36 protein-coding genes and 3 rRNA genes (1 of these 39 running past the window's edge) are annotated in these 42,856 nt (G+C 71.8%); 33 read left to right on the top strand and 6 right to left on the bottom strand.

What is annotated here, in order from left to right; translation table 11 throughout:
* Positions 1–248 precede the first annotated feature (248 nt).
* From IF651_RS08745 to rrf, 3 genes are all read left to right on the top strand, one after another.
* Positions 249–1,770: ribosomal RNA gene (locus tag IF651_RS08745) — 16S ribosomal RNA — on the top strand.
* A gap of 462 nt (positions 1,771–2,232) precedes the next feature.
* Positions 2,233–5,339, top strand: a 23S ribosomal RNA gene (locus tag IF651_RS08740).
* A gap of 109 nt (positions 5,340–5,448) precedes the next feature.
* Positions 5,449–5,565: ribosomal RNA gene (rrf, locus tag IF651_RS08735) — 5S ribosomal RNA — on the top strand.
* The 16S, 23S and 5S rRNA genes sit together here, the layout of an rRNA operon.
* A gap of 110 nt (positions 5,566–5,675) precedes the next feature.
* Here rrf and IF651_RS08730 read toward each other — a convergent pair.
* Positions 5,676–6,386 carry a maleylpyruvate isomerase N-terminal domain-containing protein gene (locus IF651_RS08730; RefSeq protein WP_191828705.1) on the bottom strand — a complete coding sequence of 237 codons (711 nt, stop codon included), beginning with the start codon at positions 6,384–6,386 and terminating at the stop codon, positions 5,676–5,678.
* A gap of 29 nt (positions 6,387–6,415) precedes the next feature.
* On the opposite strand from IF651_RS08730, the gene IF651_RS17990 reads away from it, so the two are divergent.
* Positions 6,416–6,544 carry a hypothetical protein gene (locus IF651_RS17990; protein ID WP_277818547.1) on the top strand — a complete coding sequence of 43 codons (129 nt, stop codon included), beginning with the start codon at positions 6,416–6,418 and terminating at the stop codon, positions 6,542–6,544.
* A 19-nt stretch (positions 6,545–6,563) separates the two neighbouring features.
* Here the strand turns inward: IF651_RS17990 and metX are convergent, their stop codons facing one another.
* Both metX and IF651_RS08720 read right to left on the bottom strand, forming a co-directional pair.
* Complete coding sequence (gene metX, locus IF651_RS08725; RefSeq protein ID WP_422110464.1) at positions 6,564–7,799, bottom strand: homoserine O-acetyltransferase MetX; 1,236 nt, start codon at positions 7,797–7,799, stop codon at positions 6,564–6,566.
* A gap of 75 nt (positions 7,800–7,874) precedes the next feature.
* Positions 7,875–9,215: a bifunctional o-acetylhomoserine/o-acetylserine sulfhydrylase gene (locus IF651_RS08720; RefSeq protein WP_191828703.1), complete on the bottom strand. Its 1,341-nt coding sequence runs from the start codon at positions 9,213–9,215 to the stop codon at positions 7,875–7,877.
* Positions 9,216–9,610: 395 nt separating this feature from the next.
* On the opposite strand from IF651_RS08720, the gene IF651_RS08715 reads away from it, so the two are divergent.
* Positions 9,611–11,038 carry a C40 family peptidase gene (locus IF651_RS08715; protein WP_191828702.1) on the top strand — a complete coding sequence of 476 codons (1,428 nt, stop codon included), beginning with the start codon at positions 9,611–9,613 and terminating at the stop codon, positions 11,036–11,038.
* 18 nt (positions 11,039–11,056) lie between these two features.
* Here the strand turns inward: IF651_RS08715 and IF651_RS08710 are convergent, their stop codons facing one another.
* Positions 11,057–11,557, bottom strand: a complete 501-nt coding sequence (locus tag IF651_RS08710) for an inorganic diphosphatase (protein ID WP_191828701.1) — start codon at positions 11,555–11,557, stop codon at positions 11,057–11,059.
* A gap of 248 nt (positions 11,558–11,805) precedes the next feature.
* Between IF651_RS08710 and IF651_RS08705 the strand changes: the two genes are divergently transcribed.
* The 21 genes from IF651_RS08705 (at position 11,806) to mshA (ending at position 34,712) form a co-directional block, all read left to right on the top strand.
* Entirely contained in the window at positions 11,806–13,221 is a 1,416-nt protein-coding gene (locus IF651_RS08705) for a D-alanyl-D-alanine carboxypeptidase/D-alanyl-D-alanine-endopeptidase (protein ID WP_191828700.1), read from the top strand.
* An 18-nt stretch (positions 13,222–13,239) separates the two neighbouring features.
* Positions 13,240–14,403 (top strand): zinc-dependent metalloprotease, encoded by a 1,164-nt coding sequence (locus IF651_RS08700; protein ID WP_338403854.1) that lies wholly within the window; start codon positions 13,240–13,242, stop codon positions 14,401–14,403.
* Positions 14,404–14,406: 3 nt separating this feature from the next.
* Positions 14,407–15,522: a tRNA lysidine(34) synthetase TilS gene (tilS, locus tag IF651_RS08695; protein WP_191828699.1), complete on the top strand. Its 1,116-nt coding sequence runs from the start codon at positions 14,407–14,409 to the stop codon at positions 15,520–15,522.
* A gap of 6 nt (positions 15,523–15,528) precedes the next feature.
* Positions 15,529–16,083 carry a hypoxanthine phosphoribosyltransferase gene (gene hpt / locus IF651_RS08690; RefSeq protein ID WP_191828698.1) on the top strand — a complete coding sequence of 185 codons (555 nt, stop codon included), beginning with the start codon at positions 15,529–15,531 and terminating at the stop codon, positions 16,081–16,083.
* A gap of 171 nt (positions 16,084–16,254) precedes the next feature.
* Positions 16,255–18,345 carry an ATP-dependent zinc metalloprotease FtsH gene (gene ftsH, locus IF651_RS08685; protein WP_191828697.1) on the top strand — a complete coding sequence of 697 codons (2,091 nt, stop codon included), beginning with the start codon at positions 16,255–16,257 and terminating at the stop codon, positions 18,343–18,345.
* Between the two features lie 34 nt (positions 18,346–18,379).
* Positions 18,380–18,994 (top strand): GTP cyclohydrolase I FolE, encoded by a 615-nt coding sequence (folE, locus tag IF651_RS08680; RefSeq protein WP_422110466.1) that lies wholly within the window; start codon positions 18,380–18,382, stop codon positions 18,992–18,994.
* A 64-nt stretch (positions 18,995–19,058) separates the two neighbouring features.
* Positions 19,059–19,859: a dihydropteroate synthase gene (gene folP, locus IF651_RS08675; protein ID WP_191828732.1), complete on the top strand. Its 801-nt coding sequence runs from the start codon at positions 19,059–19,061 to the stop codon at positions 19,857–19,859.
* Between the two features lie 134 nt (positions 19,860–19,993).
* Complete coding sequence (folK, locus tag IF651_RS08665) at positions 19,994–22,162, top strand: 2-amino-4-hydroxy-6-hydroxymethyldihydropteridine diphosphokinase (RefSeq protein ID WP_338403853.1); 2,169 nt, start codon at positions 19,994–19,996, stop codon at positions 22,160–22,162.
* The gene (locus IF651_RS08660) at positions 22,162–22,677 is read left to right on the top strand and encodes a DUF3180 domain-containing protein (protein WP_191828696.1); all 516 of its coding nucleotides are present in this window, start codon (positions 22,162–22,164) and stop codon (positions 22,675–22,677) included. The genes folK and IF651_RS08660 overlap by 1 nt, the downstream gene beginning before the upstream one ends.
* 16 nt (positions 22,678–22,693) lie before the next feature.
* Positions 22,694–23,209 carry a PH domain-containing protein gene (locus tag IF651_RS08655; protein ID WP_191828695.1) on the top strand — a complete coding sequence of 172 codons (516 nt, stop codon included), beginning with the start codon at positions 22,694–22,696 and terminating at the stop codon, positions 23,207–23,209.
* Positions 23,206–24,735, top strand: coding sequence for a PH domain-containing protein (locus IF651_RS08650; protein WP_191828694.1), 1,530 nt, complete (start codon positions 23,206–23,208; stop codon positions 24,733–24,735). Before IF651_RS08655 ends, IF651_RS08650 begins: the two co-directional genes overlap by 4 nt.
* Positions 24,732–25,697 carry a DUF2520 domain-containing protein gene (locus tag IF651_RS08645; protein ID WP_191828693.1) on the top strand — a complete coding sequence of 322 codons (966 nt, stop codon included), beginning with the start codon at positions 24,732–24,734 and terminating at the stop codon, positions 25,695–25,697. The genes IF651_RS08650 and IF651_RS08645 overlap by 4 nt, the downstream gene beginning before the upstream one ends.
* Positions 25,694–26,743: a pantoate--beta-alanine ligase gene (gene panC / locus IF651_RS08640; protein ID WP_191828692.1), complete on the top strand. Its 1,050-nt coding sequence runs from the start codon at positions 25,694–25,696 to the stop codon at positions 26,741–26,743. The genes IF651_RS08645 and panC overlap by 4 nt, the downstream gene beginning before the upstream one ends.
* 53 nt (positions 26,744–26,796) lie before the next feature.
* The gene (panD, locus tag IF651_RS08635; RefSeq protein ID WP_241744280.1) at positions 26,797–27,243 is read left to right on the top strand and encodes an aspartate 1-decarboxylase; all 447 of its coding nucleotides are present in this window, start codon (positions 26,797–26,799) and stop codon (positions 27,241–27,243) included.
* Positions 27,240–28,916, top strand: coding sequence for an L-aspartate oxidase (locus IF651_RS08630; protein WP_191828691.1), 1,677 nt, complete (start codon positions 27,240–27,242; stop codon positions 28,914–28,916). Before panD ends, IF651_RS08630 begins: the two co-directional genes overlap by 4 nt.
* Positions 28,917–29,029: 113 nt before the next feature.
* Entirely contained in the window at positions 29,030–29,956 is a 927-nt protein-coding gene (nadC, locus tag IF651_RS08625) for a carboxylating nicotinate-nucleotide diphosphorylase (protein WP_191828728.1), read from the top strand.
* A gap of 9 nt (positions 29,957–29,965) precedes the next feature.
* Positions 29,966–31,495: a lysine--tRNA ligase gene (lysS, locus tag IF651_RS08620; protein ID WP_191828690.1), complete on the top strand. Its 1,530-nt coding sequence runs from the start codon at positions 29,966–29,968 to the stop codon at positions 31,493–31,495.
* Between the two features lie 20 nt (positions 31,496–31,515).
* Entirely contained in the window at positions 31,516–31,710 is a 195-nt protein-coding gene (locus IF651_RS08615; RefSeq protein ID WP_191828689.1) for a hypothetical protein, read from the top strand.
* A 139-nt stretch (positions 31,711–31,849) separates the two neighbouring features.
* Positions 31,850–32,179: an Lsr2 dimerization domain-containing protein gene (locus IF651_RS08610; RefSeq protein WP_191828688.1), complete on the top strand. Its 330-nt coding sequence runs from the start codon at positions 31,850–31,852 to the stop codon at positions 32,177–32,179.
* Between the two features lie 102 nt (positions 32,180–32,281).
* Positions 32,282–33,415 carry a lactonase family protein gene (locus IF651_RS08605; protein ID WP_191828687.1) on the top strand — a complete coding sequence of 378 codons (1,134 nt, stop codon included), beginning with the start codon at positions 32,282–32,284 and terminating at the stop codon, positions 33,413–33,415.
* Between the two features lie 40 nt (positions 33,416–33,455).
* The gene (gene mshA / locus IF651_RS08600) at positions 33,456–34,712 is read left to right on the top strand and encodes a D-inositol-3-phosphate glycosyltransferase (RefSeq protein ID WP_191828727.1); all 1,257 of its coding nucleotides are present in this window, start codon (positions 33,456–33,458) and stop codon (positions 34,710–34,712) included.
* Between the two features lie 22 nt (positions 34,713–34,734).
* On the opposite strand, the gene IF651_RS08595 is transcribed toward mshA, so the two are convergent.
* Entirely contained in the window at positions 34,735–35,175 is a 441-nt protein-coding gene (locus tag IF651_RS08595) for a nitroreductase family deazaflavin-dependent oxidoreductase (protein ID WP_191828686.1), read from the bottom strand.
* 108 nt (positions 35,176–35,283) lie between these two features.
* Here IF651_RS08595 and IF651_RS08590 point away from each other — a divergent pair, with 108 nt between their 5' ends.
* Positions 35,284–36,021: a phosphoglyceromutase gene (locus IF651_RS08590; protein ID WP_191828685.1), complete on the top strand. Its 738-nt coding sequence runs from the start codon at positions 35,284–35,286 to the stop codon at positions 36,019–36,021.
* Positions 36,022–36,103: 82 nt separating this feature from the next.
* Here the strand turns inward: IF651_RS08590 and phoU are convergent, their stop codons facing one another.
* Positions 36,104–36,787 carry a phosphate signaling complex protein PhoU gene (gene phoU / locus IF651_RS08585; protein ID WP_191828684.1) on the bottom strand — a complete coding sequence of 228 codons (684 nt, stop codon included), beginning with the start codon at positions 36,785–36,787 and terminating at the stop codon, positions 36,104–36,106.
* 184 nt (positions 36,788–36,971) lie between these two features.
* On the opposite strand from phoU, the gene IF651_RS08580 reads away from it, so the two are divergent.
* The 6 genes from IF651_RS08580 to pstB form a co-directional block, all read left to right on the top strand.
* A complete protein-coding gene (locus tag IF651_RS08580; protein WP_191828683.1) occupies positions 36,972–38,261 on the top strand; it encodes an ATP-binding protein in 1,290 nt (429 codons plus the stop codon).
* Positions 38,258–38,956, top strand: a complete 699-nt coding sequence (locus IF651_RS08575) for a response regulator (protein ID WP_191828682.1) — start codon at positions 38,258–38,260, stop codon at positions 38,954–38,956. Before IF651_RS08580 ends, IF651_RS08575 begins: the two co-directional genes overlap by 4 nt.
* A 166-nt stretch (positions 38,957–39,122) precedes the next feature.
* Positions 39,123–40,256: a phosphate ABC transporter substrate-binding protein PstS gene (gene pstS, locus IF651_RS08570; protein ID WP_338403852.1), complete on the top strand. Its 1,134-nt coding sequence runs from the start codon at positions 39,123–39,125 to the stop codon at positions 40,254–40,256.
* A 99-nt stretch (positions 40,257–40,355) separates the two neighbouring features.
* Positions 40,356–41,390, top strand: a complete 1,035-nt coding sequence (gene pstC, locus IF651_RS08565) for a phosphate ABC transporter permease subunit PstC (protein ID WP_191828680.1) — start codon at positions 40,356–40,358, stop codon at positions 41,388–41,390.
* A complete protein-coding gene (gene pstA / locus IF651_RS08560) occupies positions 41,390–42,370 on the top strand; it encodes a phosphate ABC transporter permease PstA (RefSeq protein ID WP_191828679.1) in 981 nt (326 codons plus the stop codon). The genes pstC and pstA overlap by 1 nt, the downstream gene beginning before the upstream one ends.
* 17 nt (positions 42,371–42,387) lie before the next feature.
* Positions 42,388–42,856 carry the 5' portion of a phosphate ABC transporter ATP-binding protein PstB gene (gene pstB / locus IF651_RS08555; protein ID WP_191828678.1) on the top strand. 311 nt of this gene lie beyond the right edge of the window, so 469 of the gene's 780 nt are visible here — the first part of the coding sequence; it begins with the start codon at positions 42,388–42,390; the stop codon falls past the right edge of the window.

Below are 42,856 nucleotides of genomic sequence, written 5' to 3'. Positions count from 1 at the left end.
GGTGTGTGTCGGTTGTTTGAGAACTCAACAGTGTGCTTGTAAGTCAGTGCCAAGTTTTGCCTTGTGGCGTGGTTGGCTGGGTTGCCCGTCGGGTGGTCTGGTTGGTTGTGCTGGAGGGTTTTGTTTGGTTGATTTCGGAAGATGATGTCAGCATCATGTTTCGTTTGGCCAGTTTTGTGAACCTGTTGAGGGTTCGCTTCGTATGGATTGTTGGCTGCCGGGTTTTTCTTGGTGGTTGGCGTGAATCATTTACGGAGAGTTTGATCCTGGCTCAGGACGAACGCTGGCGGCGTGCTTTACACATGCAAGTCGAACGATGATGCCCAGCTTGCTGGGTGGATTAGTGGCGAACGGGTGAGTAACACGTGAGTAACCTGCCCCTGACTTCGGGATAACTCCGGGAAACCGGTGCTAATACTGGATATGAACTGTCCTCGCATGGGGGTGGTTGGAAAGTTTTTCGGTCAGGGATGGGCTCGCGGCCTATCAGCTTGTTGGTGGGGTGATGGCCTACCAAGGCGACGACGGGTAGCCGGCCTGAGAGGGCGACCGGCCACACTGGGACTGAGACACGGCCCAGACTCCTACGGGAGGCAGCAGTGGGGAATATTGCACAATGGGCGAAAGCCTGATGCAGCGACGCCGCGTGAGGGATGACGGCCTTCGGGTTGTAAACCTCTTTCAGTAGGGAAGAAGCGAAAGTGACGGTACCTGCAGAAGAAGCGCCGGCTAACTACGTGCCAGCAGCCGCGGTAATACGTAGGGCGCAAGCGTTGTCCGGAATTATTGGGCGTAAAGAGCTCGTAGGCGGTTTGTCGCGTCTGGTGTGAAAACTCGAGGCTCAACTTCGAGCTTGCATCGGGTACGGGCAGACTAGAGTGCGGTAGGGGAGACTGGAATTCCTGGTGTAGCGGTGGAATGCGCAGATATCAGGAGGAACACCGATGGCGAAGGCAGGTCTCTGGGCCGCAACTGACGCTGAGGAGCGAAAGCATGGGGAGCGAACAGGATTAGATACCCTGGTAGTCCATGCCGTAAACGTTGGGCACTAGGTGTGGGGCTCATTCCACGAGTTCCGTGCCGCAGCAAACGCATTAAGTGCCCCGCCTGGGGAGTACGGCCGCAAGGCTAAAACTCAAAGGAATTGACGGGGGCCCGCACAAGCGGCGGAGCATGCGGATTAATTCGATGCAACGCGAAGAACCTTACCAAGGCTTGACATGCACCGGTAACACTCAGAGATGGGTGCCCCTTTTAGGTCGGTGTACAGGTGGTGCATGGTTGTCGTCAGCTCGTGTCGTGAGATGTTGGGTTAAGTCCCGCAACGAGCGCAACCCTCGTCCCATGTTGCCAGCGGGTTATGCCGGGGACTCATGGGAGACTGCCGGGGTCAACTCGGAGGAAGGTGGGGATGACGTCAAATCATCATGCCCCTTATGTCTTGGGCTTCACGCATGCTACAATGGCCGGTACAAAGGGCTGCGATGCCGCAAGGCGGAGCGAATCCCAAAAAGCCGGTCTCAGTTCGGATTGGGGTCTGCAACTCGACCCCATGAAGTCGGAGTCGCTAGTAATCGCAGATCAGCAACGCTGCGGTGAATACGTTCCCGGGCCTTGTACACACCGCCCGTCAAGTCACGAAAGTCGGTAACACCCGAAGCTCATGGCCCAACCCCTTGTGGGAGGGAGTGGTCGAAGGTGGGACTGGCGATTGGGACTAAGTCGTAACAAGGTAGCCGTACCGGAAGGTGCGGCTGGATCACCTCCTTTCTAAGGAGCTTGCCGGCTCTGCTGGTGCCCTTCGGGGTGCGGTGGGGTCCAGGTGCCACCGCCCGTGCCGTTCGTGTGCGGGGGTGGTTGCTCATGGGTGGAACACTGACGGAGAGCTCTTGTCCTCGCGGGTCGTGCTAGTACCTGCTGGTGGGTGTCGTTGCTGTCCCTTCGGGGGTGGTGGTGGTGGTTGCTGGTGGTGGAACGTGTGGTGCGTGGGGTGGGGGTTCGTCGAGCACACTGTTGGGTCCTCAGGTCACCGGCCATCTTCGGGTGGGGTTGCCTGGTACGGGTCGGTCCGTGGATCGCGAACCGCTCACTGGTCCTTTCGGGGTCGGTGGGTAGGCGGGTCTGGTTGCGGGTCGGGGTCGTTGGTTGTTTGAGAACTGCACAGTGGACGCGAGCATCTTTGAATCATCAAGGATTCTTCTTGAATTCTTGGTTTCTGTAGTAGTTGTTGTTGTTGAAGTTTTTAAGGGCACAGGGTGGATGCCTTGGCACTAGGAGCCGAAGAAGGACGTTGTAGCCTGCGATAAGCCTCGGGGAGCTGGCAAACGAGCTGTGATCCGAGGGTTTCCGAATGGGGGAACCCCGTACGAGTCATGTCGTGCGACCTGCACCTGAATATATAGGGTGTGTGGAGGGAACGCCGGGAAGTGAAACATCTCAGTACCGGCAGGAAGAGATATTCCGTGAGTAGTGGCGAGCGAAAGCGGATGAGGCCAAACCGGGCACGTGTTCAAGCTGTCAGGCGTTGCGTGTTCGGGGTTGTGGGACCTCTTGGGTGGATCTGACAGTCCGCCAGGGAGTAAGAAAGTTGTGTCATAGTCGAACCGCATTGAAAGGCGGACCACAGACGGTGCGAGTCCGGTAGACGAAATGGCGCGGCCTCCTGAGAGGGATCCCAAGTAGCACGGGGCCCGTGAAATCCCGTGTGAATCCGGCAAGACCACTTGCTAAGCCTAAATACTACCTAGTGACCGATAGCGGACCAGTACCGTGAGGGAAAGGTGAAAAGTACCCCGGGAGGGGAGTGAAATAGTACCTGAAACCGTGTGCCTACAATCCGTTGGAGCCTCCTTGGTTGGGGTGACAGCGTGCCTTTTGAAGAATGAGCCTGCGAGTTAGTGCTCAGTGGCGAGGTTAACCCGTGCGGGGAAGCCGTAGCGAAAGCGAGTCCGAACAGGGCGTATGAGTCGCTGGGTCTAGACCCGAAGCGAAGTGATCTAGCCATGGGCAGGTTGAAGCGTGGGTAAGACCGCGTGGAGGACCGAACCCACCAGGGTTGAAAACCTGGGGGATGACCTGTGGTTAGGGGTGAAAGGCCAATCAAACTTCGTGATAGCTGGTTCTCCCCGAAATGCATTTAGGTGCAGCGTCACGTGTTTCTTGCCGGAGGTAGAGCACTGGATGGCTAATGGGCCCTACAAGGTTACTGACGTCAACCAAACTCCGAATGCCGGTAAGTGAGAGCGTGGCAGTGAGACTGCGGGGGATAAGCTTCGTAGTCGAGAGGGAAACAGCCCAGACCACCGGCTAAGGCCCCTAAGCGTGTGCTAAGTGGGAAAGGATGTGGAGTTGCACAGACAACCAGGAGGTTGGCTTAGAAGCAGCCACCCTTGAAAGAGTGCGTAATAGCTCACTGGTCAAGTGATTCCGCGCCGACAATGTAGCGGGGCTCAAGTACACCGCCGAAGCCGTGGCATCTGCGCAGTAACTCAGGCCTTCGTGGTCCAGAGGCGCAGGTGGGTAGGGGAGCGTCGTGTGGCCGGTGAAGCCGCGGGGGAACCCAGCGGTGGAGGCCACACGAGTGAGAATGCAGGCATGAGTAGCGAATGACGGGTGAGAAACCCGTCCGCCGAATGACCAAGGGTTCCAGGGCCAGGTTAATCCGCCCTGGGTAAGTCGGGACCTAAGGCGAGGCCGACAGGCGTAGTCGATGGACAAGGAGTTGATATTCTCCTACCGGCGAAGAACCGCCCGTACCGAGCCCGGTGATGCTGACCACCACCAACCACCACCGCTACCTTCGGGTAGCACCGGTGGGGCGTCGTGGGACCCAATCCGGTAGTAGGTAAGCGTATTAACAGGGGTGACGCAGGAAGGTAGCCCGGCGTGGCGATGGTAGACCACGTCCAAGGCTGTAGGCCGTCGGGTAGGCAAATCCGCCCGGCAACAGGCTGAGAGCTGACAGTGAGCGCACAAGCGCGAATCGGGTGATCCTATGCTGCCAAGAAAAGCCTCGACGCGAGGTTCTAGCCGCCCGTACCCCAAACCGACTCAGGTGGTCAGGTAGAGAATACCAAGGCGATCGAGCGAATCGTGGTTAAGGAACTCGGCAAAATGCCCCCGTAACTTCGGGAGAAGGGGGGCCCGAAACGTGAACCGACTTGCTCGGGGAGCGTGGACGGCCGCAGAGACCAGGGAGAAGCGACTGTTTACTAAAAACACAGGTCCGTGCGAAGTCGCAAGACGATGTATACGGACTGACGCCTGCCCGGTGCTGGAAGGTTAAGAGGACGGGTCAACCCTTCGGGGTGAAGCTCAGAATTTAAGCCCCAGTAAACGGCGGTGGTAACTATAACCATCCTAAGGTAGCGAAATTCCTTGTCGGGTAAGTTCCGACCTGCACGAATGGCGTAACGACTTCTCCGCTGTCTCAACCGCGAACTCGGCGAAATTGCACTACGAGTAAAGATGCTCGTTACGCGCAGCAGGACGGAAAGACCCCGGGACCTTTACTATAGCTTGGTATTGGTGTTCGGTGCGGCTTGTGTAGGATAGGTGGGAGACTATGAAACCAGCACGCCAGTGCGGGTGGAGTCAACGTTGAAATACCACTCTGGCCGCTTCGTATACCTAACTTCGGTCCGTGATCCGGACCAGGGACAGTGCCTGGTGGGTAGTTTAACTGGGGCGGTTGCCTCCCAAAGAGTAACGGAGGCGCTCAAAGGTTCCCTCAGCCTGGTTGGCAATCAGGTGTCGAGTGCAAGTGCACAAGGGAGCTTGACTGTGAGACTGACAGGTCGAGCAGGGACGAAAGTCGGAACTAGTGATCCGGCCATGGCTAGTGGAAGCGTGGTCGCTCAACGGATAAAAGGTACCCCGGGGATAACAGGCTGATCTTGCCCAAGAGTCCATATCGACGGCATGGTTTGGCACCTCGATGTCGGCTCGTCGCATCCTGGGGCTGGAGTAGGTCCCAAGGGTTGGGCTGTTCGCCCATTAAAGCGGTACGCGAGCTGGGTTTAGAACGTCGTGAGACAGTTCGGTCCCTATCCGCTGCGCGCGCAGGAAACTTGAGAAGGGCTGTCCCTAGTACGAGAGGACCGGGACGGACGAACCTCTGGTGTGCCAGTTGTTCCGCCAGGAGCACGGCTGGTTGGCTACGTTCGGAAGGGATAACCGCTGAAAGCATCTAAGCGGGAAGCCTGCTTCAAGATGAGGTTTCCACACCCCTCGCGGGTGGAAGGCACCCAGCAGAACACTGGGTCGATAGGCCGGACGTGGAAACGGGGACGAAAGACCCGTGCAGCTGACCGGTACTAATCAGCCGACAACTTCAACACCCCAACAACCTTTGTGCTACGCGTCCACTGTGCGGTTCCCGAACCACCAACCCCCACCACCCCTCCACCACGAGGGGGCGGCACCCCGGTTGGACGAGTTCGAACGAGTTACGGCGGTCACAGCGAAGGGGAAACGCCCGGTCCCATACCGAACCCGGAAGCTAAGCCCTTCAGCGCCGATGGTACTGCCCTGGAGACGGGGTGGGAGAGTAGGACGCCGCCGGACACCCTTCACCGAAGGCCCACCCCACACGGGGTGGGCCTTCGGCATCTCCGCACCCGTCATCCTTCGGACGCGTTCGTTCATCTCGGGGCGGATCGTCGGAGCCGGTCAGGTCAGAGCACGGGCAGGATGCGGCCGAGGTCGGGGACCGCGTCGGAGACGTGCACCGGACGCAGTGCGCGCGCGAGCAGATCGACGTCGTAGGGCGTGCGGCCGCACGCGAGCCGTAGCCACAGTCGCGCGTCGTCCACCTCGAGGCTCCATCCCCCGCGCGTCACGACGATCTGCAGGAGGGCGTCGGAGACCGCGTCCAGCGCGGCCGGGTGCACGGGGTCGGTCGAGGCCCCGGGGAAGGACCGGGCCAGGTCGTCGGCGTGCACGACGAGCTCGAGCGTCCGGGTCAGGACCATGTCCCCCAGCGCGACAGGGCCGCGTGGCGCCTGGACGACCCTCAGGCTCTCGAGCTCGTCGAGCCGGGCCAGGCCCGTCGTCGCCAGTCGTTCGATGCCGGCGAGACGGTCCGGTGCCAGCTCGCGGTCGAGCACACGTGCTGCGTCGGCGATCTCGGTCGCGCGCTCCGGGTAGGTGCCGAGGTACTCCGCGAGCGTGAGCGGTACCGTGCCGGCGGGAACCGGTCCGCACCGCGTGACGGCGACCCAGTTCCGCCCGAGGTGGGAGAGCAGCTCGCCCACGGTCCAGCCGTCGAGCACGCTGGGCCGGTCGACGGACAGGACGAGCGCGTCGCCGAGCCCGTGGAGCCACCGGTCGAGCCGATCCCACTGCGCCCGCAGTTCATGGATCGTCGCCGCGGGGTCGGGTGCCATGGCCCCATGGTGCCGTCCGTGCCGCGTCGATGTCACGGATCGGCCGCCTGCACGCGTCGTGTGATCTCGTCGACACGGCCGGGCGGGTCGACGCCGTGCACAACGTCGCCAACCCTGACAAGCTGCGCGCGCTCCCGGACGGTGCCCGCGAGCTCTGAGCCCGACGGGTGCCCGCCGTCAGTCCGGGACGCTGCTGCGCTCGCCGAGGAAGTCGGAGATGATCGGGCCGAGCTGGTCGTCCTCCACGAGGAACCCGTCATGGCCGTAGTCGCTGCGCAGCGTCCGAAGTGCCGCTCCCGGGACGCCGTCGGCGATCCGTGCGCAGTCGGCAGGAAGGAACAGCCTGTCCGTGTCGACCGCGACGACGAGGGTGCGCGCCGTGATCGCGGCGAGCGCGGCCGCGACACCACCACGGTCGCGACCGAGGTCGTGCGTGAGCATCGACAGGGTCAGGACCACGTACGAGTTGGCGTCGAACCTGCGGCAGAGCTTGTCCGCGTGGTGGTCCAGGTAGGACTGCACGGCGTAGCGGCCGTCGGTGAACGGGTCCTCACCGCCCTGCGGGATCCGCCCGAACCGCCGGTCGAGCTCGCGTGCCGAACGGTACGTGGTGTGCGCGATCTGCCGGGCGATCCCGAGCCCGGCGTGCGGTCCGTCGCCGTCGTCGGCATCGTAGTAGTCGCCTCCGCGGAAGCGGGAGTCGGCGTGGATCGCGCCGAGCTGCGGGTGGGCCCAGGCGATCTGGTCGCCCGTCGCCTGCGCGTTGGTCGCGATCGCGGCGATCGACCGCACGCCGACACCTGCCTCCGGGCCGAGCAGCGCCCACTCGAGCACGCGGTGCCCACCCATGGAGGCGCCGACGACGAGCGCCCAGGACGTGATCCCGAGCGCCCGGGTCAGCTCGATCTCGACCGCGACCTGGTCACGGGCGGTGACCCGGGGGAACCGGCTCCCCCAGGGTGCGCCGTCGGGAGCCTCCGAGGCGGGCCCGGTCGTCCCCTGGCACCCGCCGAGCACGTTCGGTGCGACCACGAACCACCGGTCCGTGTCGATCGGTGCCCCCGGACCGACCATCTCCTGCCACCAGCCGGCTGTCGGGTGCCCCGCACCGGCCGGACCGGAGACGTGCGCGTCGCCGGTGAGCGCGTGCAGGACCAGCACGGCGTTCGACCCGTCCGGGTCCAGGGTGCCCCACGTCTCGTAGGCCATCCGGACGCCGGGCAGACGGCCGCCGCCCTCGAGGTCGAACGTGCCGACGTCGGCGAACCGGCGTGCTCCCACCGCGTCCCCGACGCGCCACGCCCCGGTCGCGGGGATCGGCGCCGTCGTCGGGGCGCGGGGCGACCTCACGCCGGGCGCGCCCGCGTCCGGGGCGGTCCCGCCGTGTGGAAGGTCGTCGTTCGCTGGGCTCACCGCACGCCACTCTACGGCGGCGTCGTCCGCGCCGTGCGGTCTGTCCAGGTGCGTCATCAGGCTGTCGCCGTCAGGTCAGGCGTCCGGGGCAGAGGCCGCAGCGGCGAATCCCAGCTCGAGGTCGGCGAGGAGGTCGTCGACGTGCTCGATGCCCACCGCGAGGCGCACGAGCCCCGGGGTCACGCCGGACAGCGCCTGCTGCTCGGGCGTGAGCTGGCTGTGCGTGGTCGACGCCGGGTGGATCACCAACGAGCGGACGTCGCCGATGTTCGCCACGTTCGAGTGCAGCTCCAGGGCCGAGACGAAGGCCTGACCGGCCTGCGTACCGCCGTCGATCTCGAACGCGAGCACCGCGCCCGCCCCGCGCGGCAGGTACTTCTGGGCGTTCGCGTGCCACGGGCTCGAGGACAGTCCCGCGTAGTGGACGGTCCGCACCTCGTCACGCGCCTCGAGCCACTCGGCGACCCGCTGCGCGTTCGCCACGTGCCGCTCCATGCGCAGCGAGAGGGTCTCGATGCCCTGGGCGATGAGGAACGCGTTGAACGGAGAGATCGCCGAGCCGAGGTCGCGCAGGAGCTGGACCCGGGCCTTGAGGACGTACGCGAGGTTCGCGCCCAGGATGCCGTCCACCCCGAGGTCGCGCGCGTAGACGAGCCCGTTGTACGACGGGTCGGGCGTGTTGAAGCCGGGGAACTTCTCCGGGTCCGCCGCGAAGTCGAACGACCCGCCGTCGACGATCACTCCGCCGATGGCGGTCCCGTGGCCGCCGAGGTACTTCGTCGCCGAGTGGACCACGATGTCGGCACCGTGCTCGAGCGGGCGCACGAGATAGGGCGTCGCGACGGTGTTGTCGACGACCAGCGGGACGCCGTTCTCGTGCGCCACCCCCGCGACCGCCTCGATGTCGAGGACGTCCGCGCGGGGGTTGGGGATCGTCTCCGCGAAGAGGAGCCTGGTGTTCGGCCGGACGGCGTCGCGCCAGGACTGCGGGTCGTGCGGGTCGGTGACGAACGTCGTCTCGATGCCGAGCCTCGGCAGCGTGTGCTGCAACAGGTTGTAGGTGCCGCCGTACAGGCTCGGCGAGGCGACCACGTGGTCGCCGGCGCTGGCGACGTTGAGGATCGCGAACGTCTCGGCCGCCTGCCCGGACGCGAGGAGGAGGGCGCCGACGCCGCCCTCGAGCGAGGCGATGCGGTTCTCGACCACCTCCTGCGTCGGGTTGCCGATGCGCGTGTAGATCGGACCGAGGTCCTGCAGCGCGAACCGGTCGGCGGCCACCGAGGCGTCGGGGAAGACGAAGGAGGTGGTCTGGTAGATCGGCAGCGCGCGTGCACCGGTGGTGGGGTCCGGGGACTGCCCGGCGTGGACCTGGCGGGTCTCGAAGGACCAGGTGGCGGACGGCTCGGGGGTGCTCATCGTGGCTCCTGCGGGTTCGGGGGACGACGGCGCGCGGCGCGCCGGGACGGGCGGTGCCGGGGGAGGGGACGACGTTGTCGTCGACCAGCCGCGGCGGATTCGGCGCACGGGGTCGGAATGCCCTGTCGATCGGCTGTGGACCGGTTGTCGGTGCTCTCGCGCCGGCTTCCTCGGCTGACGACGGACCGCGACACAGGCAGGCGAACGTGCGCTGGGGTCAGCAACACATTCGTCGGTTCATGCACCGACAGTAGGCGTGCGCCGGGCTGACGGGCACGACGTCTCGTGATGTGAGACCACATGCTGAGAACTCGTCCGCCCGTCGGATCGCGCGTGCGCGACATGACAGGCAGAGTGTTGCGGGTGCTGTCAACGGGACACGCCGAGGAGGTTGCATGAGGTTGGTCGGGTCGTCAGCCCGTCCTGGCGTGCGCCGTGGGCGACGGGCCGTCGGGTCGGTGCTCGCTCCGGTGCTCGGGACGTTGCTGGCACTTGGAGGCGCAGGTGTCCTGCTCGCTGCGCCTGCGCAGTCCGCGCCGCCGTCGGGCGACGACGTCCGCGGCGCCCAGCGCGAGGAGCAGCGGGCGGAGCGCGGCGTCGCGACCGTGGAGGCCGATCTTGCCGGGCTGCGCGCTCGCCAGGCGTCGGCGAGGTCCGCGGTCCAGCTCGCGGCGGAGGAGTATGCGGCCGCCCGCTCGGCCGTCGACGCCGCGGACGTCGAGGTCGACGACGCGCACGCCGCCGTCGCCGAGGCCGAGGCGGACGAGGCCGGTTCGCGCGGTGCGCTCGGTGCGCTCTACCGTGCGACGCGCCAGGAGCCGACAGGACTGGAGGCCGCGGAGGCGCTGCTGGACGCCACCGAGGTCGCCGACGTCGTCGAGCGGGAGACCGTCGAGCGGGCGGCAGGGCGCACGGTGAGCACCGCCGTCGCCGAGCACACGACGGCGCGCGCGGTCGCGGACACCGCCCGCGCCCGTGCCGCCGCCGCGCTCGACCACCGGACGGCCGTCGAGGGCGCAGCCCGCACCGCGCTCGCCGACGCGCAGGACGCGCAGGCCGGGCTCGACGCCGCGGTCGACGCCTCCGCGGCGGAGCGCGAGTCCCTGCTCGCCGAGCTCGCCCGCGCGCGCGAGACGTCGGTCGCGGTCGAGCGCGAGCGCCAGGACGCGCTCGACGCGCAGGCGGACCGCGACGCGGAGGAACGGGCCCGCGCGCGCGTCGGGGCCGCGGCGGACGACGAGCCGGACGGCGCGCCGTCGGGCCGCGGGAGCGCGGCACCCCGTGCCGCCGACGCCGCGGACTCGAACGGGTCCGCCGCTCCTGCCCCACGGCCGACCCCGCGCCCGGAGCCTGCACCCGCCCCTGAGCCGGCTCCGGCGCCCGACCCGGAGCCGGAGCCCGAGCCGGTCGTCAAGGAGCCCGTGCCCGAGGCGCCGCCGGGGACCTCGGTCGGGAGCGCCGCACAGGGGCAGGCCGCCGCGGCGTGGGCACGTACGAAGATCGGCGCGCCGTACGTGTTCGGCGGGACGGGGCCCGGCTACGACTGCTCGGGCCTGACGTCGCGCGCCTGGGCGTCCGCGGGCGTCGACGTCACGCGCACGTCCCGGACCCAGTACCGGCGCGTGCAGAAGATCGCCTACGACCGTCTGCGCCCGGGGGACCTCGTCTTCTACGCGAACGACACGTCCGACCCGACGACGATCCGGCACGTCGCGATCTACGTGGGCGGCGGCCGGATGGTCGAGGCGCCGCAGCCCGGGGTCGACGTGCGCGAGGTGCCGGTGCGCTGGACCGACGCGATGCCCTACGCGGGCCGCCCCTGACGCGTGCGCCGGCGCCGGTCAGTGCCCGGCGTAGTACCCCGTGTCGATCGCACGCTGCCGCGAGCGCTCGATCTCGGCCTCGGCCTCCGTACGACCCACCCAGTGGGCGCCTTCGACAGACTTGCCGGGCTCGAGGTCCTTGTAGACCTCGAAGAAGTGCTGGATCTCCAGGCGGTGGAAGTCCGACACGTCGTCGATGTCCTGGCGCCACGCGGCCCGCTGGTCACCCGTGGGGACGCACAGCACCTTGTCGTCACCGCCCGCCTCGTCGCGCATGCGGAACATGCCGAGAGCGCGGCAGCGGATCAGGCAGCCGGGGAACGTGGGCTCCTCGAGCAGGACGAGCGCGTCGAGCGGGTCGCCGTCCTCGCCGAGCGTGCCCTCGATGAACCCGTAGTCGTCCGGGTAGCGGGTCGACGTGAAGAGCATGCGGTCGAGGCGGATGCGACCGCTCACGTGGTCGACCTCGTACTTGTTGCGCTGGCCCTTCGGGATCTCGATCGTGACGTCGAACTCCACTGTTCTCCTCCAGTCGTACCGGCACCGCGGGATCGGGCGGTGGCTGGTCGGGTGCTGCGTTGACCGTCTGCGTCGTGCCTACGTCGTGTGCGTCGTGGGGGCGGATCGAGCCACGCCCTCGCGCGAGATCAAGTGTGACACGCGCAGCGCCCGTCCGGACGGCGGCCAGGTCGGCGGGCGCCGCATCCGATGGGTGATAATGCGCACGTCGCTCGGACGGGGTGGCACGTGGCGAGAGGGATCGGGTCATGGGTTGGGGCACGCGCGCCGGGGCGACGGTCGGCGTGGTGCTCGCACTCGTGGGCGGCTACCTCGTCGCGGACGCGACGGACGTCGTGCCCGGCATGCTCACGACGGCGCCCCCGCCACCGGAGCCGGCGCCCTTCCCCGACGCCCCCGGCGCGGTCGCCGCGCCACCGCTGGCCGTCGCGCTCCCTCCGCTCGACGACGCGGCGACGGAGCCGGTCGCCGACGCCGTCCAGGCGAAGGTCGACGACCTCGTGGACGACGACCGGCTCGGGCCACGTGTCGGGGCGGTCGTCACGGACGCCGCGACGGGCGAGAGGCTGGGCGCCGCGGCCACGGACGCCGGCCACGTGCCGGCCTCCACCCAGAAGCTCCTCACCGCGGCCGCCGCGCTGACGTCGCCGGGAGCCGCGACCACGATCCCGACGACCGTGCTGCTCGACGGCCAGGACGACCTGTACCTCGTCGGCGGCGGCGACATGATGCTCGCCGCCGGCGCGGGGGACCCCACGCTGGTCAACGGTCGCGCCGGCCTGGCCGACCTCGCGGGACAGGTCGCCGACGAGCTGCGGCTGACCGGTCGCACGACGGTCACGCTGCGCCTCGACGACACCGTCTTCACGGGCGACGCCGTCAGCCCGTCCGTCTTCCCGGGGAACGTCACCGCGGGGTACATCGCCCCCGTGGCGGCGCTCGCGGTCGACGTCGCGCGCCTCGACGACGACGAGTACGCCCGGCGCGAGGCGGACCCGGCGCTGGCGGCGGCCCAGGCGTTCGTCGAGGCCCTGGACGCCGAGCGCGTCACGGTGGAGGGCGACGTGACCCGGGCGCGGGCGCCGTCGGCCGCGACGGCCGTCGGCGAGGTCCGTTCCGCCCCGCTCGGCGAGGTCGTCGACTACCTCCTCCAGCACTCGGACAACACGATCACCGAGGTCGTCGGCAGGCTCGTGGCGATCGATGCCGGCCTGCCCGGTTCGGCCGACGCCGCGACCCGGGCCGTGCTGGCGACCGTGGGAGCGCTCGGTGTGGACCTCGACGGCGCGGTGCTCGCCGACTGCTCGGGGCTCGGCGACGGCTCCGTCCTCACGCCGGGACAGCTCGCGGCCGTCGTCGGGCTCCTCGTCGACCCGGCCCACCCCGAGCTGCGCTCCGGCGCCGTCGGGCTGCCGATCGCCGGGCTGCGCGGGACGCTCGGCGACCGCTTCCTCGACAGCGCCGCGCGCGGTGTCGCCCGCGCCAAGACCGGCAGCCTTCCCGACGTGACGTCGCTCGCCGGCACGGTCGTCACCGCCGACGACCGGCTGCTCGTGTACACCCTGATGGCCGACGAGGTGCCCGCGGGCGGCACCTACGGCGCGCGCGTCATCTTCGACGAGTTCGTCGGTGGTCTCGCGGCCTGCGGCTGCACGGGCGGCTGACCGGGATACCGTGGGGCGGTGACGCCCTGGGACCCGTCCGACCAGTCCGGAACCGAACCGCCCGGACCACCCGCCCCCGAGGACGGTGGGGCGCTGGGTGACGGGGCGCGTCCGCACGCCGTCGCGCAGGTGGTGGACTGGTCCGCGGCCGCGCAGATCGCGGCGCGCCTGGCCCCGGCCGGGCCGCCGGTGTCCCGCGACGAGCTGACCGACCTCGTGGGCGGGCTGCGGGACGCGGCGGCGCGCGCCGTCGGGCACGTGCTCGACGTGACGCGCATGGCGCCGAGCGCGGGCGGGACGACCCTGGGCGACGTGTACGTCGTGGACCGTGCGCGGTGGGCACAGGCGAACACCGAGATCATGGCCTCCCTCACGCAGGACGTCGCGACCGGTCTCGAGCTGCCGGGCGGGCGCGTCACCCGGGCGGCGGCCCTCGCCGGTGCCGCGGAGGTCGGCGCCGTGCTCGCCGTCCTCGCGAGCCGGGTCCTCGGGCAGTTCGACCCGTACAGCGCGTCCGGCTCGACGGGACCGGGTCGGCTCGTGCTCGTGGCGCCCAACGTGCTGCACGTCGAGCGGGCTCTCGACCTCGTCCCCGGGGACTTCCGGCTGTGGGTCTGCCTGCACGAGCAGACGCACGCGCTGCAGTTCGCGACGGCACCCTGGCTCGCCGAGCACCTGCGGACCGGTGCGCGCGAGCTCCTGGGCGAGCTCTCGGCCTCGTCGCACCGCCTCTCCGAGGCACGGCTGCGCGAGAAGCTGCGCACCGTCGGCGGGGCCGTCCTGCGGGCCGTGCGAGGGGAGGACGGCTTCGTCGACGGGCTGCTCGGACCCGACGAGAAGCGCCGGCTCGAGGACGTGACCGCCGTCATGGCGCTCCTCGAGGGCCACGCCGACGTCGCGATGGACGCCGTCGGGCCTCGGACCGTGCGGACCGTGCGGACCATCCGCAGGAAGTTCGAGGCGCGGCGCGACGGCGGAGGGCGCTTCGACACGGTGCTGCGGCGCGTCCTCGGGATGGACGCCAAGATCGCGCAGTACCGCGACGGCGCCGCGTTCGTCCGGGCCGTCGAGCGGCAGGTGGGACGCGACGGGTTCAACGCCGTGTGGGCCGGGTCCGAGAACCTGCCCACCGCCCGCGAGATCGCCGACGCGCGCGCCTGGGTGCGGCGCGTGCACGGCTGACCGGTGACCGGACCCGCGCCCGTCGTGGCACGCGCGCGGCGCGCCGTCCGTGCCGCGGTCGCCGACCTGCCGGCCGACGCCCTGGTGCTCGTCGCGTGCTCGGGCGGCGCGGACTCCACGGCGCTCGCCGCGGCGACCGCGTTCGTCGCGCCCCGGTCGGGCCTGCGCGCGGGCGCGGTCGTCGTCGACCACGACCTGCAGGGCGGGAGCGACCGGGTGGCGGCCGACGCCGCGGGTCGCTGCCGGGTGCTCGGGCTCGACCCGGTCGAGGTCCGCCGCGTCGTCGTGCACGGTGCGGGCGACGGTCCGGAGGCCCGGGCCCGGACGGCGCGCTACGCCGCGCTCGACGAGGCGGCGCGGCGGCTGGGCGCGGACGCCGTCCTGCTCGGGCACACGCTCGACGACCAGGCGGAGACGGTGCTGCTCGGCCTCGCGCGCGGCTCCGGCGCGCGCTCCCTCGCGGGCATGGCGCCGCGCCGCGGGCCGTACCGGCGCCCGTTCCTGGGCCTGCGCCGGCAGCAGACGGAGGGCGTCTGCGACGCCCTCGGCCTCGCGTACTGGGACGATCCCACCAACGGGCCTCGTGTGGTCACGGCTGCCGGGCCCGGGGAGGCGCCGACGCAGACCCTGCCGACGCGGTCGCGCGTGCGCGGCCGCGTGGTGCCCGCGCTCGTCGACGTCCTCGGCCCGGGCGCGGTGCCCGGACTGGCCCGCACCGCCGACCTGCTGCGCGACGACGCGGACCTCCTCGACACGCTCGCCGCCGACCTCCTGGCCGCGGCGAGGCTCGCGCCCGACGACGTCCCCGCCGACGGCGCGCAGGTCGCGCCACCGGCGGTCGTGCTCGACGTCGCGGCGCTCGCCCGCGCGCACCCGGCGCTGCGGCGCCGTGCGCTGCGTCGTGCGGCGCTGCTCGTGGGGTGCCCGGCCGGCGACCTGTTCGCCGTGCACGTCGAGGCGGTGGACGCGCTCGTGGTCGACTGGCACGGCCAGGGACCGGTGCACCTGCCGGCCGACCGTCGGGCGAGCCGCACGTGTGGCAGGCTTTGCCTGGGCTCCTCGGCGGGCCCGCACCCTCCACCCATCGTCCCTTCCGGGACCCGTCGAACGCAGGAGTGACACCCCGTGGACGAATCGGACGTCGCAGGCGACCTCGAGAGCGTGCTGCTCTCCGAGGAACAGCTCGGCCGCAGGCTCGACGAGATCGCCGAGCAGATCGACCGCGACTACGCGGGCCAGGACCTCCTGCTCGTGGGCGTGCTCAAGGGCGCCGTCATGGTGATGGCGGACCTCGCACGCCGGCTCGGCCACCCGGTCGAGATGGACTGGATGGCGGTCTCGTCCTACGGGTCGGGCACCAAGTCCTCGGGCGTGGTGCGCATCCTCAAGGACCTCGACGCCGACCTCACGGGCCGCAACGTGCTCATCGTCGAGGACATCATCGACTCGGGCCTCACGCTCTCGTGGCTGCTCTCCAACCTGCGCTCGCGCGGCCCGGCCTCGGTCGAGATCGCGGCCATGCTGCGCAAGCCGGACGCGGCGAAGACCGACGTGGACGTGCGCTACGTCGGGTTCGACATCCCGAACGAGTTCGTGGTCGGCTACGGGCTCGACTACGCGGAGAAGTACCGCAACCTGCCGTTCGTCGCGACGCTCGCCGCGCACGTCTACTCGGTCTGAGCCGCCGCGGCGGGTCCGCGGCGGCCCCGTGCGCAGACCCTCGTGACCGCCGACCACCACGCCCTGGGCGAACAGGTGCGGATTCGGCAGCGCTCGGTCAGGCAGAGCGTGTAGTTTCGAGCCCGAACACTTGCCCGAGCGGAGGGATCCGGGGCGCCCGCCCCGTCGCCGATGAACATCAAGAAGATTCTCAGTGGCCCGATCGTCTGGATCGTGGTCGGCCTCCTGATCCTCTGGATCGCGTTCGCGACGCTGTCCGGACCGTCGGTGCAGCGCATCGACACCTCCCAGGGTCTCGAGCTCCTCACCGGCGACACGGTCGACCAGGCCCTCATCGTCGACGGCGACCAACGCGTGCGGCTGACGCTGTCCGAGGACTACGTCGTGGACGAGGGCGAGGACACCGAGGAGAACAAGGGCAAGAACGTCGAGTTCTACTACGTCGCACCGCAGGGTGAGGACGTCGTCGACGCCGTCGTGTCCGCCGAGCCGGCGAAGGGGTACAACTCCGAGGTCGCCCAGCCGTCGTTCTGGTCGTCGTTGCTCGGGTTCCTCATCCCGTTCCTGCTCATCGGCGTCGTGTTCTGGTTCCTGCTGTCGCGCATGCAGGGTGGCGGGTCGCGCGTCATGGGCTTCGGCAAGTCCAAGGCGAAGCTGGTCTCGAAGGACACCCCCCAGGTCACGTTCACCGACGTCGCCGGCGCCGACGAGGCCGTCGAGGAGCTCCACGAGATCAAGGAGTTCCTCGCCGAGCCGGACAAGTTCCAGGCGGTCGGCGCGAAGATCCCCAAGGGCGTGCTGCTCTACGGCCCCCCGGGCACCGGGAAGACGCTCCTGGCGCGGGCCGTCGCCGGCGAGGCGGGCGTGCCGTTCTACTCCATCTCCGGGTCCGACTTCGTCGAGATGTTCGTCGGCGTGGGCGCGAGCCGCGTGCGCGACCTGTTCACGCAGGCCAAGGAGAACTCGCCCGCGATCATCTTCGTCGACGAGATCGACGCGGTCGGGCGGCACCGAGGCGCCGGCATGGGTGGCGGTCACGACGAGCGCGAGCAGACGCTCAACCAGCTCCTCGTCGAGATGGACGGGTTCGACGTCAAGACGAACGTCATCCTCATCGCCGCGACCAACCGTCCGGACATCCTCGACCCGGCGCTGCTGCGCCCGGGCCGGTTCGACCGCCAGATCGCCGTCGAGGCCCCCGACCTCAAGGGCCGCGAGGCGATCCTGCGCGTGCACGCCATGGGCAAGCCGATCGTCGAGGAGATCGACCTGCTCGCCGTCGCGCGCCGGACCCCGGGGTTCACCGGTGCGGACCTCGCGAACGTGCTCAACGAGGCGGCGCTGCTGACGGCCCGCAGCGGCGCCCAGCTCATCGACGACCGTGCGCTCGACGAGGCCATCGACCGCGTGATCGCGGGCCCGCAGAAGCGCACGCGGGTGATGAACGTCAAGGAGCAGAAGATCACGGCCTACCACGAGGGCGGGCACGCGCTCGTGGCGGCGGCGATGCGGTACACGGACCCGGTCACCAAGGTGACGATCCTGCCGCGCGGTCGTGCGCTCGGGTACACGATGGTCATGCCGACCGAGGACAAGTACTCCACGACGCGCAACGAGCTGCTCGACCAGCTCGCGTACGCGATGGGTGGGCGCGTCGCCGAGGAGCTCGTGTTCCACGACCCCACGACCGGTGCGTCGAACGACATCGAGAAGGCGACGTCGATCGCGAAGAAGATGGTCACCGAGTACGGCATGAGCGAGCGGGTCGGGGCGATCAAGCTCGGCACGGGCTCCGGCGAGCCGTTCATGGGCCGCGACATGGGCCACACGCGCGACTACTCCGAGTCCGTCGCCGGCACGGTCGACCACGAGGTGCGCAAGCTCGTCGAGGCCGCGCACGACGAGGCGTGGGAGGTCCTCACGCGCTACCGCGACGTGCTCGACGCGCTCGTCCTCGAGCTCCTCGACAAGGAGACGCTCAACCAGGCGGAGCTGGCCCGGGTCTTCGGCCCGGTGGAGAAGCGGCCGCCGCGCGACGTGTGGCTCTCGAGCGAGCAGCGTGCCGTCTCGCAGCGCCCCCCGGTGCAGACCGACGCGGAGAGGGCGGCGAGCAACGGCTCTCCGGTCATCCCGCAGGACGAGGCCGCCGCCGCGACCGACGAGCTGCCCCCGGAGCGCGTCGGCGAGGTGCCGCCCGGGAGCCCCGTGGACCGCGCGCTCGGGCGCGACGACGGTGACGTGACCGACGCGGACCGGGACTGACGTGGGCGACACCCCGGACGGCCGGACCGCGGGCCTGCAGCGGGCGACGTCGGCCCAGGACCTGCCGGCACCCGCCGACGTCCCGCCCTACGACGCTCCGCGCGCCGAGGCCGCGGTGCGCGAGCTGCTGCTCGCCGTCGGCGAGGACCCGGACCGCGAGGGCCTGCGCGACACGCCCGCGCGCGTCGCCCGGGCCTACCGCGAGGTCTTCGCGGGCCTGCGGCAGGAGCCGGACGACGTGCTGACCACGACGTTCGACATCGGCCACGAGGAGATGGTGCTCGTCAAGGACATCGAGGTGTACTCGACGTGCGAGCACCACCTCGTCCCCTTCCACGGCGTGGCTCACGTCGGGTACATCCCGAACGCCGACGGCCGCATCACCGGTCTGTCGAAGCTCGCGCGCCTGGTCGACGTCTTCGCCCGCCGCCCTCAGGTGCAGGAGCGGCTCACGTCCCAGGTCGCCGACGCGCTCGTCGAGCACCTGCAGCCGCGGGGCGCGATCGTCGTCGTGGAGTGCGAGCACCTGTGCATGTCGATGCGCGGGGTCCGCAAGCCCGGTTCCCGGACCGTGACGTCCGCGGTCCGGGGGCAGATGCGCGACGGCGCGACCCGCGCCGAGGCGATGAGCCTCATCCTCGGGAGGTAGCCCGGTGGGTGCCCCCGTCGTCGCCGGCCTCGAGGACCTCGCCGATGCCGGTCGCACGCTCGTCATGGGCGTGGTGAACGTCACGCCCGACTCGTTCTCCGACGGCGGGGAGTGGTACGAGCCCCGGGCCGCGCACCAGCACGCCCACGACCTGCTCGCCCAGGGAGCCGACATCCTCGACGTCGGCGGTGAGTCGACCCGTCCTGGTGCGGGGCGCGTACCCGTCGAGGTCGAGCTCGACCGTGTCCTGCCCCTCGTGTGGGCGCTCGCCGAGGAGGGCGCCGTCGTGAGCGTCGACACGACCCGGGCCGTCGTCGCCGAACGCGCCGTCGCGGCCGGGGCCCGGCTGGTCAACGACGTGTCGGGGGGGCTCGCCGACCCGGACATGGCCGGCGTCGTCGCGGGCACCGGCGTCGCCTACGTGTGCATGCACTGGCGGGGGCACGCCGACGTGATGGACTCCCTCGAGGACTACGACGACGTCGTGACCGACGTCCGCGCCGAGCTGGCGGACCGGGTCACGGCGCTCCGGTCGGCGGGCGTGCGGCGCGAGCAGATCGTGCTCGACCCGGGCCTGGGGTTCGCGAAGGCCGGGACGGCGAACTGGCCGTTGCTCGCCCGGCTGGGGGAGCTGGAGGCGCTGGGGCTCCCGGTGCTCGTCGGCGCCTCGCGCAAGCGATTCCTCGGGCACCTGCTCGCAGGTGCCGACGGCGCACCCGTCCCGCCGCGCGAGCGCGACGACGCGACGGCCGCGGTGAGCGCCCTGGCGGCTGCCGCCGGGGCGTGGGGCGTGCGTGTGCACAGCGCGCGCGCGTCCGCCGACGCGGTCCGTGTCGCCGCTGCCTGGGCCGGGTCGTCGGGGTGATCTGCGGAGGGGACTCGACCGGGTCCGACGGGGGACTCGACGCGACGCGTCGCGACCTAGCAGGATGGGGTGAACATGTCGGTCCGGGCTCGCCCCGGCACGACGACCGACAGCGCAGCAGGACGGAGTTGGACGTGACCACAGCGTTCGCAGGGGCGGTACTCGACGCCGAGGGGCGGCCGTTCGACCGGATCCGCCTCACCGGTCTCCGGGCGACGGGGCACCACGGCGTGTACGCACAGGAGAAGGTCGACGGTCAGCTCTTCAGCGCCGACGTCGTGCTGCACCTGGACACGCGCGCCGCCGCGCGCGGCGACGATCTCGCGGACACGGTCAGCTACGCGGGTGTCGCGGACGACGTGGTGGCCGTGCTCGGCGGGTCGCCCGCCGATCTCGTGGAGACGGTGGCGGAGCGGATCGCCGCGGCCATCCTCACCCACGACGCGGTCGTGGCCGTCGACGTCGCGGTCCACAAGCCGCAGGCGCCGTTGACCGTGCCCTTCGACGACGTCGAGGTGGTGATCCGCCGCGACCGCGTCGTCGTACCGGTCGTCGCGGCGCCCGTGGCGGCGGCACCCGTGGCCCCGATCCCGGTGGGCTCGGTCGCGCCCGCGCTCATCCACGGCGTGGAGCGCACGACGCCCCCGGCAACGCCGGAGCCCGAGCCGGCGCTCGCACCCAGTCCTGCCGTGATGCCTCCGAGCATCCCGCCCTCGACCGGCGCCGCACCCGATCCGCACGCGACCGACGCGCGGCCGACGCACGACGCGCCGAGGGCCCACCCCGACCCGCTCGCTGCGGACGCCCGTCCGGTGCACGACGTCGGCGCGCCCGGTCCGCACGGGCACGCCGCACAGGACGCCGGGACCACCGCGCCACCGGCTCCTCCCGTCCCGGCGCCTCCTGTCCCGCCCGTCGACGACCACGAGACCCGCGCACCGGTCACGGAGCCGACGTACCCGGCGGCGTTCGCGTCGACGGCCGAGGGCGACGTCGTCCAGGCGGAGGACGACGAACCGCCGACGGCCCACGAGGAGCGCGACCCGGAGCCGCTCCACCCGGCCGACGCACACGTCCCGGCGGAGGCTCCCTACGCCGGCGAGGCTGCCGGACCGGCGGTCACGCCCGAACCCACCGGGGCGCCCACGGCGTCGGAGGTGGACCAGGACCTCGCCACCGGCCCGGCGGACGGGGAGCCCGTGGTCGTCGTCGACCCGACCGGGGAGCCGGGCGTCCCGACACCTCCGACCTCGGCCGCCCCGGGTGCCCCGGGTGCCGCGGAGCCGGCGCGGCCCACGGACCGCATGGACGACGTTCCCGCCGGTTTCGTCGACGTCGTGCTCGCGCTGGGCGCGAACCTGGGCGAGCCGCAGCAGACGCTGCGGCAGGCCGTCACCGACCTGGACCGGATCTCCGGCCTCGAGATCACCGAGGTGTCGCCGCTCGCGCGCACCGAGGCCGTCGGTGGCCCGGAGCAACCTGACTTCCTCAACGCCGTCCTGCTCGCGCGCACGCGGCTGTCCGCGCGCGACCTGCTGCACGCGTGCCAGGCCGTCGAGCACGCGCACGGCCGCGAGCGCACGGCACGGTGGAACCCGCGCACGCTCGACGTGGACCTGATCGTCTACGGGACGCTCACCGACGTCGCCGACGACCTGGAGCTGCCGCACCCGCGCGCCCACGCCCGCGCGTTCGTGCTCGAGCCCTGGTCGCAGATCGACCCGGACGCGATGCTCCCGGGCCTCGGGGGAGGTCCGGTGGCGGCGCTCGCGGCGACCGCTCCCGACCGTGGCGGCATCCGCTGGCTGGCGCTCGACTGGTTGACCGAGCCGACCCCGTACCCCACGGGCGCGGTCCCTGCGGTGGCGGACTCCTCCGACCCGAGCGGTGGACCGGACGCCTACGCCGCTACCGGCTCGACGCCTGCGCCCGGGCCGGCACCCGCGCCCGCACCCGCACCCGGTCCGGTGCCGCCACCGGACGCGGTGTCGGGACCCGCGCCGCGCCTCACGACGCCGGTCTTCGCTCCTCCGCCCACGTCGGCACCGGAGGCGGCCCCAGCACCCCGAGCGCCTCGAGCAGCCCAGTCACCCCAGTCACCCCCAGCACCCCCAGCACCGGAGGCGCCCGAGGCGCCCGAGGCCCTGGAGGGTCTGATCCGCGGCGTGCCGTTCGCGCCCGTCCGCACGGGCCCGTCGGCACCCGGTCCGCTGGCGGACCCCGAGATCCAGCGCCCCGCCCAGACCGTGTCGCGCCCCGTCTTCGACCCGGTGTCCTCCCACCCGGGTGACCAGCAACGCTGATGAGAAGGACGTCCGGCTGGAACCTGCTGCTCGTCGTCGTCGCGACCGCGACAGCGGCGTGGCTCGTCGTCCGCGGCCTCGAGGGACGAGGCGTCCACCTGCCGCAGGTCCCGTGGATCGTGGACGTCGCGCTCCTGGCGCTCGCCGGCGTCGTGCTCTGGTCCGGCTGGACGGTGCGCTCGTACCAGCAGGGCAAACGGCCCTCGCTCGACGCGATCCGGGCGGCACGGACGTTCGTGCTGGCCAAGGCCGCCTCGCTGACGGGCGCGCTGCTCGTCGGGTGGTACGGGGCCCAGGTGCTCGTCGTCCTGCCCGATCTCGCGATCGAGCCCCGTCGTGACCGTGCGGTGGCGGCGGGCATCGCCGTCCTGTGCGCGGTCGTGCTCAGCGTCGCCGGGCTGGTCGCGGAACGCTTCTGTCAGCTCCCGCCGAGCGACGGGGAGGGTGGGCGGACCCGGGACGGCGCCCGCGGCGGAGAGGAACCAGGGTCCCCCGAGGCGGGCACCCCGGCATGAATGGAACAATCGGGCCATGAGCGAGCACCCGGCGTCGTCCGCCATGCCCTCGGGACCCTTCGACCCGGCAGGGATCGTCTGGTCGCGCGTGTCCCCACGGCTCGCGACGGCGCGACTGCTGTCGGCGGGCATCGCCCTGGCCGTCGTCGTCGTCGTGGCGGGAGTCCTGCTCGTGGTCGTCGACCACTGGTGGCCGTGGGTCCTGGTCGCTCTCGTCGTGATCGACGCCGTCTGGACCGCGGTCGTCGTGCCGCGACAGGTCCGCGCGATCGGGTACGCCGAGCGCGACGACGACCTCCTCATCCGCAAGGGGATCCTGTTCCGGACCCTGGTCGTCGTGCCCTACGGGCGGATGCAGTACGTCGACGTCCAGGCCGGGCCGCTGGCGCGCCGGATGCGCATCGCGCAGATCCAGCTGCACACGGCGTCGGCCTCGACCGACGCGACGATCGACGGGCTCGAGCCGGCCGAGGCCGAACGGCTGCGCGACCGGCTCGCGTCGCGCGGCGAGGCACGGCTGGCGGGCCTGTGAGCGACGCCGACGACGCGACCCTCGAGTGGCGGCGCGTCCACCCGGTGACCCCGCTGGTGCGCGGCTGGACCGTGATCGCGGTCCTGCTGGTGGTCGTGGGCCAGCGCACGCTCGACGGTCTGCCCGCGGGACAGAACCTGCTCGAGGGGGACCGCTGGTGGCAGATCCTCCTCGGCATCCTGGCGGTGGGCCTCGTCGGTCTGGGCTTCTCGGCGCTCGCATGGCGCATGACGACCTATGCGATCGACGACGAGACGGTGCACCTGCGCTCGGGTGTGCTGTTCCGCCAGCAGCGTCGCGCCCGCCTCGACCGGCTGCAGGCCGTGGACGTCGTCCAGCCGCTGCTCGCCCGCTTCTTCGGCCTCGCCGAGCTGCGGCTCGAGGTGGCCGGCGGCGCGGACTCCGGGGTGAAGCTGGGCTTCCTCAAGGAGTCCGAGGCCGCCTCGCTGCGCGCCGAGCTGCTCGCCCGGGCCGCGGGCCTGAAGAACGCGGCCCGGGGTGCGGCCGGCGTCGCGGACGCCGAGCAGGTCGAGCCCGGCGACGCGTCGCCCGTCGGGACCGACACGGCGGACCGGCGGGTCGCGACAGATCTCGGTGTCGCGGTGGAGGCTCCGGAACAGCCGGTCACCCAGGTGCTGCCGGGCCGGCTGATCGGGTCGCTCGTGCTGTCGGGGGCGACCGTCGGGCTCGTGCTGGGTGTCCTCGCCATCGCCGGCGTCATCATCGGGACCCGCCAGGTCGGCGTGCTGTTCAGCGCGCTGCCCGCGGTCCTCGGGTTCGGCGGCTTCCTGTTCCAGCGGTTCGCGAGCTCGTACGGGTTCCGGTCGGCCATCTCTCCCGACGGCATCCGGTTGCGTCACGGTCTGCTCGAGACCCGGTCCCAGACGATCCCGCCCGGACGCGTGCAGGCGGTGCGGCTGCGCCAGAGCCCGTTCTGGCGGCGCGCCGGCTGGTGGCGCGTCGACGTCAACGTCGCCGGATACGGCCTGTCGAGCGGGGCCGAGTCGACGAGCGTGCTGCTGCCCGTCGGCACGCGCGACGAGGCGCTCGCCGCGCTCTGGCTCGTCCTGCCGGACCTCGGTGTCCCGGACGCACGTGCGGTCCTCGACGAGGCGCTGTCCGGTGCCGGCGAGGGCGCGCACTTCGTCACCAGCCCGCGCCGGGTGCGGGTCCTCGACCCGCTCGCGTGGCGGCGCAACGGGTTCGTCGTGAGCCCGCGCGCGCTGCTCCTGCGCAGCGGTCGCCTGTACCGGACGCTCGTCGTCGTCCCCCACGAGCGCACGCAGTCGCTCGGTCTCGAGCAGGGCCCGCTCCAGCGTCGGCTCCGGGTCGCGACCTTCGCGGTCCACTCGACCCCGGGACCCGTCACGCCGAAGGCCGCCCACCTGGACGACGCCGTCGTCGCAGACCTCCTCGCCACGCAGGCCGCGCGGGCCCACGACGCCCGCGCCCACGCAGGTCCCGAGCTGTGGATGCGGCGCGACGAGGTTCCGCGCGGCGTACCGGTCGTCGAGGACGCGACGTGACGGCCGCAGGGGGCCCGGGCACCCGCCCGGGACGACTCGGGGTGGGCGTCGTGGGGTCCGGCCGGGTCGGCGCGGTCCTCGGGAGCGCGCTGCGCGCCACGGGTCACGCCGTGGTGGGCGCGAGCGGCATCTCGGAGGCGTCGCGCGATCGCGCCGCCGCGCTGCTGCCGGGCGTCCCGGTGCTCGAGGTGCCGGACGTGGTGGAGCGCTCCGAGCTCGCGCTCCTCGCCGTGCCCGACGACGTGCTGCCCGGCCTGGTCCGCGGGCTCGCCGACGTCGGGGCGTGGCAGCCTGGCCAGATCGTCGTGCACACCTCGGGCCGGTACGGGGCGGGGGTCCTCGACCCGGCCCGCGCGGCCGGGGCCATACCGCTCGCGATCCACCCGGCGATGACCTTCACGGGGACGTCGCTCGACCTGTCCCGGCTCGAGGGGACCACGTTCGCGGTGACGGGCCCGGCGCCGGTCCTGCCGATCGGTCAGGCTCTGGTCGTCGAGGTGGGCGGAGAGCCCGTCGTGGTCGCGGAGGAGTCGCGCGGGCTCTACCACGCGGCGCTCGCGCACGGCGCGAACCACCTCGTCGTGCTCGTCGCGCAGGCGGCGCAGGCGCTCGAGGCGGCGGGCGTCGAGCGACCGGGTCGCGTCCTCGCCCCGTTGCTCGGTGCCGCCCTCGACGGAGCGACGCGTGCGGCGGACAAGGGCGCCGAGGGCGGCCCCGGCGCGATCAGCGCGCTCACCGGGCCGGTCTCCCGGGGCGACGTCGGGACCGTCGTCGAGCACCTGACGGCGCTGGGAGCGCTCGCGGCCACGGACGCCGACGCGGCGGACACCCCGCCGTCGTACCGCTCCCTCGCGCGCGGGGCCGCGCGTCGCGCCCGCTCGGCCGGGCGGATCGACGAGGTCGCCGAGCGCCGTGTCCGCGCGGCGCTCGACGCGCGCGACGAGGAGGGCGGCACGGCATGAGCACGGACAGCACGGACAGCACGGCCAGCACGGCCAGCACGGCCAGCACGGCCAGCACGGCCAGCACGCCCAGCACTGACCACGCGAGCGGGTCCGGACGGCCCGACGAACCGCGCGTCGTCACGACGCGGGACCAGCTGCGGGCGGCGTTGGGCGCGACCCGCAGGACCCGGCGCGTCGTCGTGATGACCATGGGCGCTCTGCACGCCGGGCACCTCGAGCTCGTGCGCCGCGCGCGGACGGAGGCGGGCGAGGACGGCCAGGTCGTGGTGACGATCTTCGTCAACCCGCTGCAGTTCGGACCGGGCGAGGACCTTGCGAGGTACCCGCGCGACCTCGAGGGGGATCTCGCGCTGCTCTCCGTGGGAGGTGCCGACGCGCGCGTCGACCTGGTCTTCGCCCCGAGCACCGAGGAGATGTATCCGGACCTGGGACGCGACCCGGCCGGCGAGGGACCGATCGTGCGGGTCACGTCCGGGCGGACCGGCACGGTGCTCGAGGGCGCGTCGCGGCCCGGGCACTTCGACGGCGTCCTCACCGTCGTCCTCAAGCTCGTGCACCTCACCGCCCCCGACGCCGCGGTGTTCGGCGCGAAGGACGCCCAGCAGCTCCTCGCGGTCCGGCGCATGGTGGCCGACCTCGACGTGCCGGTCGAGATCGTCGCCGTGCCGACCGTCCGCGAGCAGGACGGGCTGGCGCGCTCCTCGCGCAACGCGTACCTGACGCCCGCGGAGCGCGAGCAGGCGCTCGCGCTGCACCGCGGCCTGAGCGCCGGCGCCGACGCGGCGCTCGCGGGTGCGGGGGCGGACGGCGTCCTCGCGGCCGCGCGGGGAATCCTCGAGGGGGCGCGCGACGTTGACGTCGATTACCTGGTGCTCGTCGATCCGGCTACCGTGGTGGACCTGGCGCCCGGCGCCGTCGGTCCGGGCCTCCTCCTCGTGGCCGCGCGCGTGGGCACCACCCGACTGATCGACAACGTGACCGTGCAGCTCGCGCCCGCGACCCGGGCGGGAGGGACCGCGACGGCACCAGGAGGTACAGCGTGAACGTGCACAGCACGGCCGATGCGCCGCGTCGGCCCGCCTCGTTGCAGCGCCCCATGATGATCGGCAAGATCCACCGGGCGACCGTGACGCAGGCCGACCTGCACTACGTCGGTTCCATCACCGTCGACGCGGACCTTCTCGACGCCGCCGACCTCTACCCCGGTCAGCAGGTCGACGTCGTCGACGTGACCAACGGAGCCCGCCTGTCGACGTACGTCATCCCGGGCGAGCGCGGGGCCGGGCAGGTGTGCATCAACGGCGCCGCGGCCCACCTGGTGAACCCCGGGGACGTCGTCATCCTCATCGCCTACGGCATGCTGTCCGACGCCGACGCGCGGTCCTACCTGCCGAACGTCGTCTTCGTGGACGAGCAGAACCGCGTCGTCGAGCTGTCCGACGAACCCGGGCTGGCACCCGAGGGCCACGGGCTGGAGGCGAGCGGGATCCCGTTCGCAGCCTTCCGCGACGAGCGCCGCGAGCCCGCGGCGCACGTCGGGTGAGCACGACCGGCCCGAGGCTCGCGCGTCGCCTCGCCGCCCCTGCTGCGGGCTGGACGGCGACCGCCGACGTCGTCGTCGTGGGGACCGGGATCGCGGGACTGACCGCGGCGCTCGAGCTGCGCACCCGCGTACCGCGCGTGCTGCTCGTCACCAAGGGCGAGCTCTCGTCGGGCTCCACCGTCTGGGCGCAGGGCGGCATCGCGGCCGCGCTCGACCCGGAGGACTCGCCCGCCGCGCACCTCGCGGACACGCTCGTCGCGGGCGGCGGCGTGTGCGACCCCACGGCGGTCGAGGTCCTCGTGACCGAGGGGCCCGCGCGCGTGCACGAGCTGGTCTCGCGTGGCGCCCACTTCGACCTCGCCGCGAACGGCGACATCGCGCTCACGCGCGAGGGCGGGCACCACGCCGACAGGATCGTGCACGCAGGCGGCGACGCGACCGGGGCGGAGATCTCGCGCGCGCTGGTCGCGCAGCTCGAGGCCGTGCGGGACGACCCGGGCATCGAGGTGATCGAGAACGCGCTCGTGCTCGACGTCCTCACCACGGACGGCGCCCGCGGCGCCCCTCGCGCGTGCGGCGTCACGCTGCACGTGCGCGGTGAGGGCACGCGCGACGGCGTCGGGGCGGCGCTCGGGCGCGCGGTCGTGCTCGCGACCGGGGGCGTGGGTCAGGTCTTCCGCTCGACCACGAACCCCCCGCAGGCGACCGGCGACGGGATCGCGGCCGCCCTGCGCGCGGGTGCAGCGCTCGGCGACCTGGAGTTCGTCCAGTTCCACCCCACGGTGCTGTGGCTGGGTGGCGGCGCAAAGGGCCAGCTCCCGCTGATCTCGGAGGCGGTGCGCGGCGAGGGCGCGGTCCTGCTCGACACGGACGGCTACCGGTTCATGCCCGCGCAGCACGCGATGGCCGAGCTCGCCCCGCGCGACGTCGTCGCGCACGCGATCGTGCGGCAGATGGCGGCGACAGGAGCCGAGAACGTGCTGCTGGACGCGCGTCACCTCGGCGCGGACTTCCTGCGCCGACGGTTCCCGACCATCACGGAGCGCCTGGCCACCGCGGGGATCGACTGGACCGAGGAGCCCGTGCCCGTCGCACCGGCCCAGCACTACCACTCGGGCGGCGTGGTGACCGACCTGCACGGGCGGTCGTCGCTCGACGGCCTGTACGCGGTCGGAGAGGTGGCCTGCACGGGCGTGCACGGCGCGAACCGGCTCGCGTCGAACTCCCTGCTGGAGGGCCTCGTGTTCGCGCACCGCGCGGCGCGCGAGATCACCGAGCGCGTGGCGGCCGGCGACCTCGTCGTCGGTGAACCCGTCGACCGGGCGGGGAGGTCCGCGCTCGTGGCCGCCGCCGCCCGGTCCCGCGTGCAGTCGATCGCGTCCGAGGGGCCGGGGGTGATCCGCGACGCCGAGGGCCTGGCCCGCGCGACCCGTCGTCTGGCGGCGACCCGCACCGACGCGCACGAGGCCAGCGACGTCGTCGCGCAGCCGCAGGCCGCGGAGTGGGAGACGACCAGCATCCACCAGGTGGCGACGGTCCTGACCGCCGCAGCCACCGAGCGGACCGAGAGCCGTGGGGGCCACTTCCGCACCGACTTCCCGGTCCGCGACCCCGCGTGGGAGCGTCGCGTGGTCGTCTCCCTCGACGACGACGGCGTGCTGTCGACGCGCTGATCCGCTGGGCGGCAGCGGCTACGGTGTGGACCGTGAGCACCCCCGCCCGCCCTGGTACGAACCCCGGGCCCGACGCCGTCCCGCCGTCCTTCTCCCACCCCGCGCCCTCGCGCGTGGTCCCCGGCCTGGACCCCGCCTGGGTCGCCGAGACCGTCGCGCGCGCGCTCGACGAGGACCTCGGCGCCGCGCCGGGTCGCGACGTGACCACCCAGGCGACGGTCCCGCCGTCGGGCACGGGGACCGCGCACCTCGTGGCCCGCGCGGTCGGGGTCGTCGCGGGTCTCGTCGTGGTCGAGGAGGTGACGCGTCAGGTCGCCGAGCGGCTCGACCTCCCGGCCGCGCACGTGCGGTTCGTCGCGGCCGACGGGGACGACGTCGGGCCCGGTCGCGTCCTGGCCGAGCTGACCGGGCCGGTCCAGGTCCTGCTCGTGGCCGAACGCACGCTGCTCAACCTCGCGAGCCGGGCGTCCGGCGTCGCGACGGCGACGCGGGCGTGGGCGCGCGAGCTCGATGGCACCGGCGCGCTCGTCCTGGACACCCGCAAGACGACACCCGGCCTGCGCGCGCTCGAGAAGTACGCCGTCCGGGCGGGCGGTGGCACGAACAAGCGCATGGGCCTGTACGACGTCGCGATGGTCAAGGACAACCACGTGGTCGCGGCCGGTTCCGTGAGCGCCGCGATCGGTGCGATCCGCAGCACCTTTCCCGACGTGCTCGTCCAGGTCGAGGCCGACACGACCGACCAGGCGCTCGAGGCGTTGACCGCGGGTGCCGACTTCCTGCTGCTCGACAACATGCCGACCCCGGTCCTCGCCGCCACCGTCGCCGCGGTCCGGGCTCGGGAGGGTCGGGACGGTGTGCCCGCGAAGGTCGAGATCGAGGCGACGGGCAACCTCACGCTCGACCGCGCGCGCGAGGTCGCCGGCACCGGTGTGGACTACCTGTCCGTGGGGGCGCTCACGCACTCGGCCCCGATCCTCGACCTCGCGCTCGACCTGCAGCCCGCCGACCCGGCCGACCGGGCACCGGCGCATCGGTAGAATCCTCGGGTGACATCCCCCGCCGAGAACTTCGCACCTGCCGAGCCGGAGCCCGTGGACGACCTGCCGGAGCAGATCCAGGTCCGCAAGGAGAAGCGCGAGCGCATCCTCGCGCGCGGTGAGCAGGCGTACCCGGTCTCGGTGCCCCGCACCCATACGATCGCTGCTGTCCGCGCCGCCTACGGGCACCTCGAGGCGGGCGAGGAGACGCAGGACGAGGTCGGGGTCGCCGGTCGTGTCGTCTACCTCCGCAACACCGGCAGGCTCTGCTTCGTCACGCTGCAGGACGGCGAGGGCAACCGGCTCCAGGTCATGCTGAGCCAGGCCGCCGTCGGGGCGGACTCGCTCACCGACTTCAAGGCCGACGTCGACCTCGGTGACCACCTCTTCGCGCACGGCAGGGTGATCAGCTCGCGACGGGGTGAGCTCAGCATCTTCGCCGACTCGTGGCAGATCGCCGCCAAGGCGCTGCGGCCGCTGCCCGTGCTGCACAAGGAGCTGTCGGAGGAGTCGCGCGTCCGGCAGCGGTACGTCGACCTGATCGCGCGCCCGGCGGCCCGGGACACGGCGCGCTTGCGCGCGGCCGTGGTGCGCTCGATCCGGGAGAACTTCTGGGCACGCGACTTCGTCGAGATCGAGACACCGATGCTGCAGACGCGGCCGGAAGGTGCGGCCGCGCGTCAGTTCGAGACGCACATGAATGCGTTCGACATCGACCTGTTCCTGCGCATCGCACCCGAGCTGTTCCTCAAGCGTGCGGCGGTCGGCGGCGTCGAGAAGGTCTTCGAGATCAACCGCAACTTCCGCAATGAAGGCGTGGACTCCACGCACTCGCCGGAATTCGCGATGCTCGAGGCGTACGAGGCGTACGGCGATTACGACACGATGGCGGCGCTCACGCAGGACCTCGTGCAGCGCGCCGCGCAGGACGCGCTCGGCACCACGCTCGTCACGCTCGCCGACGGTACCGAGTACGACCTCGGCGGTGAATGGACGCAGCTGAGGATGTACGACTCGTTGTCGCACGCTCTCGGTGCGGAGATCACTCCCGACACGACGGTCGAGCAGCTCTCCTCCGTCGCCGACCGTCTCGAGCTCGGCCTCGACCCGAAGAACGTCAACCACGGAAAGCTCGTCGAGGGATTGTGGGAGCACCTCGTCGGTGACCACCTCGTGGCGCCGACGTTCGTGCGGGACTTCCCGGTCGAGACCTCGCCGCTCACGCGCGACCACCGCACGGTGCGCGGGCAGGTCGAGAAGTGGGACCTCTACGTGCGCGGCGTGGAGCTCGCGACGGCATACTCGGAGCTCGTCGACCCGGTGGTCCAGCGCCGGCGCTTCGAGGCGCAGGCGCTGCTCGCGGCGGCGGGCGACGACGAGGCGATGCGCATCGACGACGACTTCCTCACGGCGATGGAGTATGCGATGCCGCCGTCGGGGGGAATGGGCATGGGGATCGACAGGTTGCTCATGGCGCTGACCGGGCTCGGGATCCGGGAGACGATCCTGTTCCCGCTCGTGAAGCCGCAGCAGGGCTGACAGGCGGAGGAAGAGGAGACATGGACAATCTCGGAGCTGCACTGGGTGCGCTCGTCCCGTCGATCGGGGTGGGGCTGTTGTTCTGGTTGGCGATGCGCGCCATCGTCCGTGCCGACCGCAACGAGCGCGCCGCGCTCGCGCGGCTCGACGCCCAGGAGGCCGCCGCGAGCGGCATCGCGGAGAATTCCGGCCCGACCACCTCCGGGCACGCCTGACAGGGGCGAATTAGCCGTCGGCATTCTGTGAACTGGACGATGATTCTGTGAAAGGTGCGGTGCGTCAATTGACCTGGGCGTTCTGTGGTGCGATGCTGGTTTCTTCAACGGTTTCCTAGTGAAGCGTGAGGTAGCACACGTGGCCCAGAAAGTGCAGGTACTTCTTGTCGACGACGTCGATGGCGGCGCCGCGGACGAGACGGTGACTTTCGCCCTCGACGGCATCTCGTACGAGGTCGATCTCAGCACGAAGAATGCCCAGGCACTGCGCGACGCGTTCGCGCCCTGGGTCGGTTCCGGCCGCAAGGTCTCCTCGCGCGGCTCGGCTCGGCCCGCGCGTCGTGGCCGCTCCGGCGGTAGCGGGCGTGCGACCGAGGTGCGCGAGTGGGCTCGCGCGAACGGCCACACGGTCAACGACCGCGGCCGCATCTCGCAGGAGATCCAGGCGGCATACGACGCCGCGCACTGAGCGCACCGTCCACGAGGGGCGCCGCGGACCGTCACGACGGTCGGCGGCGCCCCTCGTCGTGCTCGACGGGGGAGCGGTGCCCCGGCGAACTAGGCTCGGGGCATGACCACAGCGACACGCACCCTCTGGATCGGCACGTACCCGCACGCCGGGGTGCCGGGGCCGGAGGGGATCTGGCGCGTCGCGGTCGACGCCGCCGGCGCGTCGTTCCGCGGCACAGAGCTCGTCGCGCCGTCGCCGGCCCCGTCCTTCCTCGCGCTCGCCGACCACGTGCTGTACGCCGTGGGCGAGGCGGAGGAGGGCACGGTCGGCGTGTTCGGCACCGACGCGGACGGGGCCGTGCGCCCGCTCGGCCCTGCGGTCGCGACCGGCGGCTCGTTCCCGTGCCACGTCGTCGCGACCCCGGGGAGCGTCCTCGTCGCCAACTACGGGTCCGGATCGCTGTCCGTCGTCACCACCGGCGAGGACGGCACGTTCTCCGGTCCGGTGCGCGTCCAGCCCCACGTCGGCTCGGGCCCCGACCCGGACCGGCAGGAGGGTCCGCACGCCCACTTCGTCGCGACACCGGAGCGCGACCGGGGGCACGTGCTCGTCGCCGACCTCGGTGCGGACGCGCTGCTCCGCCACGACCCGGCAGCACCCGACGGCGCGGCGCCGAGCGTCGCCGCGACCTTCCCGCCCGGGACCGGCCCCCGGCACGTCGTCGAGCTCGGCGACGGCCACCTGGTCGTCGTCGCCGAGCTCGACCCCGCGCTCTTCGTGCTCGCGCCGACGGGCGGCGGCACGTACGACGTCCGCGCGCGGTACGACGTCACCTCCGCGGTGGCGGTCGACGGCGGGCGCAGCCTCCCGTCGCACGTCGCGCTCGCCGGGTCGGGCTCACGCGTGGTCGTGGCGGTGCGCGGGGCGGACGTGCTCGCCGTGCACGCGGTGGAGCCCGGACCCGACGGCGTGCCCACCCTGCGCCACCTCGCCGACACGCCGACCGGCGGAGCCTGGCCGCGCCACTTCGCGGTCCTCCGCCCCGGACCGTCGACGGGGCCCGACGCCACCGCGCCCGGTCACGACCTCGTCGTCGTCGCGAACCAGAACGACGTCGCGGGGGACCTGCCCGTCGCGGACGCCCAGGGCCCGACGTCGACCCTCGCCCTGCTGCGGGTCGACCTCGAGACCGGCGCGGGCGAGCTCGCGGACACCGTGACGATCCCGGCGCCGGCCTGCGTCGTGGAAGCCTGACCCGGTGACCACCGCGCACGAGCGCGCGCCGCGGGTCGCCATGCTCTCCGTCCACACCTCGCCGCTCGACCAGCCGGGCACCGGTGACGCGGGGGGCATGAACGTCTACGTCACGGAGCTGTCGCGCGCGCTCGCCCGGCAGGGCGCGCGCGTCGAGATCTTCACGCGCGCGACGTCGTCCGCGCAGCCGCCGTGCGTCGAGGTGGCGCCCGGGGTGACGGTCCGGCACGTGACCGCGGGACCGTTCGAGGGCCTGGACAAGAACGACCTGCCCGGGCAGCTGTGCGCGTTCACCGCGGGTGTCCTGCGGGCGGAGGCGCACCGCGCGGCCGGGTGGTACGACGTCGTGCACACGCACTACTGGCTGTCCGGGCAGGTGGGGTGGCTCGCCGCGGACCGGTGGGACGTGCCGCTCGTGCACACCATGCACACGCTCGCGCACGTCAAGAACGCCTCCCTCGCACCGGGCGACGCCCCCGAGCCGCTGGGCCGGATCATCGGCGAGGAGCAGGTCGTCGCCGAGTCCGACGCGCTCGTCGCGAGCACGCCCGACGAGGCCGACGACCTCGTGCGCGACTACGCGGCGGACCCCGCGCGGGTGCACGTCGTGCCGCCGGGCGTCGATCTCGAGCTGTTCTCGCCCCCGCCGGGCTCGGCCGCCACGGACCCGTCCGGAACCGACGCGGCCCGGCGGGCGCTGCGCGCGGAGCTGGGGCTGCCCGTCGAGGGTCGGCTCGTCCTCTTCGCGGGCAGGGTCCAGCTGCTCAAGGCTCCCGACGTCCTCGTCCGTGCGCTGGGCGTCCTCGCGGGCCGCGGCTCCCAGGTCCCCACGCTCGTGGTGCTCGGTGGTCCCAGCGGACGCCCGACGACGGTGCGCGAGCTCGAGGCGCTCGCGCACCAGGAGGGCGTGAGCGACCGGGTGATCGTGCGACCGCCCGTCCGTCGGGACGAGCTCGCGCGCTACTACCGCGCTGCGGACGTCGTCGCCGTCCCTTCGCACAACGAGACGTTCGGCCTCGTCGCGGCGGAGGCGCAGGCATCCGGGACTCCCGTCGTGGCCGCCGCCGTCGGGGGCCTGCGGACGGTCGTGACCGACGACGTCTCCGGCGTCCTCGTCCCGGACCACGACCCGGCGACGTGGGCGCGCGCGCTCGGGGACCTGCTGGCCGACGACGCGCGGCGCGCCCGCCTCGGCGCCGGGGCACGGCGCGCCGGCGAGCGCTACGGGTGGGACGACGCGGCGACCAGGATGCTCGACGTGTACGCCGCCGCGGCGAAGGTGCGCGCCGCGCGCTGACGCCGGCGATCAGGAGCTGCGGTCAGGCGCGCACGGGTTCGAGGACGAACAGCGGGATCTCGCGCGACGTGCGCTCCTGATAGTCCGTGTACGGCGGGTAGGCGGCGACGGAGCGCTCCCACCAGACGTCCTTCTCCGCACCGGTGACCTCGCGCGCGGTGTACTCCCGCACCTCCGGCCCGTCCTGGAGCTCGACACGCGGGTTCGCGACGACGTTGTGGTACCAGACGGGATGCTTCGGGGCTCCGCCCAGCGACGCCACGACGGCGTAGGTGCCCTCGTGCTCGACGCGCATGAGGGGCGTCTTGCGGACCTTGCCGCTGCGCGCCCCGATCGTCGTGAGGACGACGACGGGGCGCCCGTTCAGCGTCGTGCCGCGCGTGCCTCCCGACGACTCGTACTGCTCCACCTGGGTGGCGGCGCGCTCGCTCGGGCTGGGGACGTACTCTCCGGTGATCGGCATACGCGTGCCAACGCGCGCCGGGCAGCGATGATTCCGACGTCGCGCGCACGACGGCCAGGAGGTGGGACGCACGTGCCCCGTCCCGGCCCGGTACGGCAGGATGGACCCATGACCTACACCCTCGTGCTGCTCCGCCACGGCGAGAGCGAATGGAACGCCAAGAACCTCTTCACCGGCTGGGTGGACGTGTACCTCTCGGAGAAGGGCACCGCCGAGGCGAAGCGCGGCGGGACGCTGCTGACCGACGCGGGGATCGCCCCCGACGTCGTGCACACCTCGCTCCTGCGGCGCGCCATCACGACGGCGAACCTCGCCCTCGACGCCGCCGACCGGCACTGGATCCCCGTCAAGCGGTCGTGGCGCCTGAACGAGCGCCACTACGGCGCGCTGCAGGGCAAGGACAAGAAGCAGACGCTCGCGGAGTTCGGCGAGGAGCAGTTCATGCTCTGGCGCCGCTCGTACGACACGCCGCCGCCGGAGATCGAGCTCGGCTCCGAGTTCTCCCAGGACACGGACCCGCGTTACGCGGACGCGCCCGTGGTGCGGACCGAGTGCCTCAAGGACGTGCTCGAGCGCGCGCTGCCGTACTGGGACGGGGAGATCGTCCCGGACCTGAAGGCGGACAAGACCGTCCTCGTCGCGGCGCACGGCAACTCGCTGCGCGCGCTCGTCAAGCACCTCGACGGGATCTCCGACGCGGACATCGCCGGGCTCAACATCCCCACGGGCATCCCGCTGCTCTACGAGCTCGACGAGGACCTCAGGCCCCTCACCCCGGGTGGGTGCTACCTCGACCCCGAGGCCGCTGCCGAGGCCGTCGCCGCGGTCGCGAACCAGGGGCGCTGACCACACCCGCGCCCGTCCCCGGGCGCACGAACGGCCCGCCGGGTCCTCCCGGCGGGCCGTTCCGCTGTCTGCGCCCGGCAGGCTACGCGGTCGCGCCGGCCGTACCCGAGGGGACGGCACGGTCGTCGGCGAAGTCGCCCGTGACGAGGTAGGTCACGCGCTTGGCGATCGAGACGCCGTGGTCACCGAACCGCTCGTAGTAGCGCGCCACCAGCGTCACGTCGACCGTCTCCTGCGTCGTCGCCGACCACGTGCCGTCGAGCATCGCCACGAACGTGTCCTGGTGCAGGTGGTCGAGCAGGTCGTCGTCGCGCTCGATGTTCGACGCGACCGTGAGGTCGCGCGTCGTCAGGAGCGTCGTCGTGCGCCGCGCCACGCGCACCGCGGCATCGCTCATCTGCTCGAACGTCCGGTGCAGCGACGGCTCGATCGCGTGCGACGGGTAGCGACCTCGTGCGACCTGCGCGATGTGCCGCGCCAGGTCGCCCATCCGTTCGAGCGTCGCACTCATGCGCAGCGCGCTCACCACCACCCGCAGGTCCGTGGCCACCGGCGCCTGCTGCGCCAGCAGGTACACGCAGCGCTCGTCGAGCTCGTTCTCGAGCGCGTCGATGGTGTGGTCCGCCGCGATGACCTGCTGCGCGAGCTGCAGGTCTGCGGTCAGCAGGGCCTGCCCGGCCTTGCCCACTGCCGTTTCCACCAGCCGGCTCATCTCGGCGAGGTCGTCACCGACCTGCTTGAGCTCGGCCTCGAAGATCTCCCGCATCGCTTCCCTCTCGTCGTGGCCGGACGGCCCTCTTCCCGGCACGTCATGCGGCTCGCGCCAGCGTCGCACCGTCGACCGACGGCACGGTGAACACGAGGGCGCCGTCAGGTGAACACTTGGGCGAGCGGACCGCGATCGGCGCCGAACGGCGGGGAGCGCCCGTCGGCGACCGTACGCTGGTGCTGTGGATCTCGAAGGTCTGACCGGGGGCTTCGCCGTGCTGGTCGCGGGTATCGCCGGCGTCGTCGTCGGTGTCGTCGCCGCGGTCGCGTTCCGTGTGAGCGAGCGGCAACGCCGGTCCGCGCCCCCGACGCCACCGCCCGTCCTCGACGAGGGGCTCGTCCGCGTCCTCGCCGTCCTGCGGTCGGCGGCGGTCGTGCTGGACGACGACGGCGACGTCGTGCGCGCGAGCCCGCCGGCGTACGCGCTGGGGGTCGTCCGGGGCGACACGATCGCCCACGCCGCCGTCCGGGAGATGATCGAGGACGTCCGTCGCGACGGTGTCATCCGCGACGAGGAGCTCGACCTCCCCCGTGGGCCCGTCGGTCGGGGGCGGGTCATGCTGCAGGTCCGGGTCGCCCAGGTCGGACCCGGCCACCTGCTCGTCCTCGCCGAGGACCGGACCGAGGCGCGCCGCGTCGAGGCCATCCGACGGGACTTCGTCGTCAACGTCTCGCACGAGCTCAAGACCCCGGTCGGTGCGCTCGCGCTCCTCGCGGAGACGGTGCAGGACGCCGCGGACGACCCGGTCGCGGTCCGACGCTTCGCCGCTCGCATGCAGTCCGAGGCGACCCGCCTGTCCGCGCTCGTGCAGGAGATCATCGAGCTCTCCCGCCTGCAGGTCGCCGGCGCGCTGAAGAAGGTCACGGTCGTCCCGGTCCGCGAGGTCGTGGAGGAGGCCGTCGACCGCGCCCGCACGCGCGCGCAGGGCAAGGGCGTGACGCTCACCACGGGGGGCGACCTCGACGCCACGGTGTACGGCGACCACAACCTGCTCGTCACCGCGGTGCGCAACCTCGTCGACAACGCCGTGGCCTACTCGGGCGAGAACACGCGCGTCGGCCTGGGCGTGACCCGGACGGACGAGCTCGTGGAGATCGCGGTGGTCGACCAGGGGATCGGCATCGCCGTCGACGCGCAGGAGCGGGTCTTCGAGCGGTTCTACCGGGTCGACCCGGCACGCTCGCGCGACACCGGCGGGACCGGGCTGGGCCTGAGCATCGTCAAGCACGTCGCTGCCGACCACGGCGGCGACGTCACCATGTGGTCGGAGCCGGGCCGGGGCTCGACCTTCACGCTGCGCATCCCGGCGGCGGGCCCGACGGCGAGGCCGGACCCCGGCGGCGCGGGTCCCGCGTCGCCGGGGCAGACGCACGACGCGAACGGCCGGCACGGCACGGACGACGAGGGCGGCCCGACCGGGCGCGCCCCGCACGAGGGGCCACGGGCCCGGGACGAGGAGGTGGGCGCGTGACGCGCATCCTGGTGGTCGAGGACGAGGAGTCGTACCGCGACCCGCTGGCGTACCAGCTGCGGCGCGAGGGCTTCGACGTGGTGGAGGCGGCGACGGGCACGGAGGCCCTCACGGCGTACGACGGCGGCGGTGCGGACCTCGTGCTGCTGGACCTCATGCTGCCCGGGCTCAGCGGCACCGAGGTGTGCCGCGAGCTGCGGCAACGCGGTGACGTACCCGTCATCATGCTCACCGCCAAGGACTCCGAGATCGACAAGGTGGTGGGGCTCGAGCTCGGTGCGGACGACTACGTCACGAAGCCGTACTCGTTCCGCGAGCTGCTGGCACGCGTGCGCGCCGTGCTGCGGCGCAAGGGCGCGGAGAGCGGTGGCGATCCGGTCGAGGACCCGACGCTCGAGGTCGGTCCCGTGCGCATGGACGTCGAGCGGCACACCGTGTCCGTCGGCGGCGACGTCGTGCCGTTCCCGCTCAAGGAGTTCGAGCTGCTCGAGCTGCTGCTGCGCAACGAGGGGCGCGTCCTGACCCGCGGGCAGCTCATCGACCGCGTGTGGGGCGCGGACTACGTGGGGGACACGAAGACGCTCGACGTCCACGTCAAGCGCATCCGGTCCAAGATCGAGCCGGAGCCCGCGAGCCCGCGCTACCTCCTGACGGTCCGGGGCCTGGGCTACAAGATCGCCGACGGCTCTCCGTAGGCCCGGCGGCCGGTCGGCCACCGTCCACGGCGCCACAGAAGGTCTGTGCACTGTTCATCCGTCGTTCATCCGTACTCGGCGCACGCGTCACCCGGCGCTCTTAGCGTCGGAGTTGTCACCGGCGCTCGCTGGTGCGACTCGACGCTTGAACAGGATGGAACGAAGAGTGAAGCTCAGCCGATTCTCACGTGCTGGATCCACCGTCGTCATCGGTGCGCTCGCCCTGACTCTCGCCGCGTGCGGGTCCGACGATCCGGTCGGCGACGCCGGCGGTGACTCGGGCACCGAGAGCTCGACCGACGCCGCGACCGACCTGAGCGGTGAGCTCAGCGGCGCCGGCGCGAGCTCGCAGGAGTCTGCGATGGAGGCTTGGCGCGCCGGGTTCCAGAGCACCAACCCTGACGTCACCGTCAACTACGACCCGGTCGGTTCCGGCGGTGGCCGGACCCAGTTCCTCGCGGGAGGCACGGGCTGGGCGGGCTCGGACGCCGCGCTCGACGACGAGGAGCTCACGAAGTCGCAGGAGGTCTGCGGCCCTGACGGCGCGATCGACCTGCCCGTCTACGTGAGCCCGATCGCGATCATCTACAACCTGCCCGACCTGCCCGAGGTCAACCTGGCTCCCGAGACGCTCGCGGGCATCTTCAACGGCGACATCACCACGTGGGACGCGGACGAGATCGCGGCCGACAACCCCGACGCCGACCTGCCGAGCACGGCGATCACGCCGGTGCACCGCTCGGACGAGTCCGGTACGACCGAGAACTTCACGGACTACCTCGCCGCCACGGCGGGCGACGCGTGGGGGCACGAGGCGAGCGGCGACTGGCCGACCCAGGGCGGTGAGTCCGCGCAGGGCACCTCCGGCGTCGTGCAGACCGTCCAGGCGGGCGAGGGCACGATCGGCTACGCCGACGCCTCGAAGGCCGGCGAGCTGGGCACCGCGAGCATCAAGGTCGGTGAGGAGTGGGTGGCCTACTCGCCCGAGGCCGCGGCCGAGGTCGTGGACGCGTCGCCACGGGTCGAGGGCCGTGGCGAGCACGACATCGCGGTCGAGCTGGACCGCAAGACCGTCGAGTCGGGTGCCTACCCGCTCGTGCTCGTGTCGTACGCCATCGCCTGCTCGAACTACGAGGACGAGGCGACCGGCGAGCTGGTCAAGGCCTTCCTGACCTACATCTCGAGCGACGAGGGCCAGCAGGCGTCCGCGTCGGCCGCGGGCAGCGCCCCGATCTCCGAGGACCTGCGCACGGACGTGCACGCCGCGATCGAGGCGATCACGGTCGGCGCGGCCGGCTGACCGGCTGAGCGCAGCGACACCGTGGGGGCGGTGGGGCCGGGAGCACCGGTCCCACCGCCCCGTTCACGCAGGACGAACCGCTATCCCTCAGGAGCAGGAGTGACCAGCACAGCTTCCACCGCACCGGACCCGACGCCGCCTGGTGGCCCGGTCGCGGACGAGCCGCGCCCATCGCGCGGGACGGGCGCGCGCCGCCGCGCAGGAGTCGGCGACCGCGGTGCCAACCGCGCGTTCCGCTGGACCGCGACCGGCGCCGGGGCGCTGATCCTCGCCGTGCTGGCCGCGGTCGCCCTGTTCCTCGTCATCCGGGCCTGGCCGGCGCTCACCGCCGGCGGCGCCGAGCTCGGGGAGACCATCTCGTGGTTCCCCGAGGACGCGTCGATCCTCTCCTTCGTCGGGCCGCTGATCTTCGGCACCCTCCTGGCCGCAGCGCTCGCACTGCTGCTCGCGACGCCCGTCGCGATCGGGATCGCGCTCTTCATCTCGCACTACGCGCCGCGCCGTCTCGCGTCCGGTCTCGGCTACGTCGTCGACCTGCTCGCAGCCATCCCCAGCGTGGTCTACGGCCTGTGGGGCTCGCTCGTGCTGCCCCCCGTGGTGATCCCGGTGTGGGGCTGGCTGGCGGACACGTTCGGCTGGTTCCCGCTCTTCGCCGGACCGGCCTCCCCGACGGGGCGCGTCCTCCTGACGGTCGGGCTCGTGCTCGCCGTGATGATCCTGCCGATCATCACGGCCGTGAGCCGCGAGGTGTTCCTCCAGACCCCGGGCCTGCACGAGGAGGCCGCGCTCGCGCTCGGGGCGACCCGCTGGGAGATGATCCGCACGGCGGTGCTGCCCTTCGGCCGCTCGGGCGTGATCTCCGCCGCGATGCTCGGCCTCGGACGTGCGCTGGGCGAGACGATGGCCGTCCTGATGATCCTCTCGCCCGGGCTCCTGTACAGCTTCAAGATCCTGCAGGCGGGGCAGCAGCAGACCATCGCCGCGAACATCGCGGCGAACTTTCCCGAGGCCAACCCGATGGGCGTCAGCACGCTCATCGCGACCGGCCTCGCGCTGTTCGTCATCACCCTGCTCGTGAACATGGCGGCTCGTGCGATCGTCGCGCGCCGCAAGGACTTCTCGGGAGCCAACTGATGACCACCGTGACCACGCAGGCCGGGCCCGGCCGGGCCCCCGACCCGGAGCGCACCGCAGCGGTGCGCGCGCTGCTCCGGGGCGCCGACGCCCGTCGCCGGCGGACCGACAAGACGATGACCGCACTGATGTGGGGCGCGTTCGTCCTCGCGATGGTCCCGCTCGCCTCCGTCGCGTGGACCGTCGTGGCGAACGGCATGCACCAGTTCGACGGCTACTTCCTCACGCACTCCATGCGCGGCGTGTTCGGCGGGATGGACGCGGGTGGGATCTACCACGCGATCATCGGCACGCTGCTCATCACGTTGGGCGCCGCGGCCATCTCGGTGCCGATCGGTCTGCTCACCGCGATCTACCTCGTGGAGTACGGGCGCGGGGCGCTCGCCCGCTGGGTGACCTTCTTCGTCGACGTCATGACGGGCATCCCCTCGATCGTCGCCGGCCTGTTCGCCTACGCGCTGTTCGCGGTCTTCTTCGGGCCGGGCGTGCGGATGGGAGTCGTCGGCTCGGTGGCCCTGTCGGTCCTCATGATCCCGGTGGTCGTGCGCTCGTGCGAGGAGATGCTGCGGCTCGTGCCCAACGAGCTGCGCGAGGCCGCGTACGCCCTCGGCGTGCCGAAGTGGCTCACCGTGATCAAGGTCGTCCTGCGCACGTCCGTCGCCGGGATCACGACGGGGGTCATGCTCTCCGTCGCCCGTGTGATCGGCGAGACCGCGCCGCTGCTCATCACCGTCGGCGTCGTCGACTCGATCAACTTCAACCTCTTCGAGGGCCGGATGATGACCCTGCCGGTGTACGTGTACCGGCAGTACAGCCAGGGCCTCGTCCCGTGCAACGACGCGCTCGACGCCGTGTGCATCCCCTCCATCAACTACGACCGGGCCTGGGCCGCCGCGCTGGCGCTGATCCTCATCGTCATGCTGCTCAACCTCGTCGGGCGCCTCGTGACCCGTTGGTTCGCGCCCAAGACCCTCCGCTAGAGAACAGGAACGATCCGATGGCACAGCGCATCGATGTCAAGGACCTCGACATCTACTACAGCGACTTCCTCGCCGTGCAGGGCGTGAGCATGTTGATCGAGCCCAAGTCCGTGACCGCCTTCATCGGGCCGTCCGGGTGCGGCAAGTCGACCTTCCTGCGCACCCTCAACCGGATGCACGAGGTGATACCGGGCGCTCGCGTGGACGGGACCGTGGAGATGGAGGGCGTCGACCTGTACGGGGCCGACGTCGACCCGGTCGCGGTGCGTCGGCAGGTCGGGATGGTCTTCCAGCGGCCGAACCCGTTCCCGACGATGTCGATCAGGGAGAACGTGCTCGCGGGCGTCAAGCTCAACAACAAGCGCATCTCCAAGTCGGCCGCCGACGAGCTGGTGGAGTCCTCGCTGCACGGGGCGAACCTGTGGAACGAGGTCAAGGACCGGCTCGACCGCCCCGGCTCCGGCCTCTCCGGCGGTCAGCAGCAGC

This window comes from Cellulosimicrobium arenosum, from assembly GCF_014837295.1.
GTDB classification, from domain to species: Bacteria; Actinomycetota; Actinomycetes; order Actinomycetales; family Cellulomonadaceae; genus Cellulosimicrobium; species Cellulosimicrobium arenosum.
Note: the sequence above shows the minus strand (reverse complement) of the source record. Positions and strands in the feature narration are given on the sequence as shown.

What these genes read in the sequence shown, in the direction of transcription:
- IF651_RS08655 (WP_191828695.1), top strand. Translation starts at nt 22,694, where the DNA reads ATGAGCGAGCACCCGGCGTCGTCCGCCATGCCCTCGGGACCCTTCGAC.
- IF651_RS08590 (WP_191828685.1), top strand. Translation starts at nt 35,284, where the DNA reads ATGACCTACACCCTCGTGCTGCTCCGCCACGGCGAGAGCGAATGGAAC.
- mshA (WP_191828727.1), top strand. Translation starts at nt 33,456, where the DNA reads ATGCTCTCCGTCCACACCTCGCCGCTCGACCAGCCGGGCACCGGTGAC.
- folP (WP_191828732.1), top strand. Translation starts at nt 19,059, where the DNA reads ATGGGCGTGGTGAACGTCACGCCCGACTCGTTCTCCGACGGCGGGGAG.
- IF651_RS08730 (WP_191828705.1), bottom strand. Translation starts at nt 6,386, where the DNA reads ATGGCACCCGACCCCGCGGCGACGATCCATGAACTGCGGGCGCAGTGG.
- pstA (WP_191828679.1), top strand. Translation starts at nt 41,390, where the DNA reads ATGACCACCGTGACCACGCAGGCCGGGCCCGGCCGGGCCCCCGACCCG.
- IF651_RS08705 (WP_191828700.1), top strand. Translation starts at nt 11,806, where the DNA reads ATGGGTTGGGGCACGCGCGCCGGGGCGACGGTCGGCGTGGTGCTCGCA.
- panC (WP_191828692.1), top strand. Translation starts at nt 25,694, where the DNA reads ATGAGCACGGACAGCACGGACAGCACGGCCAGCACGGCCAGCACGGCC.
- IF651_RS08720 (WP_191828703.1), bottom strand. Translation starts at nt 9,215, where the DNA reads ATGAGCACCCCCGAGCCGTCCGCCACCTGGTCCTTCGAGACCCGCCAG.
- IF651_RS08715 (WP_191828702.1), top strand. Translation starts at nt 9,611, where the DNA reads ATGAGGTTGGTCGGGTCGTCAGCCCGTCCTGGCGTGCGCCGTGGGCGA.
- IF651_RS08595 (WP_191828686.1), bottom strand. Translation starts at nt 35,175, where the DNA reads ATGCCGATCACCGGAGAGTACGTCCCCAGCCCGAGCGAGCGCGCCGCC.
- panD (WP_241744280.1), top strand. Translation starts at nt 26,797, where the DNA reads ATGATGATCGGCAAGATCCACCGGGCGACCGTGACGCAGGCCGACCTG.
- IF651_RS08660 (WP_191828696.1), top strand. Translation starts at nt 22,162, where the DNA reads ATGAGAAGGACGTCCGGCTGGAACCTGCTGCTCGTCGTCGTCGCGACC.
- IF651_RS17990 (WP_277818547.1), top strand. Translation starts at nt 6,416, where the DNA reads ATGTCACGGATCGGCCGCCTGCACGCGTCGTGTGATCTCGTCGACACG.
- IF651_RS08615 (WP_191828689.1), top strand. Translation starts at nt 31,516, where the DNA reads ATGGACAATCTCGGAGCTGCACTGGGTGCGCTCGTCCCGTCGATCGGG.
- phoU (WP_191828684.1), bottom strand. Translation starts at nt 36,787, where the DNA reads ATGCGGGAGATCTTCGAGGCCGAGCTCAAGCAGGTCGGTGACGACCTC.
- IF651_RS08605 (WP_191828687.1), top strand. Translation starts at nt 32,282, where the DNA reads ATGACCACAGCGACACGCACCCTCTGGATCGGCACGTACCCGCACGCC.
- ftsH (WP_191828697.1), top strand. Translation starts at nt 16,255, where the DNA reads ATGAACATCAAGAAGATTCTCAGTGGCCCGATCGTCTGGATCGTGGTC.